Below are 57,671 nucleotides of genomic sequence, written 5' to 3' on the forward strand. Positions count from 1 at the left end.
TAGAAGATGTATTTACCCAAAAAGAATTTAATTTTTTAACCCTTACAAAGTGTAAAATACTCCAAGGGTTATATACTTGTGTGTTACCAAAAGTATATCCATTATACCACTCTTTTACTTCTTCAAGTTTACATTCCACTTTATAATATTTTAACATATCTTCTCCTTCATTTTCTAAAATTGTATTAGAATAAAAATTATTCAAATCAGAAAATATCCCAGCTTGAGCTACTCTAATTATTCCTATTAGCACTCCCATTTGTAAATTAGGATTAGTTTTTAAAGCTCCACCATAGAAAGTTTTAAAAAATTGTAAAGCCTCATTGTAGTAACCAACCTCATGTGCAGTAAGTAATGGGGTATCATATTCATCTATTAAAATAATTACTTTTTGTTGATAATATTCAATTAAACAGTTTATTAAAAATTTTAGAGAATTACTATAGTCTTCATCTTCTCTATTCCATATTTTTTCAAATACTTTAATATCTCTCTCATCTAAACTCTCTCTTAAATATTTATATTCTGCAAACAAATCAGAGATTAATGTTCTTATTTGAGAAGACATCAATTTAAAACTATTTCTCTTAAGCTCTTTCATAGTAATAAAGATAACTGGATATTTACCTTGCTCTTTAATTAAAGGAGAATTTTCTATATAAAGTCCATTAAATAATTTTCTATTTTCTTCTCTGTTTTTGATAGCAAAGAAATATTTTAACATAGACATGTTAAGAGTTTTACCAAATCTTCTAAAAGGACTCCTATTTTTTGCAAAAAATTAAAAAAGGTGTGAAACCAATAATTAAAAATTACTAGTTCACCTACACCTTTTTATAACATTCCTCTTTTTTGTAAAACCACTGTGGTTAGATATGTTAATAGATCAGATACAGGTAAAGCTAACCATACCCCTCTCTCACCTATTATCTTCGGTAAGATAAATAAAGTAATAGCTACATACACTGTACTCCTTAATATAGACAATAAATTGGCTGAGTTAGCCTTTCCCTTTGATTGTAAATAGGCTATATTTATAAAATTAGCTCCCATAAATATGATAGCACTTGTATATAGTATCATTCCTTCTGATGCTTTTTCTCTTAAAACAATATCATTATTAAATAGAACAATCAAGCTCTTACTAAAGAACACTACCCAAATCAATACAAGTGTTGAAATTACAAATGAAACCCTATGTCCCAATTTATATATCCCTTTTACCCTATCATTTAGCTTAGCACCATAGTTATAACTTACAATTGGTTGTATTCCTTGTCCTAGTCCAGAGAATAACATTCTAAAGATATAGAATATATAACCTACTATACAGAAAGCTGAAACTCCCAACTCTCCACTATATTTCATAAATGATAAGTTAAATAGTATTGTTATCAGAGCTACTGCAAATTCCATTATAAAAGATGGGAATCCTATCATCAACATTTTATATAAAATATTTAATTTTAACTTCATAAATTTATATTTAAAGTGACAACCAAATCTGAAAAAATATTTTATTAAAAACAGCATTGAAAATAGTTGTCCAATAGCTGTAGCTAAAGCTCCTCCAAACATTCCCCATCTAAATACTATTATAAATAGCCAGTCTAAAATTATATTTGTAACAGCTCCAATTACCATTGCTATAAATGCATATGTTGGCGACTTATCATTTCTAACAACAGCATTTAAGCTATTTGCCAACATCAAAAAACCTACTCCAACAGTACAAGGATAAAGATAGGCTTTTACCATTGGTAATAATTGTTCACTAGATCCCATTAAATATAATAGCTTTTCGTTGAAGATTATAACCATCAACACTATAAAGATATAACTTATTATATTCAAAGTTATTATATATGAGAAACATCTATTTTGAATTTTTTTATTTTTGGGATAGAGGGATATCAGTGTTGATCCTCCTACTCCAAACATCAAACTCAAAGCTGCTCCAAAGTTTACTATTGGATAACCTATATTTATAGCAGCAAGTCCATCTGCTCCAACCCCTTGTCCTATAAAAACCCCATCAATTATGGCATAAAAGGCTGTAACTAACATTCCTGTTACAGCAGGAATAGAAAAGTTTAAAAATAATTTTCCTATTGAATCCTTCCCTAAGCTAATTGATTTTGACATAGCTCCTCCTGTTTCAAAGCAAAGACTGACTCCAAAAAGAAGCCAGTCTAATTATTTTAATTAACTATTATTTTTTTATAAATTTTAATGGTTTATCATTTCCTAATAATGAAATGCTATTCTCTTCTATTACAATTTTATTTACATTTGCTAATTTTCTTAAATACTCAACTTCGCTCTCCATCTTAGCTGGTTCTCCAGCCATCATAGTAGATGCTACATTATCAATAGTTACCTTATCTCCTTCTATCTCTACAACACCAAAGTATCTATTAACTCCTGAAAAACCATAGATCTTTCCACTATCAAATACTACAGTAATATCTGATCCTTCCAATGTATATTCTACTCCTTTTATAGAGTTCATATCTAACATAGTTTGGGCAGTTTTACTCATTGTACTCACTTTATCAGCTGTCTCACTTGTTTTTTCTAATGCTGTACATCCACTTAACAAAGCTCCTATTAGTGTTATCATCAATAATGATTTTTTCATTTACACCCTCTCCTCTTCTAATTTTATACTGTTTAATAATTGTAACATATTCAGAAAAATATATCAATTTATTTTATTCTTTTAAAAACAGGTTTCATCTTATCAAATCCACAAATATAGCTTACTCCTATACTTTTTAAGAACTCATATGCCACATCAAAGTCAAGAGTTAGATACTCTTTAATATGTGAATCAGACCCTATAGTTATGATCTCTCCACCCAATTCAAAATATCTTTTTACTATATCTGTACACGGATAGAATCTATTCTCTTTATATCTATAACCTGAAGTATTGATCTCTATCCCCTTTCCCTTATGGATCAGTGTTCTCAATATCTCATCAATTATATCTTTATGCATATGATAATCCATACCTCTGTACTCAGGTCCACCATATCTAGTTACAAAATCCATATGACCATATACAGAAAACTGTTCATATTTTTTCACATTATCTAAAACTGTTTCAAAATAAAATCTCTGTAATTCCTCTTTATTTCTTGTTTTTTGAAGCTCTCCCCAAGCTAGATCACATCTATTAATAGCATGTGTTGAAGCTATTACAAAATCAAATGGGTATTTTTTTACCTGCTCTTCCAAATACTCTCTTGTATGAGGTTGTACTCCCACTTCTACACCCAATTTTATATCTAATTTTCCTCTATACTCATCTTGATACTCTAATACTGTTTTAGTATATTTATCTAAATTTAAAATCCATTTTTCTGTCATTCCTTCAATATCATACTCCAAATGATCAGTTATTGCAATCTCGTCTAAACCTAAAGAGATTGCTTTTTCAAAAATATCTCTCATATTCTGATTAGAATCCCCTGAAAACTCACTATGAATATGATAATCATTTATAAACATCTCTCTCACCTCTAAATATAATTCATATTTTATATATTCTAACATATTTTTTAAATTAAATATATTCCTTCTTTAAAAATTTACTCTTTAATTCTTTTCTTGTCCTTTAATTAATCATTTTTTATTATTCCCACGCAATCTCCACTCTCACTATAAATTTAAAATATTTAAAAACTCTCATTTATTCTCACATTTAATAGTTGGATAAAAATATGTTGAAAATTTTAGATAAATATTATAAAATCTAAAAAGTTAGATATTAATTTAGAATATATATTTTAATCTATGGAGGTAAAAATGTTTGATAAAAATGTATATATCGAAAGAAGAGAAAGATTGAAATCTCTTTTAAAATCTGGTGTTGTAATTTTACCTGGAAATCAAGAATCACCTAGAAACTACAGAGGAAATAACTATCACTTTGAGCAAGATGCTAGTTTTTTATATTATTTTGGTATGAATGTTCCAAACCTTATAGGAGTAATTGATGTTGACAATAATAAGGAGTATATTTTTGGTACTGATTTTACTCTTGATGATATTGTTTGGATGGGAGAACAAAAATTATTAAAATCTTTTGCTGAAGATGTTGGAATAAATAATTTTGTTGAAATGACAGAATTTTCTCAATTTGCTAACTCACTTTTAGAGGAGAAAAGAGAACTACTATTTTTACCACAATATAGAAGTGAAACTACTATGCAATTGAGCAAATACTTTAAAATTGACCCATTTAATTTTAATAATTTTACATCTGAAAAACTTATTCTAAGTGTTGTTGAACAGAGAAACACAAAATCAGCTCTAGAGATCTCTGAAATTGAGAAAGCTGTAAATATAACAAGAGAGATGCATCTCAAAGCTATGGAAGTAGTTAAGCCTGGAATGAAAGAGTATGAAGTAGTAGCTGCTCTTGAAGAAGTTGTAGCTAGATACAATGCCTCTACATCTTTCCACACTATATTCACAAGAAACGGTCAGATACTACATAATCACTATCATGGTAACACTTTACAAGAGGGAGATCTAGTAGTATTAGATGCTGGTGCTAGAATCGAGAATGGATATTGTGGTGATATGACAACTTCTTTCCCTGTTTCTGGTAAGTTTACTGATGTACAAAAAGATATTTATTCACTTTTGATAGAGATGTTTGAAAAGGCTGAAGAGCTTATCAAACCTGGTATAACTTACAAAGAGGTACACCTTGAAGTATGTAAAGTCTTAACTGAAGGAATGAAAAAGAGAGGGCTTATGAAGGGAGATACAGAGGAAGCTGTAAAAGCTGGAGCTCATGCTCTATTTTTCCCACATGGACTAGGTCATATGTTAGGACTTGATGTACATGATATGGAAGCTCTTGGAGAAAACTATGTAGGTTATGAAGATTTTCCTAGAGAGATGCAATTTGGTCTTAAATCATTGAGATTAGCTAGAAAGTTAAGACCTGGTTATGTATTTACTGTTGAACCTGGTATATACTTTATCCCTGAATTAGTAAGAAGATGGAAGGAAGCTAACAAGTTTACTGAGTATCTAAATTATGAAGAGATTGAAAAGTACCTTTCTTTTGGTGGTATGAGATATGAGGGAGATTTCTTGATAACTGAAACAGGAGCAAGAAGATTAGGTGATAAGATGCCTAAATATCCTCACGAAGTTGAAGCATGTATCAATAGATAAAATATAAAGTAAAGAGTGTAGATGATCAGATTTTATCTACACTCTCTTTTTTAACCTATATATCTAAATTTACTGACAATTTGAAGTTAGTTTTTTATATGTTGAAAAAATATTTAAAACTTGTAACTTTACTCCTAACTCCAAGCTATCTTCATCTATATCAAACTTATCATTGTGAAGTGGTGCTACTATACCTTTAGAAATATTTCCAACACCTAAGTTAAAGAAAACTCCTGGCACTTTTTCAACATAGTAAGCAAAATCTTCAACTCCCATATTAGCCAATTTCTTTTCATAAACTCCCTTTTCTCCCAATAGCTCTTTAGCATTTGCTTTGACTATATCCACATATTCGTCATGATTTACAAGAGCGGAGTATCCATCAGCATATGACACTTTTCCCACTGCACCATAAGCTTTAGCTGAATTCTCTACCATCTCTTTTATTCTCTCTTTAGCTCTTACTTTTACATCGTTGGATAGTGTTCTCAATGTTCCTGAAGCTACAACTCTTTGAGCTACTATATTTTCTTTATCTCCACCATTTATCTTCCCTAAACTAAGTACAGCTGAATCTCTTGAATCTATATTTCTACTGATAATGCTTTGAAGTGATGTAATTATACTACAAGCTGTAACAATGGCATCTACACCTTGACTAGGGTAAGCTCCATGACAACTTTTCCCCTCTATCTCTATCTTTACATCAGTTGACGAGGCACAATAAGCTCCATATTTTATTCCAACTACTCCACACTCTATTGTAGGATCTACATGTAAACCATAGATTGCATCTACACCTTCTAGGCAACCATCTTCTATCATAGGTAGAGCTCCTCCACTTGTCTCTTCAGCTGGTTGAAAAATTAATCTTACATTACAAGGTAAGCCCTCTCTATTTTCTGACAATGCTTTTCCAACACCTAAAAGTATTGCTGTATGTACATCATGTCCACAGGCATGCATCTGACCATCTATAGTAGACTTATACCCCTTACTACTACACTCTAATATTGGTAAAGCGTCCATATCAGCTCTTAAAGCTATAGTTTTACCCTTATCCTGCCCCTCTATATCTGCTACTATACCTGATTTTCCTACTCCAACTCTATATTTAATTCCCAATTCATCTAAAATATGAGTTACATATGCTATTGTCCTTGGAAGTTGAAAATCTAATTCTGGTATCTTATGTAGATCTCTTCTTGTCTCAATTAACCAATCTTTATTAATGCTATCAAATACTGTTTTTATGCTCATTTTTCCTCCTAGTTATACTTATAAAAAAAGGAGAAAATTTTTGTCCAATAAGATAAAAATTTTCACCTTTAATCTCTATAATCTTAATTAATCTATTATTTCTGCTTCATCTCCAGTAGCAAAATCATAGTTTCCAAATCCCAATATTGGATAGAAAATAAATCCTAAAAATGTAAGTCCTAAACCAAATAATACAGGTGAGCTTATTTTGAAGTTTTTAGCAATATTTATATTTATCTTTATAACTACAAAGAAGTTCACTATTGGTATTATTAGAAGTAGAATATACCACCAACTCAATTTAGCTAAAACTGTTATCATTAAATACACATTATAAATTGGAATTAATGATGTCCACCCCTGTAATCCTGCCTTTGTAAAAGCTTTCCACATTCCTGCTAGAACAATGATTAAAATAATTAAACCAATCATCTTAAATCCTCCTTCTGATGTTTTTATATTTTATTTTTTTGAAACCAATTTAAAATATCCGTCCTCTGTTTTCTCTATTTTCCCCTGTTTTAATAGATTTCCAACAGCTCTTTTAAATGCTTTTTTACTCATATTAAAATAGTCCACTATCTGTTCTGGAGTAGTTTTGTCATTGAATCTGAAACTATCTTTTAAAATTCTCATTTTTTCAAGTATTAGCTCTGCATCTTTATCTAACTGGATATAAGCAAGTTCTCTAGGAGAAAGATCCAATTTCCCATCTTCTCTTACTCTTATTACTCTCGCTTCTATTTCATCACCTATCTTATAGTTTTTGAAGTACTCATTTTTTGGTATTAATCCAAAATATCTATCCTCTACAGCAACAAAAACACCAATCTCATCATTTATTCTATATACTGTTCCTGAAACTATATCATTTTTCTTCATTGATGTGCTTGGTAATAAGAATTTATATATCTTCATTGTAGCTGAAAGTCTACCCTTACTATCCTCATAAATTCCTACCAAATATCTTTTTCCAACTTCAACATCAGTCTCCTGCTGTCTTTTAGGCAGAAGTAATTCCTTCTTCAATCCCCAATCCATAAAAGCTCCTAAAGTTGGGTGAACATCTGTTACCTCTAACTTAGCTAAAGTTCCTACTAAAGCTTCTGTCTTTCTAAAAGTTGCCACTGGTCTATCTTCAGAGTCCATATAAACTAGAACTTCAACCTCGTCTCCCTCTTTTAGATCTCTGTCCTCTAATTCATTGTTAGGTAAAAGTATATTATCCTTACTATCACCTGTTCCAGCATCAAGGTACGCCCCAACACTAGCAAAATTATTTATAACCAATCTCTGTCTTTTTCCTATTTTTATCATCAATTTCTCCTTATCTCTCTAACAATACACCTGTATTATACATTTTATTTTTATTTTTTACAAGAATAATTTTTTAATTTCATCTTTTAATTCTAAATGCTTCTCTTCCCTTTTAAATATCTTTTTTATTGTAGTAGGTTTTTTTGAAAAAACTATAATAGTATCTCCCAACTCCACGGCTAAATCTATATCGTGTGTGATGAGAAACACTGTTTTTCTCTCCTTCATTTGAAATAATTTTAGATAATCAACTATCTCTTTTTTAGTTTTAATATCTAAAAACTCAAAAGGCTCGTCCATAAAAAGATAATCACTTGGAAAGGCAAAAGCCCTTGCTATTCCAACTCTCCTCTTCATACCACCACTTAAATTCTTTGGATATTCATCTCTATAATCCAAGAGATTTACCACTTTCAAATACCTCTCTATATACTCTTTCATAGTATCTTGAGGAATCTTATCCTTTAAGACATACTCTATATTTTCATATACAGTTTTCCAAGGAATTAAGGTGTCCTCTTGAAAAATATAGGATATTCCTTTCTCTATATCTCTTTCATAAACTACTTCTCCCGAATATTCGGTAATATCTTTGGATAAGATATTTAGAAGTGTTGTCTTTCCACAACCAGACTCCCCTAAGATCACAGTAACTTTTCCCTCTTCTCCAACAAAAGATATCCCTGACAAAACAGCCCTATCTCCAAAGCTTTTCTCTATATTTTTTACTTCCATCTATAACTCCTACTCACCATATAGTTCAATCTTTTTAAGCCATTCTCTAAAATATAGTTAATCACTATTACAATTGCAATCCAAGCAAATATATTTGAGCTTTCTAAGTATATCTTATTCAAAAATATCTCCCCACCTATTGAAAAACTCTCCTGTGAAAGTACCTCTCCAGCTATTATCACTTTGAATGTCAGTCCGATATATGAGGGTAAATTTGGTGCTATAGAGTAGTAGACACTTGGGATATAGATATCAGTTATCACTCTCTTTTGAGGTACTTTATAGATTTTTGACATTTTTAAAAGATTGACATCACTGTTATTTAATGCCCCTAAAATGCTCTCATAGAGTATTGGAAAGAGTATCAAGGACCCAACTACTATTGGAACACTCTCTGTTGTACTCCAAATCAATACCAATATAATTATTGCTATTGTTGGTACAGCTCTTAAGAATACTATGAATGGTGATAACAGTTGTTTAACTACTTTATATTTATATGATATTGTTGCAACTATAGTAGCTCCCAAAAGAGATAACAGTATCACTAAAAAAAGTCTGCTTAAAGTATTGTATAGAGTATGTAAAAACTCTATACTTCCCATTATTTTTAAAAGTGATTCTCCCACTTGATCAACTCTAGGAAAAAGAAGAGAGTTGTCTATAAACAAGGCAACTCCCTCCCAAATAACAATAAAGAGTATAAAGGAAAGTATTCTATAACTACTTTGCAAATATCTCTTCATCTGGTACTTTTCCTCCGATTACTTTACTATTTACTTCATTCAAATTTTTAAAATACTTATTGTACTCCTCTTGACAATCAAATATTGGTGTATAATAGATATTTGCTCTTTTCAATATCTCATCTAAATTGCTTGTATCTACAGTTATGTTATTCTCTTTGATATTTTTTGTAGTTCTCTCTCTATCTTTATATAATAGTACACTACTCTCTCTAATTTTTTCTACTAATTTTTCTACTAATTTTGGATTTGAACTATATAACTCCTCTTTTACCACCAAAGTTGCTTGAGGGTAACCTAGATCTGACTCCATTATATTTTTCCATTCATCATTTAAATTGGCTACAATATTTGTAGTCACACTCTTAGTTAGAATTTTACTTAGCATTGGCTCTGGAATAACTGCCGTATCTATTTTTTTACTTAGAAATAGCATAGCCAACTCATTTCCATTGGCTAGATAATTTATCTCTAAATCTTTACTACTTAGCCCCTTAGCTTCTAAAATAGATTGAAATATTATATCTGGAGTTAATCCCTTTCCAAAAGTATATACTTTTTTTCCTTTTAATTCATCTAATGAGGAAATATTATCTCTACTTATTACATAGAAAGATCCCCAACCTACTGTTCCCAAAATCTTATAATTTAAATTCTTGTTATATAGCTGAGCTGAAAAGTTTGAAGGAACTATTCCTATATCTCCCTCTCTCTTTAGCATATCTACTACAAGGGCATCTGAAGCTTTCTCTATCTTATAAGTCACTGTGTCCTCATCTATAGTTTTTACATCAGACATCATATTAGCTATAGACATAGCTGGTAATCCATCAGGAACTAAAAACTTTATATTTTGTGCATAGGCACTTAAACTCAACAAACCTAACAAAAATATCTTTACTATCTTACTTTTTATCATCTATTATCTCCCCTTGAAAAACTCTTGTGAATCACCAAAATAGTAGCTTCTATCTTTTTTATTTAGAAATAGTAATCTATTTGCATACTGACATATCTCTTTTATATTGTGAGTTATAAATATAACTGTCAATTGATCCTCACTACATAGAGTCTTTATCGTCTGATAAAAGGCTAACTTATTCTTCATATCAAGTGTTGAGTTAGGACTATCTATTATTAATAGCTTCGGCTCTGTTATCAGGTGCTTTGCCAAATTTGCTCTCAACAGCTGACCTTTATTTAATTTGTTAATCTTTTGATCTCTGATATCATATAGATCCAATCTTTTTAAAAGGGAGTCTACCTTATCCCAATCTTCATCTTTAAAGAGTCTTACTCTTTTTTTAGATAGTAGTGCCACTGCTACTACCTCTCTTACTGTTCCTATAAAATTCTCTTTCTGTTGTGCTGAGTTTTGAGCAATATAACTGACCTCATCTTTTCCTATATTGTGGTACTGTATATCTCCACTCACTCCTGAATTAATCAAACCTAAAATACTCTTTATCAAAGTACTTTTTCCAGAACCAGGCACTCCTCCTATAGCTAGATAATCGCCTTTTTCCACAACAAAAGAAAGATTTTCTAAAACACTTCTGTTCTTGTACAATAAGCAAAAATTTTCCACTGTTAAAATATTTTCCATCTAGCTACCTCCAATAAAATATATATTCTATACTATATTATATCACGATCTAAAATTTAAGTAAATCAAATTAAATAATATTTAACAAGAATAAAAAAACTACACTCTCTATCTCATCTTGAAATTTTGAGTGTAGTCTATTATTTGATTATTTATCTAATCTATTCCATTTAGCTTGTCCCTCTTGGTATAGATCCCCACCATAGATATCATTTATAACTATTGCTGGAAACTCCTCTACTTCCAATCTTCTAAGAGCCTCTGCTCCTAAATCCTCATAAGTTATTAATTCAGCTTTTTTTATAGATTTTGATATAAGTGCAGCAGCTCCACCAACTGCAGCAAAATAAACTGCCTTTTCAGAAACAATAGCTTCCTTAACCTCTTTTGATCTAGCTCCTTTTCCTATCATTCCCTTTAATCCTACTTTAATTAGATCTGGAGCATATGCGTCCATTCTATAACTTGTAGTTGGTCCAGCACTTCCTATTGGCTTTCCTGGTTTTGCTGGTGTAGGTCCAACATAGTAGATCACTTGCCCTTTTATATCTATAGGTAATTCTTTTCCCTCTTCTAATAATTTAACAAGTCTTGCGTGTGCAGCATCTCTTGCTGTATATATAACTCCTGTTATCTTAACTGTATCCCCAGCTTTTAATTTAGCTATATCTTCCTCTTTTAAAGGTGTTGTAATATGATATTCCATTAGCTTTTCCTCCTCAAACCTCTATCTATAATTCTATCTCTTTATGTCTAGCTGCATGACAGTTTATATTGATTGCCACTGGTAAAGCAGCTATATGGCAAGGATAAGTATTTACTTTTACAGCAAGGGCAGTAGTTAAACCTCCCAATCCTAATGGTCCAACTCCTGTTTTATTTATTAACTCTAATAACTCCTCCTCTAATCCTCTTGCAATAGGATCTGGATTTACATCATTTATATCTCTTAAAACAGCTTCTTTGGCTAGAATAGCTGCTTTTTCAAAGTTTCCACCTATTCCTACTCCAACTATTATTGGTGGGCAAGGATTTCCACCAGCATTTTTCACTGTATCAACTACTAATTTTTTTACACCCTCTATTCCATCTGAAGGCTTTAACATCTTCAAAGCACTCATATTCTCAGATCCTCCACCTTTTGGAGCCACAACTATTTTAACTTTATCTGAGTTTGGAACAAGTTTTGTATGGATTATAGCTGGAGAGTTATCCTTAGTATTAACTCTATCTAATGGATGTCTTACAACAGATTTTCTAAGGTATCCCTTTTCATACCCTCTTCTAACTCCCTCATTTATAGCTTCATATATATCTCCCGATATTTTTACCTCTGTACCTATCTCTAGGAATACAACTACTATCCCTGTATCTTGGCACATAGGAACTTCCTCTCTCATAGCTATCTCATCATTCTCTATGATCTGCCCTAAGATATTTTTTCCTACTTCTGATTCCTCTTTCTCATAAGCATCTTTGATCTTATCTAGAACCTCTTTCCCAATAAAATAATTCCCTTCAATGCACATTCTTTCTACTTCATCAGTAACTCTTTTTAAATCTAATTCTTTCATTAGAAACCCGCCCTTCTTTTTAAAGTTAAACTTTAATTTTTTTGTAACGCTCTAACTTTATCATACCATAAATTCCATATTTTTTGAATAGTTCCTAGGATAGATTTTTAGTATCGACTTCTAGAATAGAATATATTTAATTAATAATAGAAAAAAGAGAGCACTCTTTAAAGCACCCTCTCTTTACATCTATTTCTTATAGTTTTCCAATCTTTGATATAGCATAGTTGCTGCTGATTCCATCAATCTAGTCTTTATAAACTCATCACTGATCTCAGCAAAATAATTAGTTGCTATCAGAGTTGCAAATCCATGGGCATACATCCAACAATCTAGATAAAGTTCTATTTTAAACTCTTCATCTAAATGATCAAATCTCCCATCTTTTAACATCTCTTCCTTTATCAGATCTCTAAACTCTCTTATTACTTCATTTCTCTTTCCCAAGCTCTCTTTTAAAAATATAGCTCTAAATAACTCTTTTTCCTCTCTTGCAAATATACATATACCCATTCCAATATTCAAGAAAATCAAGTTTGTTCTCTCTTTTTTTACATACTCAAGAAAGAGCTGTTTTGCATTCTCTAAAAGCTCATGTTTCAATATATCCATTGAATTGTAAAAGCTATATATTGGTGCTGGAGATGACTCCAGTGATTTTGCAAGATTTCTAGCACTAATACCCTCTATCCCCTCAGCTTTAAATATCTCAAAGGCTTTATTATATACCTGTTCCTTTGTAAATATTGGTTTTTTTGGCATTGTGTCCTCCTTTAATTATATCTAAAACCATTAGAATCTCTTAGTATAAGATACTCCCATAGCAGTTATACTCTTACTATATTCAGGATTTTTAACATCTTTAAATATTGGATTTGAATACTTTTGATTATAGTGTCCATCTTGAGAATCATAGATAAAATGTGTTACTGTGAAAACCCACTCTGTTGTATCATCTGGATTATATTTTAATCCTGTTCCTAACATTACAGAGTTTAATCCATACTCTACATCATCATAAGATGTTACCTTTGCTCCTGTATCAGCATAGTTTATACTTCCTAACACTGCCCATTTAGGTGATAATCTATACTCAGTTCCTAAAGCTAACTCCCAACCATTATCATATTCTGGATGTATCTCTTTAACTTTCAATGTTTCTAATTTTGAACTTCCTTTTTTCACTCCACTATCCATCTTAGCATCTTTGTTGAAATAGTAGTTTCCTGATAGAGCCACTGTCCAATCATCAGTTACTCTATATGACATACCTGCTGCTAATATAGCTGGTAGATCTCTTCTTGATTTAGTTCCAATAGAGTACTCAGGATAGAAAGCACCAAATCCTAATCCATTTAAACTACCTACTATTGGATTTTTTGAATTTAACCCTTGTTCGCTACCATGAGCTTTAAAGTTTAACTTAACTCTAGTGTCATATCTCATAGCTAGATTTAATCTATCAGAAGCCTTATAGTTTAATCCTAACTGTCCTCCAAATCCCCAAGCAGTTCTTTTAGAATCCATAGAAGCTGTTTCATTTACTGATTCCATACCAACAACCTGTCCTCCTTCAAGCTTAGGAACCTTTCCATTTAAGTAAATATCCCCTTTTAGAGTTCTACTTCCATAGATAGCTCTACCTGCTACTGATAGTGATAGCTTCTCATCAACTTTAAATACTTTACCAAGAGTATTCTGAATATATAGATTTGATCCCTCTACCTTAGATTCATTTGTACTAAATCCTACTAATCCTATTCCAGCTAAAATATCTGGAATTACAGCTGTACCAGCCACTCCATCTTTATACTTTAGGTCTCCACCTCCACCTAAAGCACCAAATGTCCAATATAGTGCTGAATCATCTTCAACTTTATATAGTGCAAAGTTTGGTATAGGTTGAACTAATTGAGCCTTATACTCTTTTCCTCCATATGTCATCTTCTCATGTCCTAAAGCTAACTGTCCACCTAATTGAACATAAGTTCCATTCTCTAAGTGAACTAATCCTGCTGGGTTATAGTAAGCAGATGATTTATTTATCATACCGTTTTGTGCTTGGTTTCCTAAATATTCTGGTGTATATGTTTGAATATGGTCAATAGAAGCTGCATAAGTTGCTGAACTTAATACTGTTGCTAAAGCCAATAGTCCTAATCTTTTTTTCATGATTCCTCCTAGAAATTATTTATAACATATGTAATATATCATCTGTAAGTTAATAATTAGTTAATTAAAAATTAATTTTTTTTAATCTTTTTTAATTTCTTGAGGAATTACTCCTAATTCATAAGCTTTTAATAGTTTTCTCAGATCATTTATTTGTGTTTGAAGTTCTCTTCCTATATCTGTATCTTTTACTCTTATTCTATTTACACTACTATCCTCTACAATCCTAGTGGAAGATATTATATCTCTTCCCTCACATATAGCCTTTTCAAGAGATTCAAATGGTTCATGCTCCACTATCTTCAACCCATATGAGTTGGAAATCAGTGTATATCCTGCTATTCCAGTCTCTTTTTGATAAGCTTTTGAAAATCCACCATCTATTAAAAAAAGCTTTCCTTTTGCTTTTACTGGCTTCTCTCCCTTCAATGTCTTAACTGGAACATGTCCATTAATTATATGAGAAATATTAGGATTCAAGCCAAATTCACTCAAAATCTTCCTACACACACTCTCCTCATTATATAGTTTATAGTATGGATTTTTATTTTCAATATGTGTTATCTTGTCATCAATAAAATATCTTTCAAAGGTTTTCATAGCATCCTTACCAAAAAGTGGGGAATCCTTTCCACACCAAAGATACCATAAAAAATCATTATACCTCTCTTGTTTATCTTTTCTACCTCTATACAAGTAAGCTTTTCTAACTATCTCCTCTATCTTATCCAGGTACTCCTTCCCTTTTAGTTCCTCACCAAATACACATACCCTTTTCAACTCACCAGACTCTGTCAAAGGTATGCACCCGTGATACAATAGATTGGAGTTATATTTTAAATACACACTTCCATTAGTAAAGAAGAAATCTATATGTCTTTGTAATTTTTCACTATTAATAAAGTATTTCTCCAATTTTTCCATAACCTCTCTCTCCTCGTTAGTAAGGATATATGGGTTATTTTTATCTATTGTTGGGAAATTCCTATCATTTAGAAGATAGTTCCTTCCTTCCAGCTCCACTGTTCCCAAATCATAATCTATCTTATCCAGTAGTTGTCTTTTTTCTAATTCAAATTGAGGATTTCTTTTTGACATCTCCCCTTCAATTTTAAATTGAATAATTGTAATAGCTTTATGTATCTGTGCCATAAGTTGTGATTTTTTCTCACCTTTTGGTATGAAACTTTTACAACTGTCACTACCATAAGTATCAATAGCAAATGTAGCCAAGGGGAGAAGATTGATTCCATAAGCTTCCTCCAATATGTCAGTATTGGAGTATCTAGCACAAATTCTAATCACATTGGCTATACAAGCAAGATTTCCCAAACTTGCTCCTATCCATAGCATATCATGATTTCCCCACTGTATGTCTGTATTGTGATGTCTTATCAAAGTCTCCATTATCAAATGTGGACTACTTCCTCTATCATAAATATCTCCAATAATATGTAATTTATCTATCATCAATCCCTGAATTAGATCAGCTATAGCTTTTATAAACTCCTTACCTCTACCTAGTGATATTATTGTATCTATGATATTTTCAACATACTCTTTTCTGTTTGGAAGCTCCTTTCTCTCATAGATAAGCTCCTGCAATATATACTCAAAATCCTTTGACATAGCCTTTCTTACCTTTGAGCTTGTATATTTTGAAGCAGTTACACTACAGACTTCTAACATTCTATATATGCTATCTTTTAACCATTTATCTGGATTTTTTTTATTTTTTAATATATACTCAACCTTTTCCTGTGGATAGTATATTGTACTAGCCAACTCCTTTTTCTCAAAATTATTTAGAGTATCTTGAAAAATATCGTTAATTTTCTCCTTTATAGTCCCTGATCCATTTTTTAATACGTGGTTAAAAGCTGGATACTCCCCATGAATATCTGTTAAAAAATGCTCTGTTCCCTTAGGTAAATTAAGTATCGCTTGTAAATTTATTATCTCAATTGTAGTTTCTGAAATATTTCTAAATTTAGAAGAAAGGAGCTTAAGGTATTTAAGCTCCTGAATATCATCATATTTTTTCATAAATTATCCTCTCAATCTAATTCTTATGTAAAATATGGCTCTGTGCTGCTGCAACTATAGCTACTAGCACTCTAAATGGAGAACAACTTACATAGTCTAAACCTACTCTATCGAAAAACTCTATACTCTTAGGATCTCCACCATGCTCTCCACATACTCCCATTTCAATCTCTTTATTTCCTTTTCTTCCCAATTCAACTGCTAATTTAACTAACTTTCCTACACCTCTCTCATCTATTGTTGCAAATGGTTCAACTTTTAATATTCCATTCTCATAGTACTCAGGCATAAATTTTACTGAGTCATCTCTTGATAATCCCATTGTTGTTTGAGTTAAATCATTTGTTCCAAAAGAGAAGAAGTCTACATCTGTTGCTATCTCATCAGCTAATAAACAAGCTCTCGGTGTTTCCATCATAGTTCCGAGCTTATAATCCACTCTCATTCTCTCACCTTCAAAAACTCTCTCTATCTCTTTTATTAGATTTTTCTTAATAAACTGTAGTTCCTTAGCTCCAATTATCAATGGAATCATTATCTCAGGTTTTACATCTATTCCCTCTCTCTTACATTGAATACTTGCTTCAATTATTGCTCTAGCCTGAATATTATATAGCTCTGGACGAGTTACTGCCAATCTACAACCTCTATGCCCTAACATTGGGTTCTCATCTTTTAAATTTCTTATTCTTCTCTCTATCTCTTCATAAGAAACATTTAATATCTCACACATCTTCTCTTTATCTTTCTGCTCTTTTGGTAGAAATTCATGTAGAGGTGGATCTAGTAATCTAACAATTACTACATCATTTCCCACTACCTTAAAGATATTGTAAAAGTCCTCTTTTTGCATATCATGAAGCTTTTCAAGAGCTAATCTTACCTCTTCGGGGTTATGGCTCAATATCATTCCTCTAATTGTCCATATCTTATCCTTTTGGAAGAACATATGCTCTGTTCTACAAAGACCTATTCCCTCTGCTCCAAATCCCTTTCCTAAACTAGCATCTCCAACTGTATCAGCATTCATTCTAATTCCTAATCTTTTAATCTCTTTACACCAAGCTACAAACTCTTTCAAGTTCTCATCAAACTGTGGCTTTGTAAGAGGTACTTTTCCAAGATATATCTCTCCAGTATATCCACTTATTGAGATAAACTCTCCCTCTTTTACTGTATAGCCATTGATATGCATCTCTCTTCTTATATCATCTATCTTTATAGCTCCACAACCTGTCACACAACATTTTCCCATTCCTCTTGCTACCACTGCACCATGAGATGTAGCTCCACCTTTTACTGTTACAATTCCTTGAGCCAAACTGATACCCTTTATATCCTCTGGAGAAGTTTCCTCTCTAACCAATATAGTCATCTCTTTTGTATGCACTCTTTCAGAGGCAAATACTACTCTTCCAATAGCTACTCCTGCTGATCCTGCCAATCCTTTTCCTAAAAGTGTAGCTTTCTTTATGGCACTCTCTTCAAAATTTCCATGTAGTAACTGTGGTAATACTGCTGGATCTACCTTCACTATAGCCTCTTCTTTACTAAGTAGTCCCTCTCTTACCATCTCTACAGCTATTTTTACAGCTGCATATGGACTTCTTTTACCATTTCTAGTCTGTAATAGGAATAGTTTTCCATCTTCAATGGTAAACTCTATGTCTTGCATATCCTTATTATGTTCCTCTAAAATCTTAGCAATCTTACTAAATTCACTATATACTTCTGGTAATTGCTCCTTTAATCTCTCTATTGGTTCAGGTGTTCTAATACCTGCTACTATATCCTCACCTTGTGCCTTCAATAGATACTCTCCAAATATCTCTTTATCTCCATTTGAAGGATTTCTTGTAAAGGCAACACCTGTTCCTGATTTCTCATTTAGATTTCCAAAAACCATCTCTTGAACCACAACAGCAGTTCCCATCTCATCATCTATTCTATTTATTCTTCTATAAACTTTTGCTCTCTCATTTTCCCAAGAGTTAAATATTGCATCTACAGCCATAAATAACTGTTCTTTAGCACACTCTGGAAACTCTTTTCCTGTCTCCTCTCCATATAGCTCCTTTGCTCTCGCTATTAACTCTTTTCTATCTACTTCTTTTCCTAGCTCCTCTTTTAATTTGAAGAATTTCTCCTTCTCCACACCCATTACAATCTCTGCAAACATCTGAATAAATCTGAAATAAAGGTCATAAACAAACTCTTCATTATGAAAAATTCCCATCATCTTTTCAACAGTTTTATCATTCATTCCAAGGTTCAAAATTGTATCCATCATTCCAGGCATAGAAACAGGTGCTCCTGATCTCACAGACACAAGAAGTGGTCTATCTCCCTCAAACTCTTTCCCTGTTATTTTTTCTAGTTTATCTATTTGCTCTAATACCTCATTTTTTAACTTTTCACTTATAGTTTGTCCATCTTTGTAATACTCTCTACAAGCATCAGTAGAGATGATAATCCCCTCTGGAATAGGAAGTCCTATCTTTTTCATCTCTGCTAGGTTTCCTCCCTTTCCACCCAATATATTTATCATCTCTTTATTCCCCTCTTCAAATAAATAAACTCTTTTCATTTCTTCCTCCTATTTACTATAATATTCTAAGAAAAGTTTAGCTATATTAGTTTTAGTCAATCTTCCAACAAGTTCATATATTTTTTTCCCCTTCACCTCTTTTATCTTTACTACTGGAATACAATCTATTTGATGTTCTATTATCTTTTTCACACCTTCAATTATAGGTTCATTCTCTTCACAATAGATTATATTCGGCATTCTTGTCATAACAATATTTATCGGTACTCTCTCTATATCATTTTTTCCTATTGCTATCTTCAATAGATCTTTTCTTGACACTATTCCTACAAGGCTATTCCTCTCTGTTATAAACATAGTTCCTACATCTTTAGTAAATATTTTTATTATCGTCTCATATACAGAAAGCTCTGAATCTACTGACACCACATCTCCCATTATATCCTTAATATATCTTTTCTCTTCCCTCGCTACATAGGTATATCCCAATTTAGGTTTAGACTTTAAAAAACCCGCCTTAGTTAACACTGAAAAATCTGTTCTCAATGCTGATCTTGTTAAAGATAATTTTTTTGCTATCTCATCTCCTATAATTGGTTCATTCTCTCTAACTATCTTTAATATTTGTCTCTGTCTTTCAGTAAGACTCATTATTCCTCCTATTAGTGTACACTTATTTGATGTTAAGTAAAATTTAATCTCTATATATATGGTTATATCACTATTTAAATAATAAGTCAACACTATTATAAGTGTACACTTTTTATTTTTGAAGTTTAGTCTCTATTTTTCTAGAGTTTTGTGCTATAATTTAAATTGAAAATTTTTTATAAAGGAGAGTTCAATGGGAAAATTCGTATTTTATTATTCAGTTGTTGGTGCTAGAAAAAGTGCTGAACTTATTTTGACTGGACATAGAAATATTATGGCTGGTAAAAAGGTGGCTGTCTTTCAACCTTCAACAAATACTAGAGATGGTGGAAAGATAAAGAGTAGAGCCTTAAAAGAGGGTATGGACGCCATTATAATGACTAAAGATTTCAACCTTTATGATTGGTGGCTTGAAAATAAACCCAATCTTATTTTAATAGATGAAGTACAGTTTATTACAAAATCTCAGATAGATGATCTAGTTAAAATCATTAGAAACTCTAAAACACTTGTTTTTAGTTATGGGCTTATGTCTAATTTTATGGGTGAGCTTTTTGAAACAGTAGCTTACATGTTACCATTCGTTACTAAAATTGTTGAGATTCCTACTGTTTGTGAAGTGTGTGGAGATGCTAAGGCTACAATGAATATTTTAGTTGATGAAAGTCAAAATAAAGATGGAGGAGAGATCATTATTGGAAACCACTTTAAAGGTGTTTGCTTAAAGTGTTTCTTAGATCATAAAGAGAAATAAAAATAGAAAAGGAAGGATTTTTATGAAAGTTTTATTGATCAATGGTAGTCCTAACGAAAAAGGATGTACCTATACAGGTTTAAAAGAGATGGCTCAAGTATTTTCAAAGTCAGGTATTGAAAGTGAAATACTCTACCTTGGAAAAAAACCTATAGCTGGTTGTATAGCTTGTGGTAAATGTAGAAGTGTTGGAAAATGTGTCTTTGATGATGAGGTTAATAGAATTGGCGAGAGAATAGAGGAGTTTGAGGGAATAGTTGTAGGCTCTCCTGTTTACTATGCTGGTCCCTCTGGACAGGTCACTGCCTTCTTAGATAGATTGTTTTACTCGTACAGAAGTAAGATGACTGGAAAGCTTGGAACAGCAATTGTATCTTGTAGACGCGGAGGTGCAAGTTCAGCTTTTGATAGATTAAACAAGTATTTCAGTATCTCTAATATGCCTATTGTTACCTCTCAATATTGGAATCAGATACATGGAAATACTCCCGAAGAGGTTATACAAGATGAGGAAGGATTACAAACATTAAGAACCTTAGCTCAAAATTTTATCTGGTTACTTCAATGTATTGAAGCTGGTAAAAAGCTGGGAGTTAAACCTGTAGATTACGAAACTCCTATTAAAACTAACTTTATTAGATAATATAAAAGAGAGCGAAACACTCTACTCGCTCTCTTTTTTTAGTTTAATGTTTTTTATTTGACCGCAGAGATTTGAATCCCTCTCCCCATACTTCAGAAACATCTGATACAGTTATGAAAGCATAAGAATCAATCTCCTTAACAATCATCTTTATTCTATTTAGCTCAAATTTACTAGCTACACAATAGACAATTTTTATATTATTTTGAGTATAACCACCTATACCATTTATAATAGTAGTTCCTCTCTCTGTTTCCTTCATAATTTTACTTCTTATCTCATCAGATTTTTCAGATATTATTGTAATTCCCTTTGATTTAGTATACCCATCTTGAAAATAATCAATAGCCTTTGATACAATTAACATAGCTATTAAAGTGTACATAACTATCTCTTTTCCAAAAAATATGGCTGCTATCCCTAAAATTACCACATCAAGAAAGAGCATTGTCTTTCCCAATGGAATATCAAAATATCTATTTAGTATACGAGCAACTACGTCTGTTCCACCAGTAGATCCATTTACCATAAATATCAATCCTAATCCAATACCTACAAATAGACCTCCATAAATTGATCCTAACATAATATCATTAGTCGGTCCTTTGATATTCTCTGTAAGTGACAATAAAACTGATAAACAAGTAGTCCCATAGAGAGTTTTAAACAAAAAATCCTTTCCAACCATCTTCCAAGCCATTATAAGTAGTGGTATATTTATTACAAAATACATAATCCCTACAGGTATCTTAAATAAATAGTATAAAATAAGACAGATCCCTGCTACTCCACCCTCTGCTAAATGATTAGATATGAAAAAATAATTTATTGAAACAGCATAGAATATACACCCAACTGTTATAATCGAATACTCTTTTAAATATTTTAATATTTTATTTTGCACTTTTTCCTCCTAATTTTGCTCCTCTTTCTCCGGCTCCTCCTTTATATTTACATCTAATTTATCATATGGTATCTCAATATTAGCCTCATTGAATACTTTTATTATATGTGCTATCAAAAGACTTCTCGTCCTATAGTAATTGTCCCTTTTTGACCAAGCTATAAATAGTATGTTCACTGAAGATGCCCCATACTCCATAAAGTTGATAAAGGTCTTCCTATCATGTTCCAGTCCAGGAAATGTTTTACTAATATTCTCCAATAACTCAATAGCTTTCAAATGGTCACACTCATATGAAACTGATATATCTAACTTTATCTTTCTATACTCATTTGTATCATAATTAACTACCAAGCTATTCACCATTAAGTTATTTGGAATAATAACTCTCTTACTATCTAAAGTATCTATATGTGTAGAGAATACCTCAATCTTACACACCTTTCCAAAGGCACCACTCACCTCAATATACTCTCCAACATTGAATGGTTTTGTGAACAGTATTATCACTCCACCAGCCAAGTTAGATAGAAAATCTTTTAGAGATATTCCTATTCCCAATCCTATAGCACTGATCATTGTAAATATAGAGTGCTCATTAAATCCAAAAATTAACAATCCCAATAAAAATAAAACGACATATAGACTGAGTTTTACAAATGATTTTGTAAAATCTCTTGCTCCTGTATTTAATTTAGTTTGGGGGACTGCATCTAACTTATTTAATAAAAATTCTATTATTTTTTTTCCTATATATATCACAATTAGAAACAGTATAAGTCTTAAAATAAACATAACTGAATCATTTAAAATAATCTTTAAAATGTGTTTTCCGTTCTCGCCTTCGACAGAAGTAATTATCTCTAGTAAATCCATTATTTTCTCCTAACGTGTCTTCTCTTTTATTCTTAATTTCTTCTCAAAAGCTTCCCCAATATGAAATCCTATATTTTCAATCTTTCCTTTCACATTTTTATATAAAGATTTAAATATCTTTCTATTTCCCTGTTTATCAATATAATATGATTCATCACCTAATTTCACCAGTGCCATTCCATCTTTGAAATCACTTACACTGTCAAAATTAAAACCTATTCTCACATTTCCATTTTCATCTATAAATCCCCATTTTCCATTGGACTTAACTCCGGCCAAACCTTCATTGAAGTTCTGTGCCTCATCATACTCCATAGGGATTATTAGCTCTCCATTGTAATCTATATATCCATACTTATAACTACCGTTATCCTTTGAATATACTATAAAAAACTCTCTTGTACTCTTTCCTACACTCTTCATATACATACTTGAGTGTTTATCTTTGTACTTGTACTTACCTATTTCAGCTATCCATTTTCCATCTAGTGTCATCAAACCCTCTTTGTAGTCTATATCCACTAAATATATGTAATTTTCTTGAAGCGAGATTAAGATATTATTAGTTTTTGTCAAAAAGTTATTATCTAGATCTATAATTCCATACAGACCTGTATCCTCACCATTTAAGACTCTAACAACTCTTATACTATCCAATTTTTGAGTAACTGGAACTGTTTCATAGATATATCTCTCCTCTGCCAACAGCAGTGCAGAGAACACAAGCATCAACAGTATAATCATTTTTTTCATATATCTCACCCCACCTTTAGAAGTACTATATCCTTACTATATTATACTTCTATTTAGGCGAAAAAAAAAGGGGATAAGTAAAATATTTTTTTACTTTCCCCTTTAAAATACTATTAATCTGGATTAACTACATACTCAGTTAATTCATTTACGAAATCTAGTGTTTTATTATTTTTATCATTTACTGGGTTAAATTCTACAATATCAACAGATGTTACAAAGTAGTTTTTAAATAGGAATTTGAAAGTTTGGAATACTTCATCAGTAGTAAATCCATTTCTTACTGGAGTACTTACTCCTGGTGCAAACTCTGGATTTACAGAATCCACGTCAAAACTGATATGGATATTGTCTACTTTTAAGTAGTCCTGTATCTCTTCTAACACTCTATCCAATCCTTTTTGTAATACTTCATCATGGTATATTACTTTTACTCCAAGTTGATCAATAACCTCTCTCTCTTTGAAGTCTAAGTCTCTAGCACCTAGTATTACTACATTTTTACTATCTATCTTAGCACCCTCATAGAAACAGTTTACTAAATCTCTATCTCCAGCACCTTGTAATAGAGCTAGTGGCATTCCGTGGATATTTCCAGATATTGTAGACTCATCTGTATTCATATCTCCGTGAGCATCTATCCACACTACTCCAATCTCTTTTTCCAATGATACTCCTGATATACTTCCTAGAGCTATTGAGTGGTCTCCTCCAATTATAATTGGTCTATATCCATCTCTTACAGCTTCATTTACAGAAGAAGCTAGTTTCTCACAAGTGTCTAATATTGTATTTTTATATTTTAAATTCCATTCGTTGAAATTCTCTTTTTGTTTTTCAATCTCGATAACTTCCATCTCATCAAATGTATCTGGATAGTTTTCACAAAGAACGTCTAGTCCAAACTCAATTCCAGCTTTATTAGCTCCTAAGTTCATTGGAACTCCAAACATCTTGCTCTTCATTTTTTCAGTATATAGATATACAGCATCTTCCTCTTCAATTACATTGATATATACTAGTTCTGGATCTTCCATTCCTTGTACATGTAACTGAGCATCTTTTAGGTCGTTGATATAATCTATAATCTCAGCAGAGATTCTCTCTCCTGGAGTTATTACAGGGATTCCTGGTGGATAAGCCATTATCATCTCACCACAGATTTTTCCCTCACTTTCAGCAAATAAAACTTTATTCTTATCACTGTAGAAAGCTTCCCTTGGAATCAATACTTGCTCTGGAATAGGTGGCATTTTTAAGAATTCTCTCTTTAATTTATTTCCTTTTCCATAGTATTTTTCACTGATACTCTTTAGAGCATTGATCAACTTATCTATACTCTCATCTGTATCTCCAATTGTAACAAGTCCTAATACATTATAGAAATCTGAAAGTTCCATCTGTATGTTATACTCGTCAGTTAAGATACTCTCTAATTCAGAACCTGTAAGTCCTAACTCTTTTGCAGTTATTGTTATCTTTGTAGGATCAAAAGCAAATACTCCCTCTCTTCCTACTATCTCCTCTCCAAAACAAGACATTCCAGGAATTCTATTAACCTCTGCTCTAAAACGTCTAGCTAATTTTAAAGCCTTGTCTAAAAGCTCCTTACCTTCAGTTGCTATCTGTCTTCTAGCACAATCTAGTGAAGCCATTAATGGATATGAAGGTGATGTCGTATGAAGTAAACTTAAGATCTGTTTAACTCTATTTACATCTACTCTATCTGAGTTTACATGAAGAAGTGACATTTGAGTCATTGCTCCTATTATCTTATGTGTACTCTGTGTACAGATATCTGCTCCACAATCTACAGCTGATACTGGTAACTCATCATGGAAGTGTAGGTGTGGTCCGTGAGCCTCATCTACTATTAATGGAATATCATAACTGTGAACTATCTCAGCTATCTTTTTAATATCAGTAGCCACTCCATAATAAGTAGGGTTGATAATAAGAACAGCCTTAATATCTGGGTGTTGCTTTAACATATTCTCAACAGTTTGAGGTCTAACGCCGTGGGCTATTCCTAACTCCTCATCTACTTCTGGATTCATATAAATTGGTTCAGAACCACTTAATATTATTCCAGCAGATACTGATTTATGTACGTTTCTTGGAACTAATATCTTCTCTCCTGCTTTAATAACAGACATAATCATTGCTTGGATAGCTCCAGATGTTCCATTTACAGCAAAGAAACTTTTCTTTACTCCGTAAGCATCAGCTGCTAATTCTTGAGCTTCCTTTATACAACTTTTTGGTTGGTGTAATCCATCTACCATCTTAAAAATAGTTACATCTATGGAGAAAGGTCCATTCCCCATAAAATCATAAAATTCTTTGTCTACTCCTTTTCCTCTCTTATGTCCAGGTACATGAAATGGAAGCATATCTCTTCCAGCATATACATCTTTCAATACAGAAAATAATGGAGTTTTATTTTGGTCTAGCTTTGACATCTTACCTCCTTTGGTTATTGTTTTTTTTATTCTTATATTGTATAATTCTATTGTACTGATGTATTGTAAAGCTTTTTAACAAATTAGTCAATGATTTTTATTTTTTTAGGAGAAAATTTATGCAGAAAATTTTACTACTTATTTCACAAGGGACTGAAATACTTGAGATATCTCCCTTTGTTGATATTTTTGGCTGGAACAACATTGTAGGAAAAAAGAACACTCTTTTAAAAACAGCTGGCTTCCACAATATAATCTCAAATACTTGGAATTTAAAGATTATTCCTGAAATAAATTTAGAATTTGAAACTCTCTCTCTAAATGAGTATGATGCACTTGTGATCCCTGGTGGTTTTGGGTTCAAGGGATATTTTGAAGATATGAAAAAAAGCTCCTTTAAGAATATTATACAACATTTTTTTGAAAATAATAAGTTGATTGTAGGAATATGTACTGGAGTTATTCCTTTGGGAGAGGCTGGAATCCTCAGAGATAAAAAGGCTACTACTTATCTATATGACAATGATAGATACTTTAACCAATTAAAAAACTATGGTGCTATCCCTGTTAGAGAGCCTTTAGTACGAGATCATAATATCATCACCTGTTCGGCACCTAAAAACGCTATTGAAACTGCTTTTTTACTCCTTGAGCTTCTAACTGATAAAAAAAATGTAGAAAAAGTTAAATATAATATGGGTTTTTGATAAATAGATAGACATACTCTAAAATTTATGTTATTCTTTTAGTAGAACTATTATATTATTAAGAGGTGAAAGGTATGAAAATTTCAAAAGATAAGGTTGTAACTCTTGAGTTTAAAGTTTATGACAACGCTAATAACGAGCTTTTAGAAGATACAAATGATGTAGGACCTTTTTTCTATATTCATGGTGAGGGACAATTCGTTCCAAAAGTAGAAGAGATTCTTGAAGGAAAAGAGAAAGGATTCTCTACAACTATAATGATATCTCCAGAAGAAGGATACGGAGAGTATGATGAGGAGCTTATCGAAGAGATGAGCAAAGAGGATTTCGTAGAGTTTGATGATATTTATGAAGGAATGGAATTCATAGCTGATATGGATGACGGAACTGAACAACAATATGTTATTACATCTATCGAAGATGATGTAGTTGTAGCTGACGGAAACCACCCATTTGCTGGAAAAGATCTTAGATTTGAAGTTCAAGTAACTGATGTAAGAGAAGCTACTGCTGAAGAATTAGAGCATGGACATGTTCATTTCCACGGATTTGAAGATGATTGTGAGTAATTAATTATGGGACTGGCTTTTGTCAGTCCTTTTATTAAGTTTGAATAAAAATATTTAGAATTTTAAGGAGGAAAAATGAAAATAGCTTTAGGTGCTGATCACGGTGGATTTGAATTAAAGGAGAAGATTAAAACTCATCTTTTAGAAAAGGGGTATGAAGTATTAGATTTAGGAACTAACTCAACTGCTTCTGTTGATTATCCTAAGTTTGGACATGCTGTTGGACATGCTGTTGTAAATAAAGATGCTGACTATGGTATCGTTGTATGTGGAACAGGAATAGGAATCTCTATCTCTGCTAACAAAGTACCAGGTGTAAGAGCAGCTCTTTGCACAAACACAACTATGGCTAGATTGACAAGAGAGCACAATGATGCAAATGTTTTAGCTATGGGTGGAAGAATAGTAGGAGATGTTCTTGCTCTTGAAATGGTAGATATCTTCTTAAATACTCAATTTGACGGTGGAAGACATCTTAACAGAATAAACGCTATTGAAGAAATTTAATGGAGATGATTATATGGCAACTATTTTTACAAAAATAATAAATAGAGAGATCCCAGCTTCTATTGTCTTTGAAAATGATAAAGTTATCGCTTTTAAAGATATTAACCCTGCTGCTCCTGTACATATTTTAGTAGTGCCTAAAAAAGAGATCCCTACTATCAATCACATTACTGAAGAGGATAGAGAGATAATTGGAGAGATGTATCTTGCCATTGCTAAAATAACTAAAGATCTTGGAATTGCAGAAGATGGTTATAGAGTGATTACAAATTGTAATGAATTTGGTGGACAAGAGGTATTCCACCTACATTTTCACATCTTAGGTGGAAAGAGATTAGGAGCATTACTTGCTGATTAATTAATAATTTACTTGTAAAATTTCTAAAAGGGTGTATAATAGAGGTATAGTATAATAATTTACTTTAAAGGAAAAGATTTTTTATTATAAGGAGGATTATTATGGGAATCGAAAAAAATCTAAAATACATCAAAGAGGAGTATGAAGCAGAAGTAGCTAGATTAGAAAGACTTAATAACTTCATCAATAGTGAAGAATTTAAAACTGGTACTGATGAGGATCAGAAGAAATTATTATTAGAAAAGCAGGAAGTTCTAGCTAAGTATGTATCTATCATAGCTGAGCAGATCAAATATGATATGAAAAAAGTACAAGGTACTGAGCACTCAGTTGATAACTATGAGGATATTGAAGGTAAATACTTTAGCAAATAAGAGTTATAAGTAAATAATTTAAGCTGTAGAGATAATCTACAGCTTTTTTATTACCCTATTTCTGTTTTGCACACTCTAAAAGCTCTTTTATTTTAAAAGCCAATCCCTCTATCTTTCTCTTAGGAACACTACAAAGAGCTATTCTTATCCCCTCATCCAATACCACTGTATAGATGTGATTTTTCTCTAATAACTCCTCCATTTTAGCTGTATACTCTCCTGTTGGAATAGTTAAAAAGAATCCACTTACATATGGTAAGATATCTAATCTGCACTCTCTAGCCTCTCTTATAAAGATCTCTGCTCTTTGAGCTATAAGCTCCCTATACTGCTCTCTTTCAACTCTCAATTTTTCAGTTTTTTCTGTGTCAGAGATAAGCTTACTAAACATTGCCATTCCACCTCTTGATATATTTGACCAAGTGGCACGGCAAGTGTAGGAGTTAGCTGAAACAAACTCTTTAATTACTGTTTCTGATGTAGTTAAAGCAATTTGAGCCCCAACTCTCAAACCATAACAAGTTAATGATTTTGAAAGACTAAATGTAAAAATTGTCAAAACTCTCTCTGGTAGATTTTTGAATATCTCTAAAAACTCTCTTTTCTCCTCAAACTCTCTGTCATCAAAATCAATATAAGCAATATCCACAATAACAATCACATTGGCTCTTTTAGAGCAATCTACCAATATCTCTCTCACTCTTTGCCACTCTTCAATTGTCAAACGGTAACCAGTTGGATTTTGGCAGGGATCATTGATTATCAAAACCACATTCTCCTGTATTTTTGATAATCTTTCCACTCTCTCTTTAAGATCAGCTATATCAAACTCATTTTTATTATTGAACATCTCATAAAACTCACAGCTTCCTTTTCTATCTTTAGCCATAAGAATGTATGGACTCCACAACCATTTAGGCAATAAAATAGTATCCCCATATCCTAGATAATTTCTAATACTTGTACTGATAGCTCCACTTCCACCAGGTGTAGCAATCACTTCACAGTGATGCTCTGATAAAAAACTCTCATAATCTCTACCAAAAATTGAGATTTTTACACTCTCCTTATACTCTGGAGTTCCAGTAAAATTTGAAGCATATCCTGTTATATCCTCAGGGGGTAACTCCCTATATACCTCCATTGCTGTATTCAAGACAACGAGTTTTCCCTCCTCATCATATAGAGATCCTATTGTTGCATCTATAACACTATCTCCATACTCCAACATAGCCTCTTTAGCTTTCTTTGCAACTGAAAAAACCTTATCTACAATCTCTCTATCACCTAGATCTTTAGCTATCATAATCTTCACCTACCAATCAATTATTCTATTTGAATCTAACTCTTTTAACACTCCATCTAGCTCATCATTTCCAAGTTGTAATACCTTCTCCTCCATAGCTTCCCTACTCAACACATATTTTTCATACTCACTGACTGGGAAATTAATTGGTCTAAATCCAAGTATTGGATTTAGCGGATAGTACTCAACCCAATTTACTCTATCTTTAAATGCTATTTTTTTCTTATTCTCTTTTATCACTGTTCCATTCTTCTCTTTAAGTACATATGAAAGGTCATAACTCATAGATGTCTCTTTAATATACTCAACATATCTATAAAATACCTCTACCTCTACTACTTTCTCCACAGGAACCCATTTTTCAACCTGCACTGTTTTTCCATCTACTACCTTTGTTTCAACTACTTTTTCCATCACTTTTTTTATAACTTTCTCAATATAACTATCTATTCCACTATAACTCATAGTTTTTGGTGGTAGATAATTCACATTAGAGATATTTACATCATATCTCAAATTATAATTTTTACTGTTACCTAAAGAAAATAATGGATAACTCTCCAAATTCTTTTGTACTCTCTCCTTTGAACTGTCCACAAAGTATCTTCTCTCCCCTGTAAAATTCAGATAGAATCTTCCTAAGGCACTCTCTCTACTAGAGTTATACTTACTCTTAATATCTTTTCTCTCATTTAAGTCATATTTTTTAGCCTGTGAAAAATATCCATATGTTCTCAATTTCTCCTCATATGTCACAGGTTTCATTCTCATACCTAAATCATAAAAATTTTGAGCTAACTCCTTTTTTATAGAGTTTCTCTCCTGTATTGGAGGTTTCACAACTGCCACAGATTTTTTACTAATTTCAGGTAAATTATAGTATGCCTCTTGCACTCTCAAAAGATTTAATAGAGCCTTGGTATATCTCACTATATCAATTCCTCTTGAGAGATCCAGCTCATCATAATACTTTTTTTCAGCACTTGGATAGATCAATTCAAAAGCATCTAAAGCACGTCTATCCTCACTGTCCTCTCTCAAAACACTTAATAAACTATTTAGAGATGCCACATAATTTCCTCTATCTGCCTCTTTTATTGCATCTTTTACCTGAAAGTAAGAACAACTACACAATGTCACTATCAAGATCAACATGAGATAAATTTTTTTCATAATCCCCTCCACTTTTTAATGAAATTATTATATCACTTTTTTACTAAAACAAAAATATTTTTTCCATTTTTTTCATCTGTACCCTCTTCACTAATTTTAGCTTTAATTTCAATGGGATAAACTTATCTATAAAATATAAAATCCTATTTATTCTTCCAGGAATAACTATCAACTTCTCTCTTTTTAACCCACTCCACAACTCTTTTGCTACCTCTTCAGCTGTAGTTACATAGATTTTTTCAAAGCTGGTCAACTTCTTATCCATTCCTTTAAAATTTGTTTTAGTAGGTCCTGGAGCTAAGAGAGTCACTTTTACCCCCTTTTCTCTTCCCTCCTCATAGATAGATAAAGTTAGTGAATTCACATAAGCTTTGGTTGCATAATAGGCACTCATAAGAGCACCACCTTGCTGAAATCCAGCAGTTGAAGATATATTTATAATATGTCCCTCTCCTTTTTTTACCATCTTATCATAAAAATACTTTGTAAACTTAGTCAGAGCCAACACATTTGTATTGAGCATACTCTTTAAATCTGAATATGAAATATCTTCAAAATATCCTATCTCTCCAACTCCTGCCCCATTGATAAGTATATTGATATCCAAATTATCCACACTCTCAAAAAATCTATCTATCTCATCACTACTCTCTAGATCTACTGAATATCCCACTACCCTTTTGGGAAATCTTTTCTCCAACTCTTCTAACTTCTCTCTATTCCTTCCTACTGCTATAATCTCATAACCCTCTGAGGCAAATACTTGAATTAAAGCCTCTCCAATTCCACCTGTTGCCCCTGTTATCAATACTCTCATTCAAACTCCCTTTCACTCTCTAATATAAGGTAATTCTAGCATATTTTACCTCATAAAGCTATAAAAAGGAGAAAATCTTACTCAAAGTAAAATCTTCTCCTTTTCTAACAATTTTCTATTTAATTTATATTAGTTATTCTTAGAGTATTCAGCTGCATTATTTCCAGCTATATTTCCAAATACAGTTATATCTGTCATAGCGTTTCCACCTATTCTGTTAGCTCCATGTACTCCACCAGTTATCTCTCCAGCTGCATAAAGTCCTTTTATTACCTTTCCATCAGCTGTCAACACTTCAGCAGAACTATTGATAGAAACTCCTCCCATTGTATGGTGTACAGCAGGTGAAACCTCAATTGCGTAGAAAGGAGCTTTTCCTAACTCTCTTGGTAGAATATTCTTATTGAACTCTGTATCTTTTCCAGCTTTTACATACTCATTGTATTTATTCATAGTAGCATTAAGATTTTTCTTATCCACTCCTATTTTTTCAGCTAATTCATCTAATGAGTTACCAGATATAGCATAACCTTTTTTAATGTAGTTGTTTATAGCCCCTAGTTTCTCTCTTATAGACTCATCAAATACTAAGAAAGCACTCTTACCATCTTGAGCTAACTCCGCTTTAGAAACCACGTCTCTTGTCTCTAGCTCATTGATAAATCTCTCTCCTTTTCTATTTACAAGGATAGCTCCCTCTCCTCTAACAGCCTCTGTTATCATAGCTGTATTGTGATGAACAACTGTTGGGTGAGTTTGTATCTCTGTCATATCTACTAATGTTCCTCCCACAGATTCAACCATAGCTATTCCCTCTCCTGTTATAGCTGGGCTATTTGTTGATCCAAAATCCTTTAACTCTGGTTTATATTTAGCTACCATTTTTGAGTTAGCTCCAAATCCACCTGTTGCCATTACTACAGCTTTAGCATGTATAGTGTAAACCTCTCCCTTATGTTCTACTTTTACACCTACTACTTTATCTCCATCTTTTAATATCTCTTTTACTGAACTCTCAAGTCTAATATCTATTCCCTCTTTTTCAGCTACATTTCCTAATGTCTCTACAATCATAGGTCCTACAGCTTTTCCCCCTGTTGGTCTATGGATTCTTTTTACACTTTGACCACCTGTATAAGTTACCTCTGTTAGATCAGCTCCTCTATCTACTAACCAAGTGATAATATCTCCAGATCTATCTGTCATAGTTTTTAAAAGTTCAGGATTATTTTTATTCTTTCCACCTTTTAATGTATCTTGGTAAAATAGTTCTGAACTATCTTCAATTCCTAATTTTTGCTGTAATTTTGAGTTAGCTGCATTTATTCCAGCTGTTGCATAGTTAGTGTTTCCACCTAACATTGCCATTTTTTCAACTAGTATTACATTTACTCCCTTTTCTTTAGCTGAGATAGCTGCTGTAAGTCCAGCACCTCCTCCACCTACTACTACCACATCAGTTGTAGTATCAGTTAAAGCCACCTTCTCCTCTTTTACTGCTGATTTGCTATTTAATACTATTCCAGCTGTTGCTATTGCAGATTTAACAGCCTCTTTTATCCCTTCAGATGTATAAGTTGCTCCTGCTACGTTGTCTACATCTACATTTTGAGTAGCCACTATATTCTTAGTGATCTCTTTCATAGCTCTTTTAGTAAAGTTAGTCTCTTGATGTTCTAATACTTTTACCTCTTTTATCTCGTTACCCTCATATGTAACTCCTACTTTAATATCCCCTTTATAACCTTTTCCAACTCCCTCTACCTCTGCTCCATAGCTAGCTGTAAAAAGAAGTGATAAAGCTGAAATCATACTTATCAGTCTTTTTTTCATATAAAAAATACCTCCCAAATTATTTTAATATTAGTATCACATATACAACATATTATATATTATGATACACATATTGTCAACGATTTAAAGAGGTATTTTTATGATTATTTCAAAACACTTCAAACTATATAAGTATATAACTATCTCAAATTAAATTTTTCTAAATCTTCATCTACACTTCCTATCCCAGCAATTCCAAAATTATCAACTAAGACTTTAGCCACATTTGGAGATAGAAAAGCTGGTAGTGTTGGTCCTAAGTGTATATTTTTCACTCCTAAATATAGTAGAGCAAGTAATACTATTACAGCTTTTTGTTCATACCAAGCTATATTATAGACAATTGGTAACTCGTTTATGTCATTTAATCCAAAAACTTCCTTCAATTTTAAAGCAATCACAGCTAGTGAGTAGGAATCATTACACTGTCCAGCATCTAGTACTCTTGGAATACCATTTATCTCTCCTAGATTTAATTTATTATACTTATATTTTGCACAACCAGCAGTTAAAATAACTGTGTCTTTTGGCAACTTTTCAGCAAATTCTGTATAGTAATTTCTACTATTCATTCTTCCATCACAACCAGCCATTACCACAAATCTCTTAATTGCTCCTGATTTTACATTCTCTATAACTTTATCTGCTAGAGTTAGTACTTGGTTGTGTGCAAATCCACCAACTATCTCTCCTTTTTCCAATTCTGTAGGAGATTTACACTTTTTTGCCAACTCTATTACTTCTGAAAAATCCTTACTTCCATCTTTGTTTATCTTAACTCTTTTCCATCCTGGATAACCAGCTGCATTAGTTGTAAATACTCTATCTTGGTAAGTTGACTCCTTTGAAGGTGGAACTATACAGTTTGTTGTAAACACTATTGGTCCATTAAATTTCTCAAACTCCTCCTTCTGCTTCCACCAAGCATTTCCATAGTTTCCAAAAAAGTGTGGATATTTTTTTAATTCTGGATAGTAATGTCCTGGTAACATCTCAGAATGAGTATAGATATCCACTCCACTATTCTCACTCTGCTCCAATAACTGTTTCAAGTCATTTAAATCGTGTCCACTTATAAGTATTCCCGGTCTTGACCCTACTCCTATATTTACCTTTGTAATTACAGGATTTCCAAAAGCTGAGGTATTTGCCTCATCTAAAAGAGCCATTACCTTCACTCCATAGTTTCCACACTCTAAGACTAAGGCTGTTAACTCTTCACCTGTCATTGTATCATCTAAAGTTGCTATCAACCCTTTTTCCACAAAGGCAATTATATCACTATCTACTTTTCCTAAATTCATAGCATGTTCAGCATAAGCTCCCATACCCTTTAATCCATATGTCAATAGCTCTCTCAACGATCTTATATCCTCGTTTTCACTTCTTAAGATTCCAACCTCTTTTCTCTTAGAATATTCCAATATCTCCTCATCACTATTTATAGTTACTGAAACTATCTCTCCATACTTTTCAAGCTCTACATTTTCACTCTCAAGCAATTTTGATTTCAATTCCTCTCTCAATTTCAATCCTTTTCTTATCTCAGCTATAATAGCCTCATCATCAAAGTTAGCATTAGTTATTGTGATAAATAGTGAATTGATTAGGTATCTCTCTATCTCTCTTGAAATACTCTCTCTTCTTCTTAAAATTGAGCTACAGATAGCTACACTTTTTGTAATATATATTAACAGATCTTGTAAATTAGCTGTTTCTGCCTTTTTCCCACATACACCTACAATTGAACAACCCTTGCCTTGAGCTGTCTCTTGACATTGATAACAAAACATCTTTCCATTACACATAAAAACTACCTCCTTAAATTTACTTCACTAATATAGTACATTAAAATTAAAAAAAAATCGGTAACATATGTTACCGATCTAGATATTTTTTATGGTGCTCCAGAGTGGATTCGAACCACCTACCTCTTGCTTACCATGCAAGTGCTCTGCCTAGTGAGCTACTAGAGCAACTAACTTAATCATAGCACATTTAGTTGAAAAAATCAAACTACTGTTCAAATACTCCTAAATCTTTATTATCAATTAAAAGTTCCACTCTATCATCATCTGTCAAGTATGAGTATTTTTTTATAAACCATCTCACTAACTCTTCATCTCTTTTTACCACTGTACCATTATCTATGAATATATTAATTGTTATCCCTCTAAAATATCTCAAACCAAGCTCGATATCTCTATCTATCATCTCTTTGGTCTGCCCCTTTGTACAGATGAGTAAGCATACAGAGTAGACCTCTTTTCCTATCTCTTCTAGTTGTTCCTCATTCAAAGAGAAATTCTTATTGTACCCTTCTATTCTATATCTATTATCAAATGTTTCAAGCCCCATTCTAAATCTAATCTCTATTCCTGAAAAGTACTCTCTAATCTCCTTCAATCTTTTAATATATCCATAGTAGATCTCAAAATAAAGAGTTTTTATATTTTTTTCCAACACTACTTTTTTTATCTCAGCTAAAGTTCTCTGTGTTAACTCAAAAACAGAACCAGAGTTTATTACCTCTAAAACTCCATACTCTCCTGTTACCTCCTGTAGCACCTCTAAATTTACTCTATCTATCTCTTTTTCATCTAAAGAGTTATCCTCTATATAGTTACAAAAACTACACTTTCCATATTTACAAGGAAAGCTTTTTAGCAATACTATCTCTCTCTGATGTTTATCCTCTATTTTATTATATCTTATTCCCATTTTTACTCCTTTTTTACTAAATATTTTTTAATTATACCATTTTTTAGAACTAAAAAAAAGTAACAATTTTATTTTCGTAATAAAAAAACTGAGTAAATCTGCTCTACTCAGTTCTCTCTATTCTCAATTAGAAATCATATGAATCAGTTGCTACTTCCTCTTCACCTTTAATTTTCTTCTCAACGGCTCTTATAAATCTAGGAATTGGCCACTCCTTCTCCTCTTCTGTCTTCTCATTTCTAGTATAGATTCTTGTAAGCTCCTCTTTATATGCAAGAGCCTCTCCTTGATAATCCTCTATTGGTTTAACAGTATACTCTTTAAGTCCTGGATAAGTTGTATCTAAGACCTTGTTCCATTGATCTATTTGATCTTTATGAAGTGATAGGAAAAAGTCTATATCTCCACTGAATTTGATCTCTTTTATTATATCTCCAACTTCTAATTTTTTTATTTTTTCAAAGTCACTATCACTTACATACTCACCAAATATAGTGTGTTTTCCATTTAGCCATTCAGCTGGATATAAAGTGATAAAAAATTGTGATCCCCCTGTTTCTGGTCCAGCATTAGCCATAGCTAACATACCTTGTTGAAAGAAATCTAGCCATTCAACATTCTCATCAGGTATAAAATATCCTGGTCCTCCTGTCCCTGTTCCTGTTGGATCTCCACCTTGTACCATAAAGTTCTCTACAGCACGGTGTATCTTTGTATTATTGTAGAATCCTCTTTGAGCCAAATTGATAAAGTTGGCTACTGTTATAGGTGCAGCTTCTGGATAAAGATAGAAACTAATTTCTCCTTGAGTTGTAACAAATGTTGCTCTGATATCATTGTACTTAGCAGCCTCCTCTCTTCTAGCTAGCTCTCTTAAACTAGTACAAGAAAAAGCTGAGAAAACAAGTACTAATGTCATTAAATATTTTAATAGTCTCTTCATTGTTCAATCCTCCAAAGTTATTCTTTAGTATGATTATACTATAATTTTTCCTATTTTCCAAGAAATTATTTTATTAAATATTTTTGTAAGCTCTTAGTAGATAGAGTTAAAATTATAGATATACCTATCAGTAGAACTGACAGTGCATTTATTACTGGAGAAACACCTAATCTAATCATAGAGTATATTCTCAGTGGAAGTGTTGACGACCCCGGTCCAGCAACAAAGAAAGTTGTTACAAAATCATCAAATGAAAGTGTTACAGCTATTAGAAAACCAGATATTATTCCTGGAAGTATTGCTGGCACTATTACTTTTGTAAGAGCTTGCCACTCTGTAGCTCCTAGATCATAAGCTGCTTCTACTATAGAGTAATCGAACTCTTCCAATCTTGATAATATTATAAATAATACAAATGGTATATTGAAAGTAGTATGAGCTATAAATATTGTAGTCAATCCTAATTCAAACTTTATTGTTGCAAACAGTATTAGAAGTGAAACTCCCAATATTATCTCTGGTATAACTAAAGGTATGTATGTCAATGTTTGTAAATATTTTTTTCCCTTAAAATCATACCACTGTAATCCTATAGCTCCAAGTGTTCCTATTGTAGTTGAAATAATCCCTGAAACTATTGCTATTCCTACACTGTATCTAAAAGCTTTCCATATATTGTCTGAATACATGAAAAGTTCCTTGTACCATCTCATTGAAAATCCTTTCCATACCATAGATTTTCCATCATTAAATGAGTAAATTATCAATATTATTAACGGTATATAGAAAAATAACATTGATAGTATGAAAAAGAATAATGACGTTCTTCTCTTATTCATCTTCTGCCACCACCTCTGTCTTTGTCTCTTTATTGCTCAATTTCATAAATATCATAATTGCTATTGAAGTAACTATTATCAAAGCAGCTGATATTGTAGAGGCAAGTGGCCAGTTTCTGGTAACAGTAAGATGTTGTGCTATTATGTTTCCAAGCATTGTTGCCTGTGTTCCACCTACTAACTTTGGTACAGCATAAGATCCTAATGCAGGTATAAATGTAAATAGTACTGCTGTTACAATCCCCGGTTTGATATTTGGTATAAACACCTTGAAGAAAGCCTCTCTATTTGTCGCTCCTAAATCTCTTGCTGCCTCTATTAATGAAAAGTCAAACTTCTCTATTACAGCATAAAGAGGTAAGATTGCAAAAGGTAAACTTGTATAGACTGTTATTAGTATTACTGCCCCTGTATTGTATAAAAACTGTATAGGAGTATCTAATATACCTATTTTTAACAAGAAGTTATTTAAAAATCCATTATTTCCTAAAACAGCTATCCAAGCATAGATTCTTATTAAGAAGTTTGTCCAAAAGGGAATTATTACTAAAAATAGTAACTCCTTCTTATACTTTGATCTAGCTATATAGTAAGCTGTTGGAAGAGATAACACAACTGTAAATATTGTTACCATAATAGAAATATATACAGTTTTTAAAAGTATTGTCAAAAAGATCTTATCTGTGAATATTTTAAAAGCTTCAAAGGATAACTCCATCTCCACTCCACCATAAGTTCCTCTCTTTAGGAAAGAGTATCCCAATACAATCCCCATAGGTATTGCAAAAAATACTATTAACCACAATGTTATTGGAAGTGTATAACAAGCACCTATCCTATTTTTCTTCACTAGATATCACCTCTACTAAGAAACCATCATCTGCGTCCCAAGCTATGTAAGCATCTTCGTCCCACCAGATAGCTCCCTCATCATTATCATCAAAGTAAACAGCATGTTGCTTAAATACTTTAAAAGTCATATCCTTATTATTATTTAAAAATACGAAGTACTTACTTTGGAATCCTGAATAGATTAACTCATTTACGTATACCTTTAAAACATTTATTTTCTCTTTTTCATTGATTCCTTTAGGCATAGTCTTAGAAAGTTTTATCTTCTCTGGTCTGATTGAAACTTTTACTCTATCTCCTACTTTTACAGGTTTGTCCATCTCAAATACAAGTTCACCCAATTGCTCATTGTATAGCTTTGCAAACTCATCATCTATTATCTCAGTTACCTTTCCATCAAAGAAGTTATTTTCACCTATAAAATCTGCTACAAAAGAGTCTGCTGGTGATTCATAAACTTCAGCAGGTGTTCCAACTTGTAAAACCTCTCCCTTGTTCATAACAGCTATTCTATCTGATATTGAAAGTGCCTCTTGTTGATCGTGAGTTATAAATATAAATGTTATTCCTACCTCTTCATGTATCAAGTCTAACTCTATCAATAGATTTTGTCTTAACTTGGCATCTAATGCTGACAATGGCTCATCAAGAAGTAAAAGTCCCGGCTTATTGATTAAAGCTCTAGCTATTGAAACTCTCTGTTGCTGTCCTCCAGATAGCTGATTTGGTTTCTTGTTTATATGTTCAGATAGTCCTACCATCTTTACAAACTTCTTTACCTCACTATCTATTGTCTTTTCATCAACCTTTTTTAATCTCAAAGGAAAAGCCACATTCTCATATACAGTCAAATGAGGGAATAAAGCGTATTTTTGGAATATTGTATTTACATTTCTCTTGTTGGGAGGAAGTTTTGTAATATCCTCATCACCTAGATATATAGCTCCACCATCTAGTTCTGTAAATCCTGCAATCATTCTAAGTAAGGTGGTTTTACCACACCCCGAAGGTCCCAGAATAGAAAAAATTTCTCCATCTTTTATATCTAAATTGATGTTTTTCAACACTTGAACTCCATCATAACTTTTAGTGACATTCTTAATACTTATATCTTTTTTCAATCTCATACCTCCATTATTCAGAATAAATTACATACTCTTCGTTTAATATTTTGTTCTTTATTTTTTAAAATATTTCTATTTTTTAATCACTTTGAAAATTATAGCATAAATTATAAAAATTGAAAAGAGATAATATTAAATTATCTCAATACTATCTCCCACTCTAACTTTTCCACCTTTTAAAACCACTGTAAATATACCCTCTCTAGGCATAATACAATCTCCTACACTATGGTATATTGCACAGTGTGAATGACACTCCTTCCCTATTTGTGTCACCTCTAAAACTATCTCTTCTCCTATTTTCAACTTAGTCCCAACAGGCAATTTTGCACAATCTATTCCATCTACAATAATATTCTCTCCAAAATCTCCATCTACAACAGATCCACCTCTAGATTTAAACTCATCTATCTTCTGTTTTGAGATCAAACTAACCTGTCTATGCCAATTCCCAGCATGAGCATCTCCCTCTAGACCAAAATTCTCTATTAAAACTCCCTCGTTAACACTCTTTTTCTGAGTTCCCTTCTTCTCACTTGTACAAACTGCTACTATCTTTGCCACTCTCTTATCCTCCAATCTCATTCATATATCTCTTATCTGCTCTCTTATTTTCAACTTTCTCTCTCATACTATGTTTTTCTGGCTTGTTATTTATAGCCTCTACTATCTTAGTTTTTATAAACTCATTATCATATCCCGATCTCAAAAGTTCTTTTAAATTTATCCCACTATTAAGATGTAAACAGAGTTTTAAAAATCCCTCTGCTGTCACCCTCACTCTATTACACTGCTCACAAAATCCGTGAGATATCGGGGTAATAAAACCAACACAACCTTGCCCAAACTCTGTCTTGTAATAGATAGCTGGTCCTGAACCTATCCTCTCATCAAAATAGATCAATTTTCTCTCTTTCTCTATAATTTCCTTCACTTCATCATTTGAAATAGGACGATACTCTTTTCCCATTCCAATTGGCATCAGTTCAATAAATCTTACATCTATGGGATATCTCTCTGTAAGTCTTACAAAATCCATAATCTCACTATCATTTTTTCCTCTTATTAAGACTACATTCAGTTTAATCCTTTTGAAGTTTAGCTCCAATGCTTTTTTTATAGAATTTAGAACTTTTGATAACTCTCCCCCTGTGATCTCCCTATATAGCCCTTCTTTTAATGTATCAAGGCTTATGTTCAAACTATATATCTTTTTGGATCTTAAGAATTCTAACTCCTCTTCCAAGCTTATTCCATTAGTAGTCAAACTGATCTCATCTATTGTATCTATACTATCTATCCCTTGAATTATCTCTCTAAAATTCTTTCTTACAAGAGGTTCTCCCCCTGTGATACGAACTTTTTTTACACCCAATTCAGAAAAGATCTCTACAACTCTTTTTATCTCTTCTACACTCAAAATCTCATCTTTAGGTAAAAAAACTATATCTTTATCTCCCATACAGTATTTACATCTCAAATTACATCTATCTGTAATTGACACTCTTAAATATTCGATATCTCTACCTAATCTATCTCTCATCTTCCTCAACTCACTCTCTATGCCTTTAATATACCATATTTATCATAATATTTCTATTAAAAAGTTGACATATCTCGTAAACTAGATTATGCTAATATATATGAATATATGATAGAGGTGATCTAATTGGGATTTACTAATGATATTGTAGTGGTTAGAGGTGGAGGAGATATCGCCACTGGTACAATTCACAAGCTTTTTAGAGCTGGGTTTAAAGTTCTAATTTTAGAGATAGAAAAACCTTCAGCTATCAGAAGAGAGGTGGCTTTTTGTGAAGCTATATATAGAAAAAAGATGGTGATTGAAGAGGTCACTGCTAAACTCTGTTCATCTATAGAGGAGATAGAGAGATGTTGGCTCAATAATGAAATCCCCATTCTAGTAGATCCAAATGGAGATATAATCAAAAAAATTAAACCATTAGTTGTAGTTGATGCTATCTTGGCTAAAAAAAATTGTGGTACTAATAGGGAGATGGCTCCTATTACAATTGGATTAGGACCTGGATTCACTGCTGGTTTAGATGTAGATGTAGTTGTAGAGAGTATGAGAGGACACGATCTAGGAAGGTTGATATTTGAGGGAAAAGCTATGGAAAATACAGGAGTTCCTGGTATAATAGCTGGAATAGGAAGAGAGAGGGTAATATATAGTCCCTGCTCTGGTATTATAAAAAATATCTGTTCAATTGGTGACATAGTAAAAAAAGGGGATACTATAGCTACTATTGATGGAAATAATATAAAAGCTACTATTGATGGTGTACTACGTGGATTGATTAGAGATGGTTATAAAGTATCTGAAAAATTTAAAATTGCTGATATTGATCCAAGACTTGAGGAGCAGAAAAATTGTTTTACAATCTCTGATAAAGCTAGAGCTATTGGTGGTGCTGTATTGGAAGCTATACTTTATTTAAAGATAAAAAAGGGATTATAAGGAGAGAGTATGGAGTTAACTATATTGAAAAAAATAGAGGAAAACCTATCTCAAGGCAAGAGAACTGCCCTAGTTACTATTACAGAGGCAACAGGCTCTACCCCGAGAAAGAGTGGTACAATTATGGGTGTCTTTGAAGATGAAATAGTTGGAACTATTGGTGGTGGAAAGATAGAGAGTGTTGTAATAGATAGAGCTAGAGAGCTTTTAAAAACAGGTGATAGCGAGAGTTTTGAATATAATCTAACCACTACAGATGAGTTGAAGATGAACTGTGGTGGAATGATGAAGGGGTATATTAAGATCTTTTCTCCCTTTCCAAAAATATTGATCTGTGGTGCTGGACATGTAGGACAAAAACTCTTTAAAATAGCTCAACATTTGGAATTTGATCTAAAAATAATAGATGATAGAGAGGAATTGAAAAAAGATATTCCAGAACTTACTCTAGGAAGTTTTCAAGAGCTATTGACAAAGGAAAAAATAGATGGTAATACATATATTGTAATAGTTACAAGGGGTCATCTACTAGATGAAGAGGTGTTTAACCTTGTCAAAAACAGAGGAGCAAAGTATATAGGTATCATTGGAAGTAGAAGAAAAGTCACAACTTTAAAAGAAAAGCTTGAAAAAATCGGAGAAATAAGAGATAATATATTCGCTCCTATTGGTTTAAAACTATCAAATGGAACACCAGAGGAGATTGCTATTGAAATCTTGGCGGAGATTTTAAAAATAAAAAATGGTGGAGATCTAGTTCATAGAACTATGTTTCACAATAAATATATTTTAGGAGGAAAAAATGAATAAAGTAATTCACACAGAAAAAGCACCAGCAGCTTTAGGACCATACTCACAAGCTATCGAAGCTAACGGAATGTTATTTGTATCAGGACAAATCCCATTTGTTCCAGAAACAATGACTCTAGTTTCAGAAGATGTTAAAGAGCAAACTAGACAATCTTTAGAAAACGTAAAAGCTATCGTTGAAGCAGCAGGATACTCAATGAAAGATGTAGTTAAAGCTGGAGTATTCATTAAAGATATGAACGATTTCGCTGCTATAAACGAAGTATACAACGAATACCTTGGAGATGTTAAACCTGCAAGAGCTTGTGTAGAAGTAGCAAGACTTCCAAAAGATGTAAAAGTTGAGATCGAAGTTATAGCTGTTAAGTAATTTTGATATTTTTTTAGAGGACAACTGTTTAGTTGTCCTTTTTTTTGTCTAAAATAATTGCATTAAATTATAAATATGATATAATTATAGTATATATAACTATAATTTATAAAAAAGGAGAGCTTATGAAATTAATATCTTGGAATGTAAATGGATTAAGAGCCTGTGTTGGAAAAGGTTTTTTAGATTATTTTAATGAGCAGAAAGCTGATATATTTTGTTTACAAGAGACTAAACTACAAGAGGGACAGATAGATTTAGAATTAGAGGGTTACCACCAATATTGGAACTATGCTGAAAAGAAGGGGTACTCTGGAACAGCTATATTCACAAAGGAGAAACCTCTTTCAGTTCAATATGGATTGGGAATTGAGGAGCATGATAAAGAGGGGAGAGTGATAACTTTAGAGTTTGACAAATTCTATATGATCACAGTTTATACTCCTAACTCTCAAGAGAAATTAGCAAGACTTGAATACAGAATGAAGTGGGAAGATGACTTCAAAAACTACCTTCTAGAATTAGACAAGAAAAAGCCTGTAATTGTCTGTGGAGATCTAAATGTTGCACACAACGAGATCGACCTTAAAAATCCAAAAACAAATAGAAAAAATGCTGGATTCTCAGATGAGGAGAGAGAAAAGATGACTACTCTACTAAATAGTGGATTTGTGGATAGTTTTAGATATTTCTATCCTGATAGAGCTGAGATATATTCGTGGTGGTCATATAGATTCAGTGCTAGAGCTAAAAATGCTGGTTGGAGAATAGATTACTTTTTAGTATCTGACAGAATAAAAGAAAATATGAATGGAGCTGATATACATACTACAATATTAGGATCTGACCATTGTCCAGTGGTTCTTGATATTAGCTTATAATTTTATTGGGAAGGTGTAATAATTGACGTTAGAAGAGATAAGAGAGGCTATTAAGGGGAGTAAAAAACTTCCTAAATGTGTAGCTGTATACAATAAACTATTTAAATTAATAAATGATGGAGAATTTGATGAGGATAATAGACTACCCACTGAACCAGATCTTGCTAAGATAATGGGAGTTAGTAGAATGACATTGAGACAAGCTCTAGCTCTATTACAAGAAGATGGGGTAATCAGAAATATACATGGAAAGGGTAACTTTATCACTCAAAAACAAAATAGATATGACAAGGGTTTAGAACGTTTGGAGCACCCTGTCTATACATCTCTTGATAGTGAGATTGACGAGGTTGAAATAGAGTTTAGGATTGAGCCACCTAGTGACTACACTACAAAAATTTTAAAGAGAAAATCTCCTGTTGTTATTTTTATAGATAGATGGTACAAATACAAAGGAGAGTGTCTTGCTTATACTCTTTCATTTCTTCCAATAGAAACGGTGACTGAGGAGAAAATAGATCTCAATGACAAAAATTCACTACTTGAATTTTTAGAGAAAACAGCATATCAAAAAGCTAAACATTCAACTTTGAATGTAAATTTCTCCACTGCTGGCAATTTTACCTCTATGAAATATACTATTGCCAAGAGCAGAAAATGTTGGTTGATTGAGGAAAAATTATTTATAAAATCTAATACCCCTTTTGTTCATCACAAGCATTATATTCCTATGGAAAATGGACATATTAATATAGAAAGAAAATAGATGTTGCAACACCTGCAACATCTATTTTTTTATTTATATAGATTTACCCAAATTTGTAATACTGATACCATTACTATTCCTGTGATAAAGAATAGAGTTACACTTCTATATCTTGCCAATAGCATATTTATAAGCTTTGCTATAAGTACAAGTCCCAATACTACTCCCACTCCAAAAGCAGTCAACGGAATGATATATAGATTTGTCACTATCTCACCTATTGAAGAGTAACTTGTAATATTTATTAGGTTTGAGAAAAACTTATTGATAAATCCCAATATATTATAGTACTCACCTAACATAAGAAGTAACAGTGAACCTGATATTCCAGGAATAATCATAGCTCCTGCTGCCACTCCACCACAGACAAATAGCTTTATTGCATAAGCTGTTGTAACAACAGTTACTAGCTCTCTGCTCCCACCATCTTTTCCAAACTTATAATCAGCATAGACAAAACATAAAGTCAAGATAGTTCCAAGAATAAAAGCAACTATATTCTTTTTAGCTCTCTTGTCTTCCCCTTTTATTATATATGGAATAGAGGGAATAATAAGTAGACTGAATCCTCCAGCTGTCAATCTTGGATAATTTGTAAAACAAAACTCTATTATCCTAGCAAATAACACTACACCAACAACAGCACCTACTCCTATTTGAAGCAAGAACTTAGCATACTCTATCTTCTTCTTGGTAGGAGCAGTAGGAAAATTCCCTATTGCCTCTGTCAATCTATCATATACTCCCAAAATAACTGCCAAAGTTCCACCTGAAACTCCTGGCATAATATTAGCTATTCCTATTATAATTCCTTTTAGAAAAAGTTGTATCATCATCTCTCCTTAATCTTTTAACTCTTTAAATCCATCTATTACTACATCTAATCTTCCAGTCTCTGGATCCATAATCAGTCCGTGAATTGCTACGTTACTAGGCATAAGAGGGTGCTCCTTTACCTTTGCCACACTCTCTCTCACTGATTCCTCTACACAATCAAATCCGTGTAACCATTTCTTTACCTTTATTCCAGCACGTAAAAGTGTATCTAATGTCTTTAACTCTACACCTTTCTCAATCATCTTTTTGATTATTTTGTCTGTATCCATACTACTTACACCACAATCATAGTGACCTACTATAAATATCTCCTTTATATCAAACTCATAAACACATATTAGTAGACTTCTCATAGCACTTCCAAAAGGGTGTATAATTGTTCCACCAGCATTTTTTATAAGCTTGGCATCTCCATTTCTTAAGTTTAGAGCCTTTGGTAGTAGCTCTGTAAGTCTTGTATCCATACAAGATAGTATTGCTATCTTTTTATCTGGATATTTAGTTGTATTGTATTTTTCATACTCTTTATTTTCAACAAACTCTCTATTAAATTGTAAAATCTCTTCTAAATTGTTTCTTCCCATGATGCTAAATCCCCCTTACAAAATAATTAAAATACTGATAAAAATGCGTCAGGAATCTTACTTGTAAATGATAAAACCTCTTTTGTGATAGGGTGTACAAATACTATTGTATGTGCATGTAATCCCAATCTTCTAATAGGATTTTTTGTAGATCCGTATTTTTTATCCCCAACTACACTATGTCCTAAATCTTGCATATGTACACGGATCTGATTTTTTCTACCTGTTTCAATGTTAACCTCTAATAGAGAGAAGTTTTTATTTCTCTTTAATACTTTGTAATGAGATATCGCTTTTTTACCCTCTTCCTCATTAGTTGTTGAATAAGTTACCATTGCCTTATTTTCAGCTAGATAAGAGATGATTGTATCTCTATCTTTCTTTACATTTCCCTCTACAAGAGCCACATATGTTCTCTCCTTTACAGAGTCATTCCAAGTAGTTTGTAGTATATCTTGAGCCTTTTCAGATTTTGCAAATATCATCACTCCTGATGTATCTCTATCTAAACGGTGTACTACAAATATCTTATCTTTTGGATCTTTCTCTTTTAAGTAGTTCTTTAGGATATTGTAAGCTGTCTTTTCTCTCTCATTTTTTGTAGCTACTGACAATATCCCTCTCTCTTTTTCTACTACTAATATATCCTTATCTTCAAATACGATAGAAACTCCATCTAAGTTGTGCTTAGTTATTCTAGTTTTTCCAATACTTACAATTTGCCCAGCTTTTAGCGGTGCATTGTATTGTGATACAACCTTCTCATCTACCATTACTCTCCTTTGAGTAAGTAGAGATTTTATGCTATTACGACTATTCTCTGGCATCTTTTCCATCAAAAATTTCATCAATTCATTATCTTTATCAACTTTAAAACTTGTATTGTGTTTTGACATTCCCTTTTCTCCCTTCTTTTTAATTTGTCTTCAATTAAAAATCCAATTTTTAATTATTTCCTTTAGATTATAGCATACAAATATCTAATTTTACATATTTTTTTGCTTATTTTTCTCACCATAAAAAATACACCCTCCATCTTAAATTAAAGACTTCAGGTGTAAAATCTAGCAATCTTTAGAATAGTTGGTATCCTACTACTAATGATACTTGCTCTAAATCATCATTTCCTCTTTTGTCGTGGTCAATCTCTGTCTTTGAGTATAGGATCTCTGCTTGTAATGAAGCAAAATTAACTCCTAGTCCCACTCCATAATACTGTTTTCCCTCTGGTTTTGAATGACTTACATTGTCATATGTCTCTAAAACTGTACCATATTTTACAGTTAGGTATGGTTTTACCAATATTGGTAATGGTGTCCATCTAGCTACTAGATATACAGGAACTGTGCTAATATCTGTTCCACTTGTCTTTCCATTATATGCAATTCCAGCTCCTAAATCAGCAAATATAAAGCTTTGTGTTATCTCTCCACCAATTGTCGGTGCATAGTGTTCAAAAGATTTCTCCTCACTATTGTATGATTTTGCTGGACTTACTGTTCCCACTCTTAAATACCCATCAAAAGCAAAAGTAGAAATTGTTAGTGTAAATAATAATACTCCTAATAGTAATTTTTTCATAAAAACATCTCCTTTATTTATTATACAACCTCAATATTATACCATTTTTCTCCATTTTATGCAAAATTTTTATCTACTAAATTTATATAATATCTTTTAATACATTTTCAAGCCATAATGGTGTGTCATTAGATATCTTTATATATGAAGATGAGAACTTAGCATAACATAATTTATACTTATTGGAATTATCATAAATCTTAGCATAATCAACTAAAGGTAGTATCTCTTTTAAATTTTCAAAAGTCTCTTTATATCTCTTATCTATTACATCAGAAGAGATATTATGTCCACCATTTAATACTCTATTTTTTATTCTCTCTTTTGAAATTTCAGCACTTTCCAAACCAATATAATAGAGATGTAGTGTATATCCTTTCTCTTTTATCTCCTTTATTGCTTTTATGATATTTTTTCCTGTAAGAGTTGTTTCTTGATTGAATGATAGATTCTTCTCTATACAATCATGTCTAATATCTAAAGCTATTCTTCCTGCCCTTATCTGATCCTTTCCACTTCTCCAATCCCCTATCTCTCTTACAATCTCATCAGTATTAATTCTAACTCCCAAATCTAAAGTAGGTATAATTGTATTGTATAGAGTAGATTTACCTGCTCCATTAACTCCAGCAAATATAACAAAATCTGCCATTAGAATACACCTTCTTTTATCAATCTATCTTGAAGTATTTGAGTCTTTAATTCCTCTAATTTCAAGTAGAATATTTTTTCTTCCTCTGTCTTTGCTCCCTCTACCAATTTATTAAAATCATAAGTCGATAAATTAAGAATATATTCAAATAGATTATCTGTATTTTTATCTTCTTTCATAAATTAGTCCTCCTTGTAATTTTATCTTTTTCAATTCGGGATACTACTTGAACAGAGTATATAACTATTATTTTATTTTGTCAATTGTCAGTCCTAAAGTTATTTCGAGAGGTTTTGAAATAGTATATAAAAAAAAAGCCATAAAGGCTTTTTTTTAAGTTATACTTTTAACTTATTTTTCTCTCCTGCATTTTTGAAATTAGGTTTGGGTTCCTATAACTTTTATAAAATAGTACTATATTTTTTGCTAAATGTCAATATCCATCTCTAAAATTTAATTAATTTTGACTCCATATTCTTCTCTTTGTAGAATAAAAAAAGCCTTAAAAAAGGCTTTTACCTCGATTTTTCTTAGGTTTAAGGTTCCTAACTGCTTGACTACCCCACATTTTTGAATCTTAGGTTTGGGGTTCCTAACTTCTTAACTACCTCACATTTTTGAATCTTAGGTTTGAGGTTCCTAACTGCTTGACTACCTCACATTTTTCCTAGGTTCGAGTTCCTATTTTCATAAGTTATACTACATTTTTTACTAAATGTCAATATCTATCTCTAAAATTTTTATAAATAACTCCTTCCCACTTATTAAAACAAAATAATAATTTTTTAAAAACTCTAAATTTTTCCTAGAAATCTCTTTTAAAATTTTATCTTTATTTTCATTATCCTTTAAAACCTTCACTATCTTCTTAAAATAATATTATCAAAAATAAAAAAATATAATACATACCTTCATTAGCAATTTTTTTATCTCTTTTAATTTAATATATTTTTTTGAACATTTTCAATTTTTGTATCATTAGTATTAGAGTTATTTTGATTATTTAAAATATTTTTCAGAAAAGAATATTCTTTTTCCAAATAAGATTTTTCTTCTAATTTTTTATGTTTTTGATTAGATAAGGTAGATATATTTATATTATTTAAAGCTAAAATATTTTTTGCTTTTAAAACTGACATTCCACTTGACTTTTCAAGTGCTTCACTTTCATTAATTATATTTTTTAATTCTTTTTTTAATAGATTTATTTTAGATAATACAAGTAATTTGATTGAACTTTCTTCTTTGATTCTTTCTATTTCTATTTTAGTTTGATTATATGTTTTATAAAGAGTTTCAAATTTATTAATTAAAGATTCTAATTCATTATTTTTAGTTTTTAAATCATCAATTTCTTTATTAAGATTTAAAGCTTCATTCTGCTTATTTATAATTTCATTATATTTATCTAATTCTAATTCTTTTATTAGATCATCAAAAATACTCAGTATAGGAGTTCTATTGGAGTATCTATTGATAAATTTTAAATAATTATCAAATTTTGATTCTACTTTTTTTAATATTTTAGAGTCTTTAAGTATTAAATGTCTATTAGATCTTTCAAATTCTCTTTCTACATATTTTTTTAATATAGGGAATGAGTTTCCAATACTAAAAACAGGGTTTTGGCTATTCTTATTTATAACATAATAAGGACATTTTTCCTCTTTATTATCATAATCTTCTCTAATTTTTTTTAAAGCTTTATCTAGTTGTCTCGACATAGGAATTGCCCAATAAATATCTTTAACAATTCTATCTTTAATTAAAAAAAAGTGCGGTCTATTTGTTGTTTTACTATCTAATAAAAAAGAATCTTTATATTTAGTAAAAAAACTATCTTTGATAATATAAAAGCCATTTTCTTTTAATTCCATAACTTTTTTTATTCTCCTTTTTATAGTATAAAAAAAAGCCATTATAGGCTTTTTTCCCCTATAATCATAGGGCTTTTTATTTTACTATCCTCATTTTTGAACTTAGGTTTGGATTCCTAAAATCTTATCTATCCTCATTTTTGAACTTAGGTTCGGATTCCTAAAATCTTATCTATCCTCATTTTTGAAATTAGGTTTGGATTCCTAGTTTTATTTTACTACCACCAGTGTATACTATTTTTCTTTAAATGTCAATATCTATAATCAAAATTTTGATAAACAATTTCTTTTCCACTTATCAATGAAAAATAATAATTTTTTAAAAACCCTAAATTCTTCCTAGAAATTTCTTTTAAAATTTTATCTTTATTTTCATTGTCTTTTAAAAGTTTTTCTATTTCTCTAAAATAATACACTCTCATCTTTTCATATTTATTTTTTTTTACTTTCCATATAATAAAAGCAAGTGTAAAAATAATACTATTAAAAATTAAAAAAAATATCATCTGTATCTTAGGACTCATAAATACCCCCTTATTTTTCTTTAATTAAAACAGTGTCAAATTATCTATAATCTTTCCAAATTATAAAATCACACTTACTACAATAGAACGAATTAAAATTTTCTTTAATATCTCTGTATTTTTTCTACTATCCCTATTAGTATAAATATAATACATATTCTAGCAATTGTCAATCCTCAAATATTTCTACTCTATCTAAGATAGACAATATTGTAATATAATTCCCTTTTATATTTTAAATATCATATTTTCATTTTATATAAACATCTGTTGAAGTAAACCTTTTTTAAACTCCTTTAAATTCTCAAGCTCTTTTTCAATTTTCTCTATTTTACTATCTATTGAAGATAAAAAATCAGCTATTTTTTGTTGTTCTTCTAAGACTGGAAGTTTTATTAAACATTCACCAATTTCTGTTAGATTAATTTTTTGAGGAAAGGCAACTTTTAAAGTTCTTTTATCAAGCTCTTTTTGAAAAAATTTCGATTTTATAAATTGATTTATATAACTAGGATAGATTCTATCTTTTAATTTAATCAAAGCTAAACTTACATAAAAATCTGCTATGATTTCCCAATCAATCAATTTACTTTCTCCAATATTCCCTATTCTTGTCATAAGAATATCATTTTCTTCAATTTTTCTTTTCCTATTATTTTTTATATATTCTTCTTCACTTACAAATTTTACATTAATAAAGTCATTATTTGTAATATTTTCAACACTATAGAAAGGGATTCCCTTCTCTACATATTTAGGAGTTTGATGAGTTCCATCATAAATATTAGCTATTTTATTAAATCTCTTCTCTTTCCACTCTGGATAATCATTCCCCTCATTGTCCTTAAATCTTAACTCTTGAGAGAAAATCTTTTGCATAACTCCCTTTTTATATTCCTTAAATAGCTCTAATTTTTCCTCTGTTAGAGATATTTTTTTATCTACATTAGAAAGAAAGTTAGCTATTTTTTGCTGTTCTGAAAAAATGGGTATATTAATTTTAATATTTTCAATATCTTTTATACTAACATTAGCCTGATTACCTGTTCCACCTATTGATAACTCAAAAAATTTATCTAAAAAACTTTTATGTTTAATTATATCTTTGAAAAAATCTGCACTATATTTTTCATATTTCATTTTAATGCAAGCTAATCTTTGATTTAATAATAAATTATTTTCATTATTAATTTTATAAGAATATCCAAAATCTTTTTTTCCTACTGTTCCTGTCAAAGTTAAAATTATATCATCTTTATTTAATAAATACTCTTTTTCTTTTTCATTAATTTCTTCCATAAAACTTGAATTTCTATCTAATAAAAGCTTATTTTGATATAGATTTCCCATTTTTATAACTTGATATTTAGAAGGTGTATTTAAAAATTTATTACTTTTAAAAGCATACCCTCCTTTTATTTCAGCTATCTCTCCTAACTTCTTCTCTTCCCACTCATCAGTAAACTCTTTAAATCTTAACTTTGGTACTTTTCTCATTCTCTTATCTCACTTTCTACTATCTTCTTTAACTCCTCTTTACTAGGTAAGATTGTCATATATCTACTAGCAAATATCTGTTCATTTCCCTCTGGAAGTGTCATATTTACAAGGGTATCATTTTTATCCTTACAAATTATTATTCCTATTGTCTTATTCTCATCAGCAAGTTTTACATGTCTATCATAATAATTTACATACATTTGCATCTGTCCAATATCTTGATGTTTTAATTTTCCTATTTTCAAATCTATCAATACAAAACATTTTAACAATCTATTGTAGAAAACCAAATCAACAAAAAAGTGTTCTTCATCAAAAGTAAATCTCACTTGTCTTCCTTGAAATAGAAAACCTTTTCCAAGTTCCATTATAAACTTTTCTATATGATTAATTATACCTGTTTCTAAATCATTTTCTGAATATATAGCCTTTTCGTCTAAATTTAAAAATTCTAAAATATATGGATCTTTTATTATATCTTGAGGTTTTTCTATCACTTGTCCTTTTTGAGATAATTCAAGTATTTTTTCCTTATCTCTACTTAGAACCAATCTTTCATATAGAGCAGAATCCATCTGTCTTTTGAGTTCTCTCAAACTCCAACCATTATTTATTGCTTCAATCTCATAAAAATTTCTCTCCTCAATATCAACTATTCTCATAAGAGTTAGATAGTGAGAGTACGAAAGTTTAAATTCGTCAGACAGTGTCTGCCTTTTTTTATAACCTAGATAAAAACTTTTCATCTGTTTTAGATTGGTTTCAGAAAATCCCTTTCCATAGCTCTCAGTCAATCTTATCGAGAGATTTTTTATTAAACTTTTTCCATATTCAGCTCTCTTTTCTCCCCCTTGCTCCTCTTCAACTATCCTCTTACCAATCAAAAAGTATGTTGTTGTCATTGTGGAATTAATTGAGCTGACTATTTTTTTCCTAGATAATTCAATGATATTTTTAATATCTATAAAAACATCTTTTTTCTCAATCTCCATATTCTCACCTACATTATAGGAGCTTTTATTCCAAGCTCGTCACAGAAAGATTTAATAACACTATCCACTTCTGCCATCTCTTTATCAATACCCTTGATCCTATCTACTACCTCATCAAGATCTATCTCCTCTTCCTCTTCAAATGTATCTACATATCTAGGAATATTCAAATTATAATCGTTCTCCTCTATCTCTTTCATACTTACCTTTTTAGAGTATTTCTCAACTTCTTCTCTATCTCTGTAAGTTTTTACAATCTTCTCTACGTCCTCATCTCTTAGATAGTTTTGATTTTTAGCCTTTTCAAACTCATTAGAAGCATCAATAAACAATATATCATCATCAGCTTTTCTATTTTTCTTCACTACTATTATACAAGTAGGTATTGATGTACCATAGAATATATTTGCTGGTAGTCCTATTATTGCATCTATATAGTTTTTATCCTTCAATAGATATTTTCTAATCACTCCCTCACTAGCACCTCTAAATAGTACTCCGTGTGGTACAATTACAGCCATAGTTCCATCATCAGCCAATTGATATATCATATGTTGGATAAATGCAAAGTCAGCCTTACTACTTGGAGCTAATTTCCCATAACTTGCAAATCTCTCATCAGAAAGAAAACTATCATCTGCACTCCATTTTTGTGAGAATGGAGGATTTGCCACCACTATATCAAACCTTTTATCCAAATGTTGTGGATCTTCTAAGGTATTTCCCTGTCTTATCTCAAAATCATTAAATCTAATTCCGTGAAGTATCATATTCATGCGAGCTAAGTTGTAAGTAGTAGTATTTAACTCCTGCCCATAAAAATTAGCTACATCTGTATATTTAGCTATTTTCAACAACAATGAACCTGATCCACAAGTAGGATCATAGGCAGATCTCACTCTATCTTTTCCCGTTGTAGTCAACATAGCTAATAGTTTTGAAGCTTGAGCTGGTGTATAGAACTCTCCAGCTTTTTTACCAGCATTACTAGCAAATTGTCCAATCAAATACTCATAGGCATTTCCTAAAATATCCATCTCTGTATTTTCAAATTGAAACTCAATATCATTTAGATGTTTTACTACCTCTGAAATCATCTTATTCTTATCATCTACTGATTTTCCCAACTTCAACGACGTCAAATCCACATCTCCAAATAGTCCAGAAAAATCATCATTACTAGCCTGTCCATTAGTAGAGTCCTCTATATATTTTAATGCCATTCCCAAATCTTCAATAATAAACTCTCCATTTTTAGCTCTTCTAGCCAAAACTCCAAATAGATATTTCGGCTCTATGAAATATCCAATACTATTTACACAATACTCTCTCACTGCTTCAATATATTCATCATTTCCTTCAATATCTTCAAATCTCATATTATCCTCTGATAATATATCATTCCCCGTTTTTTCAATCTTTTCAGATAGAAATTTAAAAAATATCAAGCCTAATATATAGTTTCTAAACTCATCTGCTCCCATATTTCCTCTAAGTTCATTAGCTATTGCCCATAATCTTTTCTCTAATTCTGCTTGATGTTCTGTCATTTTATCCTCCATAATCTCCATATTTTCTTTACCATCTATCTTTATTTTATCAGTATTTTCATTAATTGTATATATTTTATTGTCTTTAGAGCTAAAAAAGAGTAAAATAGGTGAAAAGGGGGGAGTATTTATGAAAAAACTTTTAATTGTATTGATGTTAGCTACTGCAACTCTTGGTTATGCTAAGGAGAAACATTGTAACAGTTTAGACAGAGATATTGCAAAATTGGATAGACTTACAACTGAAAACTATACTCTTGTTTCAATCTGCTTTGAAAGACCAAATAGAAAGAGTATCAGAAAGACTTTTAACAATTTAGAAAAAACAGAAAAACTTATCAACCATATCACTGATGAACATTTTGCTACTTTAAGAGAAAGAGATGCAAGAAGATTATTCGATAAGAAATACAAGATATTCCAGACTAAAAAGGAATTGTACTATCTAAGAAAAACTCTAGTTGATAGTAGAGATTTAGATGTTGATGATGATTAATTGAGAAAACAAAAATAATATTAAGATTTATTGTTGAATTTATATAAAACATATTTTTAATTTTAAGTGAAAAAATCACTTTTTATATCTATAATTACAATTATACATCACAAAACAGTAAAAATAAAATTGACAAAAGTGTAAAATTCACATAAAATATGTAAAAGGAGGTTTTATGTTAATTAAATTCACAGTAGAAAATTTTTTATCATTCAATAATAAAAAAGAGTTTAGTATGATAACTGGGAAATCTCGTTCACATACTTCTCATATTTATAGCACTCCAAATTTATCATTACTAAAAACTTCATATATTTATGGAGCAAATGCTTCTGGAAAAACTAACTTTATTAAAAGTATTAATTTTGCTAGAAAATGTATCCTTAATGGAATGGCTAGTGTAAATACCTTAGAAAAAAATTACAAGTTAGATGAAGATAGCTTAAATAGACCCACTCAATTTGAATTTGAAATTTTAATAGAAGATAAAATTTACGCCTATGGTTTTTCATTTTTTTTAAAAACAAAAGAAATATTAGAAGAATGGCTTGTTGAAGTAGGAAAAAAAGAAGATATAAATATATTCACAAGAGAAAAAAATAAAATTGAAAATTCTTTAAAATTAACAGAAACAGATAATATTAAATTAAATGTTTATTTAAGTGATTTAGAACCAAATACCTTACTATTAGAAACTTTAAATAAAAAGAAATGGGAAAAAAATGATTATGAGTTTTTAAAAGTTCTAAAATGGTTAGAAGAAAATTTAATAATTATTTTTCCAAATACGACTAACTATGTTATGGAATATTTTGAAAATACCAATAGTTGGGTAGAATATTTAAATATCTTTGATATAGGAATTACTGAAATTTCTTTTGGAGAACGTGAATTTGAGGAGTTGCCTATCCCTAAAGAACTAAAAAGTAAAATTTCAAATGATATGGCTAATTTAGTTTTAGATAAGGAAGATAATAAAAAAATTATTATTGGACTTGGAGATAATTTTTTAAATCTTTATTTAGAAAATAATAAATTAAAAGCTAAAGAGATTATATTTAGGCATAAAGGCTTAGAAAAAGAGGTAGAATTCAAATTTTATGAAGAGTCTGATGGAACTAAACGTTTATTAGAACTACTTCCTCTATTAGAAAAAGTAAAATGTAACAATCAAACAATATTGATAGATGAATTAGAAAGAAGCTTACACCCTGTTTTGGTAAAAGAATTTTTAAGAAGATTCTATAAAAATATGGAAAAAACTAATTCTCAATTAATAATTACTACTCATGAATCAAGATTGCTAGATTTAGATATAATAAGAAGAGATGAGGTATGGTTTGCAGAAAATTCCATTGAGGAAGGTACAAACCTCTATTCATTAGAAGAATTTAAAACAA

60 protein-coding genes and 1 tRNA gene (1 of these 61 running past the window's edge) are annotated in these 57,671 nt (G+C 31.2%); 15 read left to right on the plus strand and 46 right to left on the minus strand.

Annotation, left to right across the window (positions count from 1 at the left end; all coding sequences use genetic code 11):
- The 4 genes from QZ286_RS00935 to QZ286_RS00950 all read right to left on the minus strand — a co-directional run.
- Positions 1–724 (minus strand): AAA family ATPase (locus tag QZ286_RS00935; protein ID WP_291255097.1); only part of this gene is annotated, 724 nt, incomplete at its 3' end.
- Positions 725–834: 110 nt separating this feature from the next.
- The gene (locus QZ286_RS00940; RefSeq protein ID WP_291255098.1) at positions 835–2,145 is read right to left on the minus strand and encodes an MATE family efflux transporter; all 1,311 of its coding nucleotides are present in this window, start codon (positions 2,143–2,145) and stop codon (positions 835–837) included.
- A 67-nt stretch (positions 2,146–2,212) separates the two neighbouring features.
- Positions 2,213–2,641 carry an META domain-containing protein gene (locus QZ286_RS00945; RefSeq protein WP_291255099.1) on the minus strand — a complete coding sequence of 143 codons (429 nt, stop codon included), beginning with the start codon at positions 2,639–2,641 and terminating at the stop codon, positions 2,213–2,215.
- Positions 2,642–2,709: 68 nt separating this feature from the next.
- On the minus strand, positions 2,710–3,561 hold the full coding sequence (locus QZ286_RS00950; RefSeq protein ID WP_291255100.1) for a histidinol-phosphatase HisJ family protein: 852 nt from the start codon (positions 3,559–3,561) through the stop codon (positions 2,710–2,712).
- Between the two features lie 252 nt (positions 3,562–3,813).
- On the opposite strand from QZ286_RS00950, the gene QZ286_RS00955 reads away from it, so the two are divergent.
- Positions 3,814–5,199 (plus strand): aminopeptidase P family protein, encoded by a 1,386-nt coding sequence (locus QZ286_RS00955; RefSeq protein ID WP_291255101.1) that lies wholly within the window; start codon positions 3,814–3,816, stop codon positions 5,197–5,199.
- A 69-nt stretch (positions 5,200–5,268) separates the two neighbouring features.
- On the opposite strand, the gene QZ286_RS00960 is transcribed toward QZ286_RS00955, so the two are convergent.
- The 14 genes from QZ286_RS00960 to QZ286_RS01025 all read right to left on the minus strand — a co-directional run bounded on the left by QZ286_RS00960 (position 5,269) and on the right by QZ286_RS01025 (position 19,854).
- Positions 5,269–6,459 (minus strand): M20 family metallopeptidase, encoded by a 1,191-nt coding sequence (locus QZ286_RS00960; protein WP_291255102.1) that lies wholly within the window; start codon positions 6,457–6,459, stop codon positions 5,269–5,271.
- An 87-nt stretch (positions 6,460–6,546) separates the two neighbouring features.
- Positions 6,547–6,891, minus strand: coding sequence for a DUF5684 domain-containing protein (locus QZ286_RS00965; RefSeq protein WP_291255103.1), 345 nt, complete (start codon positions 6,889–6,891; stop codon positions 6,547–6,549).
- A 30-nt stretch (positions 6,892–6,921) separates the two neighbouring features.
- Entirely contained in the window at positions 6,922–7,776 is an 855-nt protein-coding gene (locus QZ286_RS00970) for a S1-like domain-containing RNA-binding protein (RefSeq protein WP_291255104.1), read from the minus strand.
- A 57-nt stretch (positions 7,777–7,833) separates the two neighbouring features.
- On the minus strand, positions 7,834–8,511 hold the full coding sequence (locus QZ286_RS00975; RefSeq protein WP_291255105.1) for an ABC transporter ATP-binding protein: 678 nt from the start codon (positions 8,509–8,511) through the stop codon (positions 7,834–7,836).
- Positions 8,502–9,257, minus strand: coding sequence for an ABC transporter permease (locus tag QZ286_RS00980; protein WP_291255106.1), 756 nt, complete (start codon positions 9,255–9,257; stop codon positions 8,502–8,504). Before QZ286_RS00980 ends, QZ286_RS00975 begins: the two co-directional genes overlap by 10 nt.
- Entirely contained in the window at positions 9,235–10,176 is a 942-nt protein-coding gene (locus QZ286_RS00985) for an ABC transporter substrate-binding protein (RefSeq protein WP_291255107.1), read from the minus strand. Before QZ286_RS00985 ends, QZ286_RS00980 begins: the two co-directional genes overlap by 23 nt.
- Positions 10,177–10,179: 3 nt before the next feature.
- Positions 10,180–10,863, minus strand: a complete 684-nt coding sequence (locus QZ286_RS00990) for a metal ABC transporter ATP-binding protein (RefSeq protein ID WP_291255108.1) — start codon at positions 10,861–10,863, stop codon at positions 10,180–10,182.
- A 148-nt stretch (positions 10,864–11,011) separates the two neighbouring features.
- A complete protein-coding gene (locus QZ286_RS00995) occupies positions 11,012–11,569 on the minus strand; it encodes a Fe-S-containing hydro-lyase (RefSeq protein WP_291255109.1) in 558 nt (185 codons plus the stop codon).
- A 25-nt stretch (positions 11,570–11,594) separates the two neighbouring features.
- Complete coding sequence (locus QZ286_RS01000) at positions 11,595–12,437, minus strand: fumarate hydratase (protein WP_291255110.1); 843 nt, start codon at positions 12,435–12,437, stop codon at positions 11,595–11,597.
- A 189-nt stretch (positions 12,438–12,626) separates the two neighbouring features.
- Complete coding sequence (locus QZ286_RS01005; protein ID WP_291255111.1) at positions 12,627–13,199, minus strand: TetR-like C-terminal domain-containing protein; 573 nt, start codon at positions 13,197–13,199, stop codon at positions 12,627–12,629.
- 30 nt (positions 13,200–13,229) lie between these two features.
- Positions 13,230–14,609 carry an OmpP1/FadL family transporter gene (locus QZ286_RS01010; RefSeq protein ID WP_291255112.1) on the minus strand — a complete coding sequence of 460 codons (1,380 nt, stop codon included), beginning with the start codon at positions 14,607–14,609 and terminating at the stop codon, positions 13,230–13,232.
- A gap of 81 nt (positions 14,610–14,690) precedes the next feature.
- Entirely contained in the window at positions 14,691–16,655 is a 1,965-nt protein-coding gene (locus tag QZ286_RS01015; protein ID WP_291255113.1) for a fructose-1,6-bisphosphatase, read from the minus strand.
- A gap of 16 nt (positions 16,656–16,671) precedes the next feature.
- Positions 16,672–19,242, minus strand: a complete 2,571-nt coding sequence (ppdK, locus tag QZ286_RS01020; RefSeq protein WP_291255114.1) for a pyruvate, phosphate dikinase — start codon at positions 19,240–19,242, stop codon at positions 16,672–16,674.
- 9 nt (positions 19,243–19,251) lie between these two features.
- Complete coding sequence (locus tag QZ286_RS01025) at positions 19,252–19,854, minus strand: helix-turn-helix transcriptional regulator (protein WP_291255115.1); 603 nt, start codon at positions 19,852–19,854, stop codon at positions 19,252–19,254.
- A 193-nt stretch (positions 19,855–20,047) separates the two neighbouring features.
- Here QZ286_RS01025 and QZ286_RS01030 point away from each other — a divergent pair, with 193 nt between their 5' ends.
- The gene (locus tag QZ286_RS01030) at positions 20,048–20,608 is read left to right on the plus strand and encodes a hypothetical protein (RefSeq protein WP_291255116.1); all 561 of its coding nucleotides are present in this window, start codon (positions 20,048–20,050) and stop codon (positions 20,606–20,608) included.
- A 22-nt stretch (positions 20,609–20,630) separates the two neighbouring features.
- Positions 20,631–21,251 carry a flavodoxin family protein gene (locus tag QZ286_RS01035; RefSeq protein WP_291255117.1) on the plus strand — a complete coding sequence of 207 codons (621 nt, stop codon included), beginning with the start codon at positions 20,631–20,633 and terminating at the stop codon, positions 21,249–21,251.
- A gap of 43 nt (positions 21,252–21,294) precedes the next feature.
- Here the strand turns inward: QZ286_RS01035 and QZ286_RS01040 are convergent, their stop codons facing one another.
- The 4 genes from QZ286_RS01040 to QZ286_RS01055 form a co-directional block, all read right to left on the minus strand.
- Positions 21,295–22,155 (minus strand): YitT family protein, encoded by an 861-nt coding sequence (locus tag QZ286_RS01040; protein ID WP_291255118.1) that lies wholly within the window; start codon positions 22,153–22,155, stop codon positions 21,295–21,297.
- A gap of 9 nt (positions 22,156–22,164) precedes the next feature.
- Positions 22,165–23,031 carry a mechanosensitive ion channel domain-containing protein gene (locus QZ286_RS01045; protein WP_291255119.1) on the minus strand — a complete coding sequence of 289 codons (867 nt, stop codon included), beginning with the start codon at positions 23,029–23,031 and terminating at the stop codon, positions 22,165–22,167.
- Positions 23,032–23,040: 9 nt separating this feature from the next.
- The gene (locus QZ286_RS01050; RefSeq protein WP_291255120.1) at positions 23,041–23,784 is read right to left on the minus strand and encodes a WG repeat-containing protein; all 744 of its coding nucleotides are present in this window, start codon (positions 23,782–23,784) and stop codon (positions 23,041–23,043) included.
- 113 nt (positions 23,785–23,897) lie between these two features.
- Positions 23,898–26,246: an aminotransferase class I/II-fold pyridoxal phosphate-dependent enzyme gene (locus QZ286_RS01055; protein ID WP_291255121.1), complete on the minus strand. Its 2,349-nt coding sequence runs from the start codon at positions 26,244–26,246 to the stop codon at positions 23,898–23,900.
- Between the two features lie 119 nt (positions 26,247–26,365).
- On the opposite strand from QZ286_RS01055, the gene QZ286_RS01060 reads away from it, so the two are divergent.
- The 5 genes from QZ286_RS01060 (at position 26,366) to QZ286_RS01080 (ending at position 28,761) form a co-directional block, all read left to right on the plus strand.
- Complete coding sequence (locus QZ286_RS01060) at positions 26,366–26,953, plus strand: DJ-1/PfpI family protein (RefSeq protein WP_291255122.1); 588 nt, start codon at positions 26,366–26,368, stop codon at positions 26,951–26,953.
- A gap of 74 nt (positions 26,954–27,027) precedes the next feature.
- Positions 27,028–27,522: a peptidylprolyl isomerase gene (locus QZ286_RS01065; protein WP_291255123.1), complete on the plus strand. Its 495-nt coding sequence runs from the start codon at positions 27,028–27,030 to the stop codon at positions 27,520–27,522.
- 75 nt (positions 27,523–27,597) lie between these two features.
- Positions 27,598–28,029: a ribose 5-phosphate isomerase B gene (rpiB, locus tag QZ286_RS01070; RefSeq protein WP_291255124.1), complete on the plus strand. Its 432-nt coding sequence runs from the start codon at positions 27,598–27,600 to the stop codon at positions 28,027–28,029.
- A gap of 13 nt (positions 28,030–28,042) precedes the next feature.
- Positions 28,043–28,387, plus strand: a complete 345-nt coding sequence (locus QZ286_RS01075) for a histidine triad nucleotide-binding protein (protein WP_291255163.1) — start codon at positions 28,043–28,045, stop codon at positions 28,385–28,387.
- A 101-nt stretch (positions 28,388–28,488) separates the two neighbouring features.
- Positions 28,489–28,761, plus strand: a complete 273-nt coding sequence (locus QZ286_RS01080) for a hypothetical protein (protein ID WP_291255125.1) — start codon at positions 28,489–28,491, stop codon at positions 28,759–28,761.
- A gap of 55 nt (positions 28,762–28,816) precedes the next feature.
- Here the strand turns inward: QZ286_RS01080 and QZ286_RS01085 are convergent, their stop codons facing one another.
- The 13 genes from QZ286_RS01085 to moaA form a co-directional block, all read right to left on the minus strand.
- Positions 28,817–30,067, minus strand: coding sequence for an aminotransferase class I/II-fold pyridoxal phosphate-dependent enzyme (locus QZ286_RS01085; RefSeq protein WP_291255126.1), 1,251 nt, complete (start codon positions 30,065–30,067; stop codon positions 28,817–28,819).
- Between the two features lie 9 nt (positions 30,068–30,076).
- A complete protein-coding gene (locus QZ286_RS01090) occupies positions 30,077–31,240 on the minus strand; it encodes a hypothetical protein (RefSeq protein WP_291255127.1) in 1,164 nt (387 codons plus the stop codon).
- 43 nt (positions 31,241–31,283) lie between these two features.
- A complete protein-coding gene (locus tag QZ286_RS01095; protein WP_291255128.1) occupies positions 31,284–32,057 on the minus strand; it encodes an SDR family oxidoreductase in 774 nt (257 codons plus the stop codon).
- Between the two features lie 129 nt (positions 32,058–32,186).
- The gene (locus QZ286_RS01100; protein ID WP_291255129.1) at positions 32,187–33,890 is read right to left on the minus strand and encodes a flavocytochrome c; all 1,704 of its coding nucleotides are present in this window, start codon (positions 33,888–33,890) and stop codon (positions 32,187–32,189) included.
- Positions 33,891–34,030: 140 nt separating this feature from the next.
- A complete protein-coding gene (hcp, locus tag QZ286_RS01105; RefSeq protein ID WP_291255130.1) occupies positions 34,031–35,698 on the minus strand; it encodes a hydroxylamine reductase in 1,668 nt (555 codons plus the stop codon).
- Positions 35,699–35,790: 92 nt separating this feature from the next.
- A tRNA-Thr gene (locus QZ286_RS01110) sits at positions 35,791–35,866 on the minus strand.
- A gap of 40 nt (positions 35,867–35,906) precedes the next feature.
- Complete coding sequence (locus tag QZ286_RS01115; RefSeq protein ID WP_291255131.1) at positions 35,907–36,611, minus strand: radical SAM protein; 705 nt, start codon at positions 36,609–36,611, stop codon at positions 35,907–35,909.
- 127 nt (positions 36,612–36,738) lie between these two features.
- Positions 36,739–37,554: a peptidylprolyl isomerase gene (locus QZ286_RS01120; RefSeq protein ID WP_291255132.1), complete on the minus strand. Its 816-nt coding sequence runs from the start codon at positions 37,552–37,554 to the stop codon at positions 36,739–36,741.
- A gap of 65 nt (positions 37,555–37,619) precedes the next feature.
- Complete coding sequence (locus QZ286_RS01125; RefSeq protein ID WP_291255133.1) at positions 37,620–38,393, minus strand: ABC transporter permease; 774 nt, start codon at positions 38,391–38,393, stop codon at positions 37,620–37,622.
- Complete coding sequence (locus QZ286_RS01130; protein ID WP_291255134.1) at positions 38,386–39,243, minus strand: ABC transporter permease; 858 nt, start codon at positions 39,241–39,243, stop codon at positions 38,386–38,388. The genes QZ286_RS01125 and QZ286_RS01130 overlap by 8 nt, the downstream gene beginning before the upstream one ends.
- A complete protein-coding gene (locus QZ286_RS01135) occupies positions 39,230–40,372 on the minus strand; it encodes an ABC transporter ATP-binding protein (protein ID WP_291255135.1) in 1,143 nt (380 codons plus the stop codon). The genes QZ286_RS01130 and QZ286_RS01135 overlap by 14 nt, the downstream gene beginning before the upstream one ends.
- Positions 40,373–40,501: 129 nt before the next feature.
- Positions 40,502–40,933: an MOSC domain-containing protein gene (locus QZ286_RS01140; protein WP_291255136.1), complete on the minus strand. Its 432-nt coding sequence runs from the start codon at positions 40,931–40,933 to the stop codon at positions 40,502–40,504.
- A gap of 4 nt (positions 40,934–40,937) precedes the next feature.
- Positions 40,938–41,912 carry a GTP 3',8-cyclase MoaA gene (moaA, locus tag QZ286_RS01145; RefSeq protein WP_291255137.1) on the minus strand — a complete coding sequence of 325 codons (975 nt, stop codon included), beginning with the start codon at positions 41,910–41,912 and terminating at the stop codon, positions 40,938–40,940.
- 126 nt (positions 41,913–42,038) lie between these two features.
- Between moaA and yqeB the strand changes: the two genes are divergently transcribed.
- The 5 genes from yqeB to QZ286_RS01170 all read left to right on the plus strand — a co-directional run bounded on the left by yqeB (position 42,039) and on the right by QZ286_RS01170 (position 45,678).
- The gene (gene yqeB / locus QZ286_RS01150; RefSeq protein ID WP_291255138.1) at positions 42,039–42,851 is read left to right on the plus strand and encodes a selenium-dependent molybdenum cofactor biosynthesis protein YqeB; all 813 of its coding nucleotides are present in this window, start codon (positions 42,039–42,041) and stop codon (positions 42,849–42,851) included.
- A gap of 9 nt (positions 42,852–42,860) precedes the next feature.
- Positions 42,861–43,661, plus strand: a complete 801-nt coding sequence (locus QZ286_RS01155; RefSeq protein WP_291255139.1) for an XdhC family protein — start codon at positions 42,861–42,863, stop codon at positions 43,659–43,661.
- Complete coding sequence (locus QZ286_RS01160) at positions 43,654–44,031, plus strand: RidA family protein (RefSeq protein WP_291255140.1); 378 nt, start codon at positions 43,654–43,656, stop codon at positions 44,029–44,031. The genes QZ286_RS01155 and QZ286_RS01160 overlap by 8 nt, the downstream gene beginning before the upstream one ends.
- A gap of 125 nt (positions 44,032–44,156) precedes the next feature.
- Positions 44,157–44,912 (plus strand): exodeoxyribonuclease III, encoded by a 756-nt coding sequence (locus tag QZ286_RS01165; RefSeq protein ID WP_291255141.1) that lies wholly within the window; start codon positions 44,157–44,159, stop codon positions 44,910–44,912.
- A 22-nt stretch (positions 44,913–44,934) separates the two neighbouring features.
- Entirely contained in the window at positions 44,935–45,678 is a 744-nt protein-coding gene (locus QZ286_RS01170; RefSeq protein WP_291255142.1) for a GntR family transcriptional regulator, read from the plus strand.
- 29 nt (positions 45,679–45,707) lie between these two features.
- Here QZ286_RS01170 and QZ286_RS01175 read toward each other — a convergent pair whose 3' ends face one another.
- The 11 genes from QZ286_RS01175 to QZ286_RS01225 form a co-directional block, all read right to left on the minus strand.
- A complete protein-coding gene (locus QZ286_RS01175) occupies positions 45,708–46,511 on the minus strand; it encodes a DUF368 domain-containing protein (RefSeq protein WP_291255143.1) in 804 nt (267 codons plus the stop codon).
- A gap of 9 nt (positions 46,512–46,520) precedes the next feature.
- Positions 46,521–47,099, minus strand: coding sequence for a carbonic anhydrase (locus QZ286_RS01180; protein WP_291255144.1), 579 nt, complete (start codon positions 47,097–47,099; stop codon positions 46,521–46,523).
- Positions 47,100–47,125: 26 nt separating this feature from the next.
- Positions 47,126–47,995 carry an RluA family pseudouridine synthase gene (locus QZ286_RS01185; protein ID WP_291255145.1) on the minus strand — a complete coding sequence of 290 codons (870 nt, stop codon included), beginning with the start codon at positions 47,993–47,995 and terminating at the stop codon, positions 47,126–47,128.
- Between the two features lie 178 nt (positions 47,996–48,173).
- A complete protein-coding gene (locus tag QZ286_RS01190; protein WP_291255146.1) occupies positions 48,174–48,680 on the minus strand; it encodes a hypothetical protein in 507 nt (168 codons plus the stop codon).
- A gap of 82 nt (positions 48,681–48,762) precedes the next feature.
- Positions 48,763–49,332 carry a zeta toxin family protein gene (locus QZ286_RS01195; protein ID WP_291255147.1) on the minus strand — a complete coding sequence of 190 codons (570 nt, stop codon included), beginning with the start codon at positions 49,330–49,332 and terminating at the stop codon, positions 48,763–48,765.
- On the minus strand, positions 49,332–49,511 hold the full coding sequence (locus QZ286_RS01200; RefSeq protein WP_291255148.1) for a GNAT family acetyltransferase: 180 nt from the start codon (positions 49,509–49,511) through the stop codon (positions 49,332–49,334). Before QZ286_RS01200 ends, QZ286_RS01195 begins: the two co-directional genes overlap by 1 nt.
- Positions 49,512–50,267: 756 nt before the next feature.
- Complete coding sequence (locus tag QZ286_RS01205; protein ID WP_291255149.1) at positions 50,268–51,209, minus strand: hypothetical protein; 942 nt, start codon at positions 51,207–51,209, stop codon at positions 50,268–50,270.
- A 251-nt stretch (positions 51,210–51,460) separates the two neighbouring features.
- Positions 51,461–51,733, minus strand: a complete 273-nt coding sequence (locus tag QZ286_RS01210) for a hypothetical protein (RefSeq protein WP_291255150.1) — start codon at positions 51,731–51,733, stop codon at positions 51,461–51,463.
- A 255-nt stretch (positions 51,734–51,988) separates the two neighbouring features.
- The gene (locus QZ286_RS01215) at positions 51,989–53,230 is read right to left on the minus strand and encodes a restriction endonuclease subunit S (protein WP_291255151.1); all 1,242 of its coding nucleotides are present in this window, start codon (positions 53,228–53,230) and stop codon (positions 51,989–51,991) included.
- Positions 53,227–54,225 carry a PDDEXK nuclease domain-containing protein gene (locus QZ286_RS01220; RefSeq protein WP_291255152.1) on the minus strand — a complete coding sequence of 333 codons (999 nt, stop codon included), beginning with the start codon at positions 54,223–54,225 and terminating at the stop codon, positions 53,227–53,229. The genes QZ286_RS01215 and QZ286_RS01220 overlap by 4 nt, the downstream gene beginning before the upstream one ends.
- A gap of 8 nt (positions 54,226–54,233) precedes the next feature.
- Positions 54,234–55,775, minus strand: a complete 1,542-nt coding sequence (locus QZ286_RS01225) for a type I restriction-modification system subunit M (protein WP_291255153.1) — start codon at positions 55,773–55,775, stop codon at positions 54,234–54,236.
- Between the two features lie 130 nt (positions 55,776–55,905).
- On the opposite strand from QZ286_RS01225, the gene QZ286_RS01230 reads away from it, so the two are divergent.
- Positions 55,906–56,271, plus strand: coding sequence for a hypothetical protein (locus tag QZ286_RS01230; RefSeq protein ID WP_291255154.1), 366 nt, complete (start codon positions 55,906–55,908; stop codon positions 56,269–56,271).
- 175 nt (positions 56,272–56,446) lie between these two features.
- A protein-coding gene (locus tag QZ286_RS01235; RefSeq protein WP_291255155.1) for an ATP/GTP-binding protein crosses the window boundary here: on the plus strand, positions 56,447–57,671 show its 5' portion. The gene runs 101 nt beyond the window's last position; 1,225 of the gene's 1,326 nt are visible here — the first part of the coding sequence; the start codon lies at positions 56,447–56,449; its stop codon lies beyond the right edge, outside the window.

Origin of the sequence: Fusobacterium sp. (assembly GCF_019012925.1) — a bacterium.
Lineage (GTDB): Bacteria > Fusobacteriota > Fusobacteriia > Fusobacteriales > Fusobacteriaceae > Fusobacterium_A.

What these genes read in the sequence shown, in the direction of transcription:
- QZ286_RS01075 (WP_291255163.1), top strand. Translation starts at nt 28,043, where the DNA reads ATGGCAACTATTTTTACAAAAATAATAAATAGAGAGATCCCAGCTTCT.
- QZ286_RS01100 (WP_291255129.1), bottom strand. Translation starts at nt 33,890, where the DNA reads ATGAAAAAAAGACTGATAAGTATGATTTCAGCTTTATCACTTCTTTTT.
- QZ286_RS01000 (WP_291255110.1), bottom strand. Translation starts at nt 12,437, where the DNA reads ATGAAAGAATTAGATTTAAAAAGAGTTACTGATGAAGTAGAAAGAATG.
- QZ286_RS00940 (WP_291255098.1), bottom strand. Translation starts at nt 2,145, where the DNA reads ATGTCAAAATCAATTAGCTTAGGGAAGGATTCAATAGGAAAATTATTT.
- QZ286_RS01050 (WP_291255120.1), bottom strand. Translation starts at nt 23,784, where the DNA reads ATGAAAAAAATGATTATACTGTTGATGCTTGTGTTCTCTGCACTGCTG.
- rpiB (WP_291255124.1), top strand. Translation starts at nt 27,598, where the DNA reads ATGAAAATAGCTTTAGGTGCTGATCACGGTGGATTTGAATTAAAGGAG.
- QZ286_RS01025 (WP_291255115.1), bottom strand. Translation starts at nt 19,854, where the DNA reads ATGAGTCTTACTGAAAGACAGAGACAAATATTAAAGATAGTTAGAGAG.
- QZ286_RS01085 (WP_291255126.1), bottom strand. Translation starts at nt 30,067, where the DNA reads ATGATAGCTAAAGATCTAGGTGATAGAGAGATTGTAGATAAGGTTTTT.
- QZ286_RS01225 (WP_291255153.1), bottom strand. Translation starts at nt 55,775, where the DNA reads ATGACAGAACATCAAGCAGAATTAGAGAAAAGATTATGGGCAATAGCT.
- QZ286_RS00970 (WP_291255104.1), bottom strand. Translation starts at nt 7,776, where the DNA reads ATGATAAAAATAGGAAAAAGACAGAGATTGGTTATAAATAATTTTGCT.
- QZ286_RS01135 (WP_291255135.1), bottom strand. Translation starts at nt 40,372, where the DNA reads ATGAGATTGAAAAAAGATATAAGTATTAAGAATGTCACTAAAAGTTAT.
- QZ286_RS01080 (WP_291255125.1), top strand. Translation starts at nt 28,489, where the DNA reads ATGGGAATCGAAAAAAATCTAAAATACATCAAAGAGGAGTATGAAGCA.
- hcp (WP_291255130.1), bottom strand. Translation starts at nt 35,698, where the DNA reads ATGTGTAATGGAAAGATGTTTTGTTATCAATGTCAAGAGACAGCTCAA.
- QZ286_RS01035 (WP_291255117.1), top strand. Translation starts at nt 20,631, where the DNA reads ATGAAAGTTTTATTGATCAATGGTAGTCCTAACGAAAAAGGATGTACC.
- QZ286_RS00975 (WP_291255105.1), bottom strand. Translation starts at nt 8,511, where the DNA reads ATGGAAGTAAAAAATATAGAGAAAAGCTTTGGAGATAGGGCTGTTTTG.
- QZ286_RS01205 (WP_291255149.1), bottom strand. Translation starts at nt 51,209, where the DNA reads ATGGAATTAAAAGAAAATGGCTTTTATATTATCAAAGATAGTTTTTTT.
- QZ286_RS01165 (WP_291255141.1), top strand. Translation starts at nt 44,157, where the DNA reads ATGAAATTAATATCTTGGAATGTAAATGGATTAAGAGCCTGTGTTGGA.
- QZ286_RS01220 (WP_291255152.1), bottom strand. Translation starts at nt 54,225, where the DNA reads ATGGAGATTGAGAAAAAAGATGTTTTTATAGATATTAAAAATATCATT.
- QZ286_RS01215 (WP_291255151.1), bottom strand. Translation starts at nt 53,230, where the DNA reads ATGAGAAAAGTACCAAAGTTAAGATTTAAAGAGTTTACTGATGAGTGG.
- QZ286_RS00985 (WP_291255107.1), bottom strand. Translation starts at nt 10,176, where the DNA reads ATGATAAAAAGTAAGATAGTAAAGATATTTTTGTTAGGTTTGTTGAGT.
- QZ286_RS01180 (WP_291255144.1), bottom strand. Translation starts at nt 47,099, where the DNA reads ATGGGAAGAAACAATTTAGAAGAGATTTTACAATTTAATAGAGAGTTT.
- QZ286_RS01185 (WP_291255145.1), bottom strand. Translation starts at nt 47,995, where the DNA reads ATGTCAAAACACAATACAAGTTTTAAAGTTGATAAAGATAATGAATTG.
- QZ286_RS01175 (WP_291255143.1), bottom strand. Translation starts at nt 46,511, where the DNA reads ATGATACAACTTTTTCTAAAAGGAATTATAATAGGAATAGCTAATATT.
- QZ286_RS01005 (WP_291255111.1), bottom strand. Translation starts at nt 13,199, where the DNA reads ATGCCAAAAAAACCAATATTTACAAAGGAACAGGTATATAATAAAGCC.
- QZ286_RS01090 (WP_291255127.1), bottom strand. Translation starts at nt 31,240, where the DNA reads ATGAAAAAAATTTATCTCATGTTGATCTTGATAGTGACATTGTGTAGT.
- QZ286_RS01045 (WP_291255119.1), bottom strand. Translation starts at nt 23,031, where the DNA reads ATGGATTTACTAGAGATAATTACTTCTGTCGAAGGCGAGAACGGAAAA.
- QZ286_RS01115 (WP_291255131.1), bottom strand. Translation starts at nt 36,611, where the DNA reads ATGGGAATAAGATATAATAAAATAGAGGATAAACATCAGAGAGAGATA.
- QZ286_RS01195 (WP_291255147.1), bottom strand. Translation starts at nt 49,332, where the DNA reads ATGGCAGATTTTGTTATATTTGCTGGAGTTAATGGAGCAGGTAAATCT.
- QZ286_RS01010 (WP_291255112.1), bottom strand. Translation starts at nt 14,609, where the DNA reads ATGAAAAAAAGATTAGGACTATTGGCTTTAGCAACAGTATTAAGTTCA.
- moaA (WP_291255137.1), bottom strand. Translation starts at nt 41,912, where the DNA reads ATGAGAGATAGATTAGGTAGAGATATCGAATATTTAAGAGTGTCAATT.
- QZ286_RS01095 (WP_291255128.1), bottom strand. Translation starts at nt 32,057, where the DNA reads ATGAGAGTATTGATAACAGGGGCAACAGGTGGAATTGGAGAGGCTTTA.
- QZ286_RS00995 (WP_291255109.1), bottom strand. Translation starts at nt 11,569, where the DNA reads ATGGAATATCATATTACAACACCTTTAAAAGAGGAAGATATAGCTAAA.
- QZ286_RS00955 (WP_291255101.1), top strand. Translation starts at nt 3,814, where the DNA reads ATGTTTGATAAAAATGTATATATCGAAAGAAGAGAAAGATTGAAATCT.
- QZ286_RS00990 (WP_291255108.1), bottom strand. Translation starts at nt 10,863, where the DNA reads ATGGAAAATATTTTAACAGTGGAAAATTTTTGCTTATTGTACAAGAAC.
- QZ286_RS01015 (WP_291255113.1), bottom strand. Translation starts at nt 16,655, where the DNA reads ATGAAAAAATATGATGATATTCAGGAGCTTAAATACCTTAAGCTCCTT.
- QZ286_RS00945 (WP_291255099.1), bottom strand. Translation starts at nt 2,641, where the DNA reads ATGAAAAAATCATTATTGATGATAACACTAATAGGAGCTTTGTTAAGT.
- ppdK (WP_291255114.1), bottom strand. Translation starts at nt 19,242, where the DNA reads ATGAAAAGAGTTTATTTATTTGAAGAGGGGAATAAAGAGATGATAAAT.
- QZ286_RS01065 (WP_291255123.1), top strand. Translation starts at nt 27,028, where the DNA reads ATGAAAATTTCAAAAGATAAGGTTGTAACTCTTGAGTTTAAAGTTTAT.
- QZ286_RS01055 (WP_291255121.1), bottom strand. Translation starts at nt 26,246, where the DNA reads ATGTCAAAGCTAGACCAAAATAAAACTCCATTATTTTCTGTATTGAAA.
- QZ286_RS01200 (WP_291255148.1), bottom strand. Translation starts at nt 49,511, where the DNA reads ATGAAAGAAGATAAAAATACAGATAATCTATTTGAATATATTCTTAAT.
- QZ286_RS00965 (WP_291255103.1), bottom strand. Translation starts at nt 6,891, where the DNA reads ATGATTGGTTTAATTATTTTAATCATTGTTCTAGCAGGAATGTGGAAA.
- QZ286_RS01125 (WP_291255133.1), bottom strand. Translation starts at nt 38,393, where the DNA reads ATGAATAAGAGAAGAACGTCATTATTCTTTTTCATACTATCAATGTTA.
- QZ286_RS01210 (WP_291255150.1), bottom strand. Translation starts at nt 51,733, where the DNA reads ATGAGTCCTAAGATACAGATGATATTTTTTTTAATTTTTAATAGTATT.
- QZ286_RS00950 (WP_291255100.1), bottom strand. Translation starts at nt 3,561, where the DNA reads ATGTTAGAATATATAAAATATGAATTATATTTAGAGGTGAGAGAGATG.
- QZ286_RS01060 (WP_291255122.1), top strand. Translation starts at nt 26,366, where the DNA reads ATGCAGAAAATTTTACTACTTATTTCACAAGGGACTGAAATACTTGAG.
- QZ286_RS01120 (WP_291255132.1), bottom strand. Translation starts at nt 37,554, where the DNA reads ATGAAGAGACTATTAAAATATTTAATGACATTAGTACTTGTTTTCTCA.
- QZ286_RS01155 (WP_291255139.1), top strand. Translation starts at nt 42,861, where the DNA reads ATGGAGTTAACTATATTGAAAAAAATAGAGGAAAACCTATCTCAAGGC.
- QZ286_RS01230 (WP_291255154.1), top strand. Translation starts at nt 55,906, where the DNA reads ATGAAAAAACTTTTAATTGTATTGATGTTAGCTACTGCAACTCTTGGT.
- QZ286_RS00960 (WP_291255102.1), bottom strand. Translation starts at nt 6,459, where the DNA reads ATGAGCATAAAAACAGTATTTGATAGCATTAATAAAGATTGGTTAATT.
- QZ286_RS01030 (WP_291255116.1), top strand. Translation starts at nt 20,048, where the DNA reads ATGGGAAAATTCGTATTTTATTATTCAGTTGTTGGTGCTAGAAAAAGT.
- QZ286_RS01190 (WP_291255146.1), bottom strand. Translation starts at nt 48,680, where the DNA reads ATGAAAAAATTACTATTAGGAGTATTATTATTTACACTAACAATTTCT.
- QZ286_RS00980 (WP_291255106.1), bottom strand. Translation starts at nt 9,257, where the DNA reads ATGAAGAGATATTTGCAAAGTAGTTATAGAATACTTTCCTTTATACTC.
- QZ286_RS01160 (WP_291255140.1), top strand. Translation starts at nt 43,654, where the DNA reads ATGAATAAAGTAATTCACACAGAAAAAGCACCAGCAGCTTTAGGACCA.